The organism is Pedobacter miscanthi (genome assembly GCF_032678605.1).
GTDB classification, from domain to species: domain Bacteria; phylum Bacteroidota; class Bacteroidia; order Sphingobacteriales; family Sphingobacteriaceae; genus Pedobacter; species Pedobacter miscanthi_A.
The window spans coordinates 1-54,143 of record NZ_JAVTSU010000030.1 but is presented as its reverse complement, the minus strand read 5'-3'; the positions used below and the strand labels follow the sequence as shown (position 1 = coordinate 54,143).

General features: G+C 38.6%; 49 protein-coding genes and 2 tRNA genes. 27 read left to right on the top strand and 24 right to left on the bottom strand.

Going from position 1 to position 54,143, the window contains the following annotated elements:
• Positions 1-466 precede the first annotated feature (466 nt).
• The 3 genes from R2R28_RS27495 to fucP form a co-directional block, all read right to left on the bottom strand.
• Positions 467-1,249, bottom strand: coding sequence for an SDR family oxidoreductase (locus tag R2R28_RS27495; RefSeq protein ID WP_316828870.1), 783 nt, complete (start codon positions 1,247-1,249; stop codon positions 467-469).
• A 172-nt stretch (positions 1,250-1,421) separates the two neighbouring features.
• Positions 1,422-3,059, bottom strand: a complete 1,638-nt coding sequence (locus R2R28_RS27490; RefSeq protein WP_316828869.1) for an altronate dehydratase family protein — start codon at positions 3,057-3,059, stop codon at positions 1,422-1,424.
• A gap of 156 nt (positions 3,060-3,215) precedes the next feature.
• Entirely contained in the window at positions 3,216-4,529 is a 1,314-nt protein-coding gene (gene fucP, locus R2R28_RS27485; protein WP_316828868.1) for an L-fucose:H+ symporter permease, read from the bottom strand.
• Positions 4,530-4,857: 328 nt separating this feature from the next.
• On the opposite strand from fucP, the gene R2R28_RS27480 reads away from it, so the two are divergent.
• Positions 4,858-5,727 carry an AraC family transcriptional regulator gene (locus R2R28_RS27480; protein WP_316828867.1) on the top strand — a complete coding sequence of 290 codons (870 nt, stop codon included), beginning with the start codon at positions 4,858-4,860 and terminating at the stop codon, positions 5,725-5,727.
• A gap of 389 nt (positions 5,728-6,116) precedes the next feature.
• Here the strand turns inward: R2R28_RS27480 and R2R28_RS27475 are convergent, their stop codons facing one another.
• Positions 6,117-7,076 carry a GlxA family transcriptional regulator gene (locus tag R2R28_RS27475; RefSeq protein WP_316828866.1) on the bottom strand — a complete coding sequence of 320 codons (960 nt, stop codon included), beginning with the start codon at positions 7,074-7,076 and terminating at the stop codon, positions 6,117-6,119.
• A 132-nt stretch (positions 7,077-7,208) separates the two neighbouring features.
• Between R2R28_RS27475 and R2R28_RS27470 the strand changes: the two genes are divergently transcribed.
• The 14 genes from R2R28_RS27470 to R2R28_RS27405 all read left to right on the top strand — a co-directional run bounded on the left by R2R28_RS27470 (position 7,209) and on the right by R2R28_RS27405 (position 17,609).
• Positions 7,209-7,703 carry a DinB family protein gene (locus R2R28_RS27470; RefSeq protein WP_316828865.1) on the top strand — a complete coding sequence of 165 codons (495 nt, stop codon included), beginning with the start codon at positions 7,209-7,211 and terminating at the stop codon, positions 7,701-7,703.
• Positions 7,704-7,706: 3 nt separating this feature from the next.
• A complete protein-coding gene (locus tag R2R28_RS27465; RefSeq protein WP_316828864.1) occupies positions 7,707-8,213 on the top strand; it encodes a DinB family protein in 507 nt (168 codons plus the stop codon).
• Positions 8,214-8,227: 14 nt separating this feature from the next.
• Complete coding sequence (locus tag R2R28_RS27460) at positions 8,228-8,647, top strand: hypothetical protein (protein WP_316828863.1); 420 nt, start codon at positions 8,228-8,230, stop codon at positions 8,645-8,647.
• 79 nt (positions 8,648-8,726) lie between these two features.
• Positions 8,727-9,143 (top strand): VOC family protein, encoded by a 417-nt coding sequence (locus R2R28_RS27455; protein ID WP_316828862.1) that lies wholly within the window; start codon positions 8,727-8,729, stop codon positions 9,141-9,143.
• 663 nt (positions 9,144-9,806) lie between these two features.
• Positions 9,807-10,187, top strand: coding sequence for a DoxX family membrane protein (locus tag R2R28_RS27450; RefSeq protein WP_316828861.1), 381 nt, complete (start codon positions 9,807-9,809; stop codon positions 10,185-10,187).
• A 101-nt stretch (positions 10,188-10,288) separates the two neighbouring features.
• A complete protein-coding gene (locus R2R28_RS27445) occupies positions 10,289-10,720 on the top strand; it encodes a DUF2147 domain-containing protein (RefSeq protein ID WP_316828860.1) in 432 nt (143 codons plus the stop codon).
• 6 nt (positions 10,721-10,726) lie between these two features.
• Positions 10,727-11,746: a VPS10 domain-containing protein gene (locus tag R2R28_RS27440; RefSeq protein WP_316828859.1), complete on the top strand. Its 1,020-nt coding sequence runs from the start codon at positions 10,727-10,729 to the stop codon at positions 11,744-11,746.
• 142 nt (positions 11,747-11,888) lie between these two features.
• Positions 11,889-12,704 (top strand): TerC family protein, encoded by an 816-nt coding sequence (locus R2R28_RS27435; RefSeq protein WP_316828858.1) that lies wholly within the window; start codon positions 11,889-11,891, stop codon positions 12,702-12,704.
• Between the two features lie 105 nt (positions 12,705-12,809).
• The gene (locus R2R28_RS27430; RefSeq protein ID WP_316828857.1) at positions 12,810-13,514 is read left to right on the top strand and encodes an HAD family hydrolase; all 705 of its coding nucleotides are present in this window, start codon (positions 12,810-12,812) and stop codon (positions 13,512-13,514) included.
• Complete coding sequence (locus R2R28_RS27425; protein ID WP_316828856.1) at positions 13,501-14,337, top strand: phosphoribosyltransferase family protein; 837 nt, start codon at positions 13,501-13,503, stop codon at positions 14,335-14,337. The genes R2R28_RS27430 and R2R28_RS27425 overlap by 14 nt, the downstream gene beginning before the upstream one ends.
• Before the next feature lie 2 nt (positions 14,338-14,339).
• Positions 14,340-14,894 carry a TerD family protein gene (locus R2R28_RS27420; protein ID WP_316828855.1) on the top strand — a complete coding sequence of 185 codons (555 nt, stop codon included), beginning with the start codon at positions 14,340-14,342 and terminating at the stop codon, positions 14,892-14,894.
• A gap of 4 nt (positions 14,895-14,898) precedes the next feature.
• On the top strand, positions 14,899-15,513 hold the full coding sequence (locus R2R28_RS27415; RefSeq protein ID WP_316828854.1) for a TerD family protein: 615 nt from the start codon (positions 14,899-14,901) through the stop codon (positions 15,511-15,513).
• Positions 15,514-15,540: 27 nt separating this feature from the next.
• Entirely contained in the window at positions 15,541-16,638 is a 1,098-nt protein-coding gene (locus R2R28_RS27410) for a toxic anion resistance protein (protein WP_316828853.1), read from the top strand.
• An 8-nt stretch (positions 16,639-16,646) separates the two neighbouring features.
• A complete protein-coding gene (locus tag R2R28_RS27405) occupies positions 16,647-17,609 on the top strand; it encodes a hypothetical protein (RefSeq protein WP_316828852.1) in 963 nt (320 codons plus the stop codon).
• A gap of 264 nt (positions 17,610-17,873) precedes the next feature.
• Here the strand turns inward: R2R28_RS27405 and R2R28_RS27400 are convergent, their stop codons facing one another.
• The 3 genes from R2R28_RS27400 to R2R28_RS27390 form a co-directional block, all read right to left on the bottom strand.
• Positions 17,874-18,179 (bottom strand): GIY-YIG nuclease family protein, encoded by a 306-nt coding sequence (locus tag R2R28_RS27400; protein WP_316828851.1) that lies wholly within the window; start codon positions 18,177-18,179, stop codon positions 17,874-17,876.
• Positions 18,180-18,433: 254 nt separating this feature from the next.
• Positions 18,434-19,297 (bottom strand): dienelactone hydrolase family protein, encoded by an 864-nt coding sequence (locus tag R2R28_RS27395; RefSeq protein ID WP_316828850.1) that lies wholly within the window; start codon positions 19,295-19,297, stop codon positions 18,434-18,436.
• Between the two features lie 61 nt (positions 19,298-19,358).
• Positions 19,359-20,363, bottom strand: a complete 1,005-nt coding sequence (locus tag R2R28_RS27390; RefSeq protein WP_316828849.1) for a phosphotransferase — start codon at positions 20,361-20,363, stop codon at positions 19,359-19,361.
• A gap of 110 nt (positions 20,364-20,473) precedes the next feature.
• Between R2R28_RS27390 and R2R28_RS27385 the strand changes: the two genes are divergently transcribed.
• Positions 20,474-21,067 carry a 2OG-Fe(II) oxygenase gene (locus R2R28_RS27385; protein ID WP_316828848.1) on the top strand — a complete coding sequence of 198 codons (594 nt, stop codon included), beginning with the start codon at positions 20,474-20,476 and terminating at the stop codon, positions 21,065-21,067.
• On the opposite strand, the gene R2R28_RS27380 is transcribed toward R2R28_RS27385, so the two are convergent.
• A complete protein-coding gene (locus tag R2R28_RS27380; protein WP_316828847.1) occupies positions 21,064-21,792 on the bottom strand; it encodes a LytTR family DNA-binding domain-containing protein in 729 nt (242 codons plus the stop codon). The two genes, R2R28_RS27385 and R2R28_RS27380, sit on opposite strands and share 4 nt — an antisense overlap.
• On the bottom strand, positions 21,789-23,285 hold the full coding sequence (locus tag R2R28_RS27375; protein ID WP_316828846.1) for a sensor histidine kinase: 1,497 nt from the start codon (positions 23,283-23,285) through the stop codon (positions 21,789-21,791). Before R2R28_RS27375 ends, R2R28_RS27380 begins: the two co-directional genes overlap by 4 nt.
• A 325-nt stretch (positions 23,286-23,610) precedes the next feature.
• On the opposite strand from R2R28_RS27375, the gene R2R28_RS27370 reads away from it, so the two are divergent.
• The gene (locus R2R28_RS27370; RefSeq protein WP_316828845.1) at positions 23,611-24,510 is read left to right on the top strand and encodes an ABC transporter ATP-binding protein; all 900 of its coding nucleotides are present in this window, start codon (positions 23,611-23,613) and stop codon (positions 24,508-24,510) included.
• Positions 24,507-28,016, top strand: a complete 3,510-nt coding sequence (locus R2R28_RS27365) for an ABC transporter permease/M1 family aminopeptidase (RefSeq protein ID WP_316828844.1) — start codon at positions 24,507-24,509, stop codon at positions 28,014-28,016. The genes R2R28_RS27370 and R2R28_RS27365 overlap by 4 nt, the downstream gene beginning before the upstream one ends.
• Before the next feature lie 218 nt (positions 28,017-28,234).
• Here the strand turns inward: R2R28_RS27365 and R2R28_RS27360 are convergent, their stop codons facing one another.
• From R2R28_RS27360 to R2R28_RS27325, 8 genes are all read right to left on the bottom strand, one after another.
• Positions 28,235-29,176: a helix-turn-helix transcriptional regulator gene (locus R2R28_RS27360; RefSeq protein WP_316828843.1), complete on the bottom strand. Its 942-nt coding sequence runs from the start codon at positions 29,174-29,176 to the stop codon at positions 28,235-28,237.
• A 25-nt stretch (positions 29,177-29,201) separates the two neighbouring features.
• Positions 29,202-30,302 (bottom strand): efflux RND transporter periplasmic adaptor subunit, encoded by a 1,101-nt coding sequence (locus tag R2R28_RS27355; protein WP_316828842.1) that lies wholly within the window; start codon positions 30,300-30,302, stop codon positions 29,202-29,204.
• Between the two features lie 14 nt (positions 30,303-30,316).
• Positions 30,317-33,601 carry an efflux RND transporter permease subunit gene (locus tag R2R28_RS27350; RefSeq protein WP_316828841.1) on the bottom strand — a complete coding sequence of 1,095 codons (3,285 nt, stop codon included), beginning with the start codon at positions 33,599-33,601 and terminating at the stop codon, positions 30,317-30,319.
• A 13-nt stretch (positions 33,602-33,614) separates the two neighbouring features.
• The gene (locus R2R28_RS27345; RefSeq protein WP_316828840.1) at positions 33,615-35,006 is read right to left on the bottom strand and encodes a TolC family protein; all 1,392 of its coding nucleotides are present in this window, start codon (positions 35,004-35,006) and stop codon (positions 33,615-33,617) included.
• 803 nt (positions 35,007-35,809) lie between these two features.
• On the bottom strand, positions 35,810-36,229 hold the full coding sequence (locus R2R28_RS27340) for an SRPBCC family protein (RefSeq protein WP_316828839.1): 420 nt from the start codon (positions 36,227-36,229) through the stop codon (positions 35,810-35,812).
• A gap of 107 nt (positions 36,230-36,336) precedes the next feature.
• The gene (locus R2R28_RS27335) at positions 36,337-36,852 is read right to left on the bottom strand and encodes a protease (protein ID WP_316828838.1); all 516 of its coding nucleotides are present in this window, start codon (positions 36,850-36,852) and stop codon (positions 36,337-36,339) included.
• 179 nt (positions 36,853-37,031) lie between these two features.
• Positions 37,032-38,225, bottom strand: a complete 1,194-nt coding sequence (locus R2R28_RS27330; RefSeq protein ID WP_316828837.1) for an SGNH/GDSL hydrolase family protein — start codon at positions 38,223-38,225, stop codon at positions 37,032-37,034.
• A gap of 369 nt (positions 38,226-38,594) precedes the next feature.
• A complete protein-coding gene (locus tag R2R28_RS27325; protein ID WP_316828836.1) occupies positions 38,595-39,686 on the bottom strand; it encodes an AI-2E family transporter in 1,092 nt (363 codons plus the stop codon).
• A 187-nt stretch (positions 39,687-39,873) separates the two neighbouring features.
• Between R2R28_RS27325 and R2R28_RS27320 the strand changes: the two genes are divergently transcribed.
• Complete coding sequence (locus R2R28_RS27320) at positions 39,874-40,692, top strand: alpha/beta hydrolase family protein (protein WP_316828835.1); 819 nt, start codon at positions 39,874-39,876, stop codon at positions 40,690-40,692.
• On the opposite strand, the gene R2R28_RS27315 is transcribed toward R2R28_RS27320, so the two are convergent.
• Positions 40,689-41,051 (bottom strand): PleD family two-component system response regulator, encoded by a 363-nt coding sequence (locus R2R28_RS27315; protein ID WP_316828834.1) that lies wholly within the window; start codon positions 41,049-41,051, stop codon positions 40,689-40,691. The two genes, R2R28_RS27320 and R2R28_RS27315, sit on opposite strands and share 4 nt — an antisense overlap.
• Positions 41,052-41,359: 308 nt before the next feature.
• On the opposite strand from R2R28_RS27315, the gene R2R28_RS27310 reads away from it, so the two are divergent.
• On the top strand, positions 41,360-41,614 hold the full coding sequence (locus tag R2R28_RS27310; RefSeq protein WP_316828833.1) for a hypothetical protein: 255 nt from the start codon (positions 41,360-41,362) through the stop codon (positions 41,612-41,614).
• Between the two features lie 62 nt (positions 41,615-41,676).
• Here the strand turns inward: R2R28_RS27310 and msrB are convergent, their stop codons facing one another.
• Positions 41,677-42,186 carry a peptide-methionine (R)-S-oxide reductase MsrB gene (gene msrB, locus R2R28_RS27305; protein WP_316828832.1) on the bottom strand — a complete coding sequence of 170 codons (510 nt, stop codon included), beginning with the start codon at positions 42,184-42,186 and terminating at the stop codon, positions 41,677-41,679.
• 136 nt (positions 42,187-42,322) lie between these two features.
• On the opposite strand from msrB, the gene R2R28_RS27300 reads away from it, so the two are divergent.
• Together R2R28_RS27300 and R2R28_RS27295 are read left to right on the top strand one after the other, a co-directional pair.
• Complete coding sequence (locus R2R28_RS27300; RefSeq protein ID WP_316828831.1) at positions 42,323-43,219, top strand: LysR family transcriptional regulator; 897 nt, start codon at positions 42,323-42,325, stop codon at positions 43,217-43,219.
• Between the two features lie 105 nt (positions 43,220-43,324).
• Entirely contained in the window at positions 43,325-44,302 is a 978-nt protein-coding gene (locus R2R28_RS27295; RefSeq protein WP_316828830.1) for a YeiH family protein, read from the top strand.
• Positions 44,303-44,319: 17 nt separating this feature from the next.
• Here the strand turns inward: R2R28_RS27295 and R2R28_RS27290 are convergent, their stop codons facing one another.
• Positions 44,320-44,730 carry a nuclear transport factor 2 family protein gene (locus R2R28_RS27290; RefSeq protein ID WP_316828829.1) on the bottom strand — a complete coding sequence of 137 codons (411 nt, stop codon included), beginning with the start codon at positions 44,728-44,730 and terminating at the stop codon, positions 44,320-44,322.
• Between the two features lie 66 nt (positions 44,731-44,796).
• The gene (locus R2R28_RS27285; RefSeq protein ID WP_316828828.1) at positions 44,797-45,765 is read right to left on the bottom strand and encodes an alpha/beta hydrolase; all 969 of its coding nucleotides are present in this window, start codon (positions 45,763-45,765) and stop codon (positions 44,797-44,799) included.
• 358 nt (positions 45,766-46,123) lie between these two features.
• Here R2R28_RS27285 and R2R28_RS27280 point away from each other — a divergent pair, with 358 nt between their 5' ends.
• The gene (locus R2R28_RS27280) at positions 46,124-47,059 is read left to right on the top strand and encodes a DUF3078 domain-containing protein (protein ID WP_316828827.1); all 936 of its coding nucleotides are present in this window, start codon (positions 46,124-46,126) and stop codon (positions 47,057-47,059) included.
• Between the two features lie 198 nt (positions 47,060-47,257).
• On the opposite strand, the gene R2R28_RS27275 is transcribed toward R2R28_RS27280, so the two are convergent.
• Positions 47,258-47,656, bottom strand: coding sequence for a hypothetical protein (locus tag R2R28_RS27275; RefSeq protein ID WP_316828826.1), 399 nt, complete (start codon positions 47,654-47,656; stop codon positions 47,258-47,260).
• A 264-nt stretch (positions 47,657-47,920) separates the two neighbouring features.
• On the opposite strand from R2R28_RS27275, the gene R2R28_RS27270 reads away from it, so the two are divergent.
• Both R2R28_RS27270 and R2R28_RS27265 read left to right on the top strand, forming a co-directional pair.
• Positions 47,921-49,357 (top strand): sulfatase, encoded by a 1,437-nt coding sequence (locus R2R28_RS27270; RefSeq protein WP_316828825.1) that lies wholly within the window; start codon positions 47,921-47,923, stop codon positions 49,355-49,357.
• 38 nt (positions 49,358-49,395) lie between these two features.
• Entirely contained in the window at positions 49,396-51,465 is a 2,070-nt protein-coding gene (locus R2R28_RS27265; protein ID WP_316828824.1) for a sulfatase-like hydrolase/transferase, read from the top strand.
• 386 nt (positions 51,466-51,851) lie between these two features.
• Here R2R28_RS27265 and R2R28_RS27260 read toward each other — a convergent pair.
• Positions 51,852-51,935 (bottom strand) — tRNA-Leu (locus R2R28_RS27260).
• Positions 51,936-52,005: 70 nt separating this feature from the next.
• Positions 52,006-52,078: transfer RNA gene (locus tag R2R28_RS27255), tRNA-Gly, on the bottom strand.
• A gap of 547 nt (positions 52,079-52,625) precedes the next feature.
• On the opposite strand from R2R28_RS27255, the gene R2R28_RS27250 reads away from it, so the two are divergent.
• Together R2R28_RS27250 and R2R28_RS27245 are read left to right on the top strand one after the other, a co-directional pair.
• Complete coding sequence (locus tag R2R28_RS27250; RefSeq protein ID WP_316828823.1) at positions 52,626-53,498, top strand: alpha/beta hydrolase; 873 nt, start codon at positions 52,626-52,628, stop codon at positions 53,496-53,498.
• Between the two features lie 63 nt (positions 53,499-53,561).
• Positions 53,562-54,143 (top strand): dihydrofolate reductase family protein (locus R2R28_RS27245; RefSeq protein WP_316828822.1); only part of this gene is annotated, 582 nt, incomplete at its 3' end.

Here is a 54,143-nt window from a genome sequence, read left to right as displayed (position 1 = left end):
GTTTAATGACAGTGCAGAATCGTCATTGCCAGCCCGACTGGCAATCGTAATGCCTTGGTAGGGGTTGCAGGTTGCATTACGATTAGCTTCGCTGAGTACTTCGTGGTTCCCGCCTGCGCGGGAATGACGACCATTCTTTAGAATTTGTCATTGATAGAGGTTAGCATTTTTTAAATACATTGGAGGTTTAATGACAGTGCAGAATCGTCATTGCCAGCCCGACTGGCAATCATAATGCCTTGGTAGGGGTTGCAGGTTGCATTAAGATTAGCTTCGCTGAGCACTTCGTGGTTCCCGCCTGCGCGGGAATGACGCCCGCTGTTATGGATTCTGTTATTGACAGCGATGTTTAGAATGACAGAAGAGGAGGCAAGGATACAGTCCTCCCAATGCCGTGGCCTGTGGCAACACAGACCAATTTATGGTTTTTTTCTCGGTCTGTGAGCACACAGACCGAGGAGGTGGGTTACAATAAAGCCCTATCTAAATGCACATAACCGCCATCTACATGGATTAGTTGGCCGGTAGTGTGGCTCGATTTATCCGATAATAAAAACACGGCGGTATTGGCGATCTCATCTACAGTAGTCATTCGGTTTTCGAAAGGGATTTTATCGGTAATGCTTTTTAGTTTCTCATCCCTGTTATCGAAAGAGCTAATCCATTTTTCGTATAACGGTGTCCAGGCTTCAGCTACAATAATGGCATTAACGCGGATGCTGTATGGCAATAATTCTACCGCCCATTCGCGGGTTAAAGCATTTCTGGCACCATTTGATGCGGCATAACCAGATGTTCCGCCCTGTCCGGTTTCGGCTGTTTTACTACCGATATTCAAGATTGAACCTCTACTCTCTTTCAACGCAGGTAAAGCATACTTGGCTAAAAGGTAATAATGCACCACATTTTTATGCAGCGATTCCATAAAAGCTTCGTAGGTACCATTTTCGAGGCCAACGCCATCATTTACACCTGCATTATTTACCAAACCATCTATTCTATTGTATTTTGTAAGAATATCATCTACGATGGTTTTACAACTTTCGGGTGCGGTAAGTTCTGCTGTGAAATAGTCGGCTTTTAAGCCTAAATCTTTTACTTCCTGAAGCATTTTCAGGTTATCTTCCTCATTTCGGCCAATGATGATTGGAAAAGCATTTTCGATGGCCAAAGCTTTAACAATTGCTGCACCGATGCCTTTTGCACCACCACTAACCAATATTATTTTTCCGTCTAAATTTAAATTCATATTCGGTTATGTTTTTGTTTTTATTTAAGCAAAGCGCCAGGCGTCTAGGGCATAGATAGGGACTTTGTCTGTGTAGATTTCTCCATTCCGTTTCACTCCAGTCGAAATGACGGTTTTATTCGAAAACTTTCCATCTCACATCTTCCATTTTACCTCATCCATCTTCCATTACCTAAAGGCTTACCCCCCTTTTCCATGGAATAAAATCATCCTGGTTAAGCTGTACGGCTTTCGGAATTTCTTCTCCGCTGGCTACTTTAATGCAATATTCGAGGATATCTTCGCCCATTTCGTTAATGGTTTTTTCGCCGTTAATTACTGCTCCGGTATCAATGTCGATAATGTCGCTCATGCGTTTGGCCAGAACAGAATTGGTTGCCACTTTAATGGTTGGACATACTGGGTTTCCCGTTGGGGTACCCAAACCTGTGGTAAACAGAATAAGCGTTGCACCGGCAGCTGCTTTACCGGTTGTGGCTTCTACATCGTTTCCTGGTGTGCATACCAGGCTTAAACCCGGTTTAGTAGCAGGTTCGGTATAATCTAGCACATCTACAATAGGAGCAGAGCCCGCTTTACGCGCTGCGCCGGCCGATTTGATTGCATCGGTAATTAAACCATCTTTAATATTGCCCGGCGAAGGGTTCATGTAAAAACCTGAGCCTACTTTATGTGCCAAATCATCGTATTCGGTCATTAAGCGGATAAATTTTTCCGCCGTAGGCTGATCTACCGATCTGTCGATCATTTCCTGCTCCACACCACAAAGCTCAGGGAATTCGGCTAATAATACTTTTGCACCCAATGCCACCAATAAATCTGCACAGTAACCCACAGCCGGATTGGCAGAAATGCCACTAAAACCATCACTGCCTCCACATTTTACGCCTACGCATAACTTGCTTAAAGGGGCTTCTGTACGTTCTTGTTTATTGATGAACATCAGGCCTTCAAAAGTGCTTTTGATTGCATTCTGGATTAGTTGTTCTTCACTTTGTGTTTTTTGCTGTTCGAAAATTAAAAGTGGTTTGTCGAAATCAGGATCAAGTGTTAAAAGATCCCGTTTAAAATCTTCTACCTGTAAATGCTGACAACCAAGACTTAAAACGGTAACACCAGCCACATTAGGGTGATTGGCATAAGCAGCCAGTAATTTGCTTAATGTATCCGAATCCTGACGGGTGCCGCCACAACCGCCGTTATGCGTAAGGAATTTAATCCCGTCAACATTTTTAAAGGTACGGTTGGCTTTATCTGCTTTAGGTTCGAAACTGATATTATCAATACTTTCTCCACTTTCGTAAGCCTGAACGAGCTTGTGCGTGTACGATTTATATTGAGCATCTACCGCATAACCAAGTTCGCTATACAATGATTCTTTTATAATATCGAGATTTCTGTTTTCGCAGAAAACCGTTGGAATAAACAACCAGTAATTGGCGGTACCCACTGCACCATTTTTACGGTGATAGCCATAAAATTTACGGTTGCCATATTGGCTCACATTAGGTGCTTCCCATTTATAATTAACATTGCGGTAGGCAAAGGGTTCAGCAGCGTGTTTGGTGTTCTCTACACTCATGCGCATGCCAGCCTTTACATCAAACTGCACTTTCCCAACCAAAACGCCGTACATAATCACTTCGTCGCCAGCATTCATATCCTGCATAAAAAACTTATGTTTTGCCGGAATTTCATCAACGGTAAAATAGGTATTCGCCTCGTGCACAATTTCGGCCGCAACGGGTAAATCCTGCAGCGCTACCAAAACATTATCAGCATTGTTAATTTTGATGACTAAATTTTTCATCTATATAATAATATGTATTTATTGTAAACCATCACGGGTTAAATCATCCCTTATCGTTAACCACAGATAAAAAGGATGCACACAGATATAAAAATCCGTGTTTATGTGTATGCATCTGTGTTAAAAAATATAACAGATGGTTGTTCATTCATAATGCTATTTTTCTAAACTTATTTCTTTTTCAATATGATTGGGTTTCCAGCCTTTCCAGCCAAAGTAAAATACCACTAAAAAGCAAACGAATGGTACTATATAACCATATTGTATGTGATGTGTAGCATCTGATATCAAGCCCAATACTGGCGGTAAAAACGCGCCACCTACAATCGACATTACAATCAGTGATGAACCCAGTTTGGTATCTTTGCCTAAACCGGCTATGCCTAAAGAGAATATGGTTGGGAACATGATCGACATAAAAAATGCCACGCCAATTAAAGCATAAACCGTAATCATTCCGCTTGCAAAAATAGATACCAGGGTAAGTAGCGCACTGATTAAAGCGTATAACATTAACAATTTGTGTGGAGCGACAAACCTCATGAAAAAGGTGCCTGCAAATCTACCAATCATGAAAGCCAGGCCGGCTGCCCCAGAGTACCAAGCGGCCTGTACCTGAGTAATTCCTGCAGATGAGGTTACAAAACTGATAAATAAACTCAATACACAAACCTGTGCGCCTACATAAAAAAACTGTCCGATAACCGCCCAACGCAAATGGCTGTGGCCCAATACATGTTTGAAAGAGCTTTTTTCATTCGTATTTTCTTCTTCCTTAATATCAGGTAGTTTGGTAAAAATAAACAGGATGGCCACTACAATAATCAGGATACCCAGAATTAAATAAGGCGCTTTTACGGTTGAAGCTTCTTCGAGCATATAAGCCTGCTTTTCTAAAGGCAATAATTTCGCCAACTGGGCATCGGTGTATTTTGCTTCGGTAAAAATCAATTTACCTCCGAGTACAGGTGCTAAAAATGCGGCTAAACCATTAAAAGATTGAGAGAAGTTTAAACGTTGGGTAGCGGTTTCTGGCGTTCCGAGTACGGTAACGTAAGGATTTGCAGCTGTTTCTAAAAAAGTTAAACCACAGGCGATGATAAAAAGTGCCCCGAGGAAAAAGATGTACTGCGCAGTATTGGCTGCGGGTATAAATAACAAACAACCAATGGCAAATAAAACAAGCCCCAATATGATCCCACTTTTGTAACCATATTTCCGCATGATGTAACCCGCGGGAAGTGCCAATAAAAAGTAGGCGATAAAAACGGATGAATCGACCAGGGTAGATTCGAAAACGTTTAGTTGAAACGCTTTGCGTAAATGGGGAATTAAAACCGGATCGAGGTTATGCACAAAACCCCAGAAGAAAAAGAGGCTGGTGACCAGAATTAATGGGAACAGGTATCCATTGCCATTCTTTTTTGGCGTATCGGATGCCCGAAAATTTGTTGTGGTAGTGTGGCTCATATTGGTTTGGTTAGGCTGGTTTTGTTAAAAATAAAAAGACTTAAACTCCGGGCGCCATGGGCACCGATCACTAATGATTGCTCGATATCTGCCGTTTTTTAAAGGTTCTGCGATAAATATACCCTATCCATAACTGGTATCTTTCGATGTAACAAGGAATAAATAATCCCACCTTCATAAATATGTTTTTGGTTAGTTGTTGTATTACAAATTAAGTCCTTAAGTGCTAATAAAAATTTAACTTTATGATCTAATTATTAAATGATATTGGCTCAATTTTATACATTGCGGAATATTACTGCATATTAGATTGATTTTTTAAAATTTTATGAAACCGCATTTACTTAATGTATCTACCAATACGGTAGATTCTTTTAGCGCCCGGAGGGATATTATGCCGGATGTAAACAACCTGTGGCATTACCATTCTGCCTTAGAGCTGATTTATATTAAAAAGGGCCGGGGAACGCAGTTTATTGGCGATAGCATTAAAAATTTTAGTGAAGGAGATGTGGTGCTGCTTGGAAGTAATCTACCTCATTACTGGCGGTTTGACCCCGAATTCTTTGAAAAAAAAGACGCAGAATCAGTTGATGTTTACGCCATTCATTTTAAGGAAGATTTTTTAGGTACCACATTTGTAGATTTGCCTGAAAACCAGGAACTCAAAAAAATGCTGGCACAATCTAAACAGGGAATACAGTTACAGGGAGCTGCAAAAGAGCGGATAGCTAATTTAATGCCCATGATTATTGAAGCAAAGGGTACCATGCGAATTATTAAGCTGTTGGAAGTCCTCACCGAAATTGCCAGTTGTGAAGAAAAAACAACATTGGTTTCGCTTGGATTTAAACCCAACTTCCTGGAAAACGAAAAAGACAGAATCCAGTCGATCTATAATTATACCATCAGTAATTATAAGAAAAAGATAGAACTGAAAGAAATTGCTGCCGTAGCTAAAATAAGTCCAAATTCGTTCTGTAAATTCTTTAAAACTAAAAGCCGGAAAACCTATACACAGTTTCTGAACGAGATCAGGGTAGGGCAGGCTTGTAAACTGCTGATCGAAAATGATTTAACGGTAAAAGAAATCTGTTACGATTGCGGTTTCTATAACTTTACCAGTTTTCATAAATATTTTAGGGAGATAACCGGTAAAACACCACTTAAATATCAGCAGGCTTTTTCGAAGCGATAGCTATACTGTCATTCTGAGGAATAATTTATGGTATAAAATCAATATTAGTGACAGATGGGTAAAAAGGTAAATGGCTTCGTGGTATCGTCATTTCGACCGCAGTGGAGAAATCTTTTAAACTTGATTTTATAATTTGTTACCAAGATTTCTCTTTCAAATGTTCGGGATTACACTCCAGTCGAAATGACGACTTTACTATGGAATCTGTTATTGATAACATAACGAAGAATCTTTTATTTACGAGTACCAGACAGCTTGGCGGATCGGAAAACATACCATTCATTAATAAACCCGCTTTTACTCCAAGAACCACAGGTTTTGCGCTTCAAAACTAATCTTAAAGTTTATTGCTTTAAGGTTCCCAATCAAGTTGGAAATAACGATATCTCCTACCTCGCCTGAAACTTATCCCTATATTGCGTTGGCGTCATCCCGACAGATTTTCTGAATACCTTCCTAAATGCCTTTGGATCGTTATAACCAGAGTTATAAATTACCTCCGTCATCTGCTGTGCCGTTTGCTCCAATAGTTTTTTGGCTGCCTCAATACGGGTTTGCTGCAGGTACTCGATCGGGGTAATGCCGGTTACCTGTTTAAAACGACGTACAATATTCCGTCTGCTTGATGGAATATCTTTAATCATTTCTTCAATGGTAGCCACATCCTGGTAATTATTTTCTATTTTTTCCTGTGCAGAGGCCACCAGGTCATCGTTATGGTAACGGATAGGCTGAAAGGTACTAAAGTACAATTGGTTTACACGATCCATATCGATGGCGAAAACCTTGGCAACTTTAACGGCCATGTCTTTTCCGCAATGGATTTGTAAAAGATGTAATAATAGATGGAAAGTAGAGGTTGCGCCCCCACTGGTAAACAGTTTACCATCTTGCGTTACCGTTTTGTCGGCTTTTAAATGCACCTGTGGAAAAGCAGTGGAGAATGCTGTACAGGCATCAACATGGGTAGTAGCGGCTTTACCATCTAGTAATCCTGATGCGGCCAATAAAAAAGCACCGGTGCAAAAAGTAGCAATTTCTGCCCCATCATGATGTTGTTTGTTTAACCATGGGATATAACTTTTATTAACCGAAATACATTCTTTAATATCATTGGTGGCAAATGACGGAATTAAAATCAAATCGAGACCAATGGCTTTTTGCAAGGATATACAGGGGTGCTCGCTAAAGTTGTAATCCTTATCATCCGCAGTAATTAAACTAATATTAAAAGGAGTTTCTAGCTGATCTTTTCTGTAAAATCCATTTACGGTATCAAAAACGTCTAAAATAGCTGCAACACTTAATAATCTGAAGTTTTGGGGCATTAAAACACCTATTTGTATCATTTGGTTAAAAATTAGCTATCGTAAATATATAAAAATTGTCTGAAATGCCCCTTAATATTGACTTTTACGGCAAGGGTGAGCTTCAATATTAAGCCTTAACTTTATTTAAGTTAACCAATAATAAAAAACAATATGAAAACTACACCAACCAGTAGCAGCATGTACGGACTAATTGTGCTGTACGAAATGCATACCGATTTTTTATTGAGGGCTTTGAATGGGATAGATGAAAAAGATGCCCAAAAAAGACTGGATACTAAGGCGAATCATATCTCCTGGATTACGGGCAGTATAGTGCAGGGCAGGTACTTTCTGGCTAAATCGTTCGGAATTGATCTTCCATCTATTACCGACGAACTTTTTGCCAATAATAAAGGCATTATAGACGATGCGGTTTATCCATCATTGGCCGATTTTATAAAAGATTGGGTAGCAATTTCTCCGCTTTTGCAAGAAGCGTTAACACAGGCTTCGGATGAGAAACTTAAAGAAAAACTCACCATACCCGGAATGGAAATCACGCTTTTCGAAATGATCAGTTTCAGCACCTATCGCGATGCCAATTGCATTGGGCAGATTGCCCTTTGGCGCAGGTTACTAGGCTACCCGGGAATGAATTATATGTAAATTATGGAAAAGGTAATGAAAGAAGCCGACGAAACCTTGTCGGCATTAGAAAATGTTTTCTCCGAATTTGATGCTGCTGAAATAAATAAGGTGCCATTTGAGGGAAGCTGGACGGCTGGTCAGTTGGCCAAACACCTGGTTATGGCAAATTCGGGTTTTTTGCAGATAATCAATGGTCCTGTAACGGACACAGATAAACCAGCTGATTTAATGGTGCAGGAAATTAGAAATGATTTTTTGAATTTCAATGTGAAATACGATTCACCTAAAGAGATTTATCCTGAAGATAGCATTTATGATTATTCTGAATTATTGGAAAATTTAAAACAGATCAGGCTGGGGACTTTAAACGCCGCAACTGGCTTGGATTTAACTAAAACATGTGTTTCTTATGAACTGCCCGGTTATGGTTTTTTAACCCGGTTAGAAGCAATTTATTTTGTGATTTATCACACACAAAGGCATATACATCAATTAAAAAATATTTACAGTGGCTTAAATCCTAATTGATTTTAACTAAATTTATGAGAAACAACAGGCTTGATTTGCTAAATCCTTATATCGGTACATGGAAAACAGAAGGTTTAACCAAATCGGGCGAAGTAATAAAGGGAACTGATAAGTACGAATGGATTGAAGGCAGTTTCTTTTTAACACACAGGGTGGATGTAATGTTCAACGATAAAAAGATCCAATCTTTAGAAATTACACATTACGATGATATGGAGGATGTTTTTAGGTCGCAGTCTTTTAATAACCAGGGAAATATTTCCATTTCTACCCTTAAAATTTACGATGACATCATTTTAATATTTGCTGATACAGAAAGATTTATAGGAAATTTTAAGACGGAAACGATAGTGGGAAAGTGGGAGCAATTTGATGGTAAAAACTGGGTGGAATGGATGGATATTAAGCTGACGAGGATGACCGACAGACTTTAATGAGCACCCAATCAACAATTTTCAATTACCAATGGCCCAATGAACTAATGACGAATTAACTAATAAACTAAATAAAACAATGGCAACACTTAACACGTATTTAAATTTTAACGGTAATACCGAAGAAGCATTCAACTTTTACAAATCGGTTTTTGGAGGTGAGTTTCTGGTCGTTCAACGCTATAAAGATTCGCCTGGCTGCGATGGCATGAGCGTAGGCGATCAGGAGAAACTAATGCATATCGCTTTGCCGGTTGGAGGCAACATACTGATGGGAACTGATATTACCGACCCAATGCCGGCATCTACCTTTGGTACAGGTATTTCGCTTTCGGTTGATGCGCAAAGTGAAGAGGAAGCTAAACAGCTTTTTGATGATTTATCGGCCGGAGGTACAGTAACAATGGCTTTGGAAAAAACATTCTGGAATGCGCTTTTTGGAATGGCTACAGATAAATTCGGGATCCAATGGATGGTGAATTATGATTATAAGTAATTGAGTCCAAAGTTCATAGTCGAACATTACTAAAAGGTGTTTGCTAGTGATAAAAACAAACACGCTAGCTAAAGGTGTAGTATATGTATCTAACATTAAAAATCGATCATTAAGGAGTTAAGAAAATTAAGGTTAGCGATTATTTTAAGCCATGTGGCTATTAACCATGAACCAATAGACCATTAAGGAGTTAAGAAAATTAAGGTTAGCGATTATTTTAAGCCATGTGGCTATTAACGATAAACAATTAGACCATTAAGGAGTTAAGAAAATTAAGGGATAGCGATTATTTTAAGCCATGTGGCTATTAACGATAAACAATTAGACCATTAAGGAGTTAAGAAAATTAAGGTTAGCGATTATTTTAAGCCATGTGGCTATTAACGATAAACAATTAGACCATTAAGGAGTTAAGAAAATTAAGGTTAGCGATTATTTTAAGCCATGTGGCTATTAACTATGAACCAATAGACCATTAAGGAGTTAAGAAAATTAAGGTTAGCAATTATTTTAAGCCATGTGGCTATTAACTATGAACCAATAGGCCATCAACCAGTTAACCCATTAACCAACCTGCAGGTACCAATAAACTAATGGCCAGTGAACCAATGAACTAATAAAAAAAAACATTATTTTTAAAATACAAACTAAAACTTAACCAATATGAAAATTGCAGTAATTGTTGTTCGCGTGCTTTTGGCCGCTATGTATTTATTTGCTTCTGTAAGCTATTTTCTTAATCTAATGCCTAAGGCACCCGAAATGACGGCTGCCCAAACCAGCTTTATGACAGGAGCAATGGCAGCGGTATATCTTTTTCCATTGATCAAAATAACAGAACTGATCGGAGGGGTATTGTTGCTCATCAATCGCACAGCACCTTTAGCAGCCATTATTATTTTTCCGGTTACTTTAAATATCTTCTTGTATACAACGTTTTTAGCGCAACCTAAAGATCTTCCGATGATTGCGGTGATGTTATTATTCAACCTCTTCCTGTTTTATGCCTATAGGACCAAGTATTTACCAATAGTTTCAAAGTAATTTTTCTTTTTATAAAGCTTTTTCATACTTTTTCTCTTTATTTAATGTTTCGATATAAGGTGTAATTCATTATCTTTAAAAACTAACTAGAAATAAAAAATATGAGAAAGCTACCATTTTTAATGCTGCTCTTTGTAGCGGTTTCATTTTCTGCCTTTGCACAAAGTAAAGATGCTATTGTGGGCAAATGGCTTAATCCATCAGGAGAAGGACAAATAGAGATTTATAAAAAAGGTGATAAGTTTTACGGGAAATTAGCATGGATAAAGGAACCTAATATCAACGGAAAACCTAAATTAGATGTAAAAAACCCTGATATAAACCTTCAGAAACGTGCTTTATTGAATCTCGAAATACTGAAAGATTTTGTTTACGATAGCGGTAAATGGACTGATGGAACAATTTATGATCCGAAAAGTGGTAAAACCTATAGCTGTAACATGACCTTAAAAAGTACCGATGTATTAAACATTCGTGGTTATGTAGGAATTTCGCTTTTAGGCAGATCAGAAACTTTTAAACGGGTAAAATAACAATACATGAAAAAATTAATATGGTGCCTTTTATTGGCACCTTTTTTTTGCGCTGCGCAGTCGTACACTGTTAAACCTTTAAATGAAAGTGCTAAAACAAGTTTACGCGGATTAAGTGTGGTATCTGATCAGGTTACCTGGGTAAGCGGCAGTAATGGTTCAGTTGGAAAAACTACCGATGGCGGCGCAACCTGGAAATGGGTAAAACCAAATGGTTATGAAAAAATCGATTTCAGGGATATTGAAGCTTTTGACGATAAACAGGCCATTATTGTAGGGATTGCATCACCTGCTTATATTCTGAAAACAGTTGATGGTGGCGAAACCTGGACAGAACAATATAAAAACATAGATTCGGCCATATTTTTAGATGGCGCTGCTTTTTGGGATAAAAACAAAGGCATCATTTTTGGCGATCCGATTAAGGATAAAATGCAATTGCTTAAAACTGCAGATGCTGGCAAAACATGGCAGGATATTTCTGCTAACCTAAAAACCAGTATGGCCAAAGGCGAGGCGAGTTTTGCTGCCAGTGGTACCACCATTAAAACATTACCAGGTGGTAAAACCTGGATTGCAACCGGTGGAATGGTTTCTAATATCTATTTTTCGCCTGATTATGGTCAAAGCTGGCAGGTATTTAAATGCCCGATTTTGCAAGGTGAAAACAGTACAGGTCCTTTTTCTATTGATTTCTTAAACTCAAAAACAGGAATTGCTGTAGGTGGCAATTATGTAAAGGATAAAGAAAATACAAACAATGTGCTTTTAACAAACGATGGTGGTAAAACCTGGCAAAAACCAAATACACAAGTTTTAGGCTTCCGATCTGGCGTGGCTTATATTGATGCCAAAACAATCATCGCTACAGGTACATCCGGTACAGATATTTCTACCGATGGCGGCCAAAACTGGAAACACATTTCTGATAAAAGTTTTAATGCGGTTCAAAAAGCTAAAAAAGGTAAGGTGGTTATGCTGGCCGGAGAAAAAGGTGCCATTTATCAATTAGATGCTGCACACTAATATTTGATGCTAAATACGTAACAATTTTAACAATTGTCATTCTAACAATAAAAGAATCATATAAATAACGAGGAGAAATGATAAAATTTTGTTTCTTTGTTACGAAAACTAAAACTTTAATTTAAAAAAACACACTCGCTCAATGGATTTTCTGCACACGATTTTAGGTGATGATATACAGGCCGGATTATTGATTATTTTAAACCTGATTGTAATCGAAAGTTTGCTTTCGGTTGATAATGCTGCGGTTTTGGCTACCATGGTAATGGATTTGCCAAAGAGCCAGCGCGAAAAAGCATTAAAATACGGTATTATTGGTGCTTATGTTTTTAGGGGTATTTGTTTATTCCTTGCAGCATGGCTGGTAAAAATCTGGTGGTTAAAACCACTTGGCGGTTTGTACCTGTTGTACCTGGCATTCGATTATTTTAGAAAAAAGAACAGTAAAAATAACGACGACGAAGAGGAAGTTGATAAAAGCAAAAGCTGGATCTATAAATCAACGGTTGGTTTGGTAGGTACTTTTTGGGCAACCGTTGCCCTTGTAGAGGTAATGGATTTAGCCTTCTCTATCGATAACGTTTTTGCAGCAGTTGCCTTTACCGATCACATCTGGTTAATTTATATCGGTGTTTTTATCGGTATTCTGGCTATGCGTTTTGTGGCACAGGCTTTTGTGAAATTAATGGAGAAATTTACCTTTTTAGAAACAGTGGCTTTTATCGTAATCGGTGTTTTAGGTGTTAAACTTACTTCATCATTATTTACCCACTTCTATCCCGAATCGCCAATTTCTCATGCCATTGAAGGCGAAAAAACAGATCTTTTTGTATCTATTTTCACCGTGGCCATTTTTATTATTCCCGTAATAACCTCTTTATTATTCAACTTTCCAAAAAAACATAAAAGCGACATCGTGATCTCGGAAGATGCCGAAGATGTATTGGATAAATCTTAAGTTGTAAGGCTTATCTGTGATAAATCTTACAATCAAACATTCCTGATATTACAATCTAATTTTGTAATATTAGGATTTAATAAAATAGATTAGGAAACAGGCGCAATGGCTTTTTACAAACATTACTCATTCGATCTTTGGTTAACGTTGATTAAATCTAATCCTGCCTACAAACAGGAAAGGGTACAGTATTTTTACCGAAATTTTAACAGTAAAAATAAAACTGTTGAAGAAATTTCCATCACTTTCCGTCAGGTAGATTTAATGGTGAACGCCATTAACGAAAAGGCCGGAAAAAATGTTGATGCCGAGGAAATGTATTTAATGATCATCAGCATGATCAACGATTACGACTTCAATTTCCGTGATGTAGACCTTCAGGCGCTGGATCACGATATGGAACAAATCGTATTTACCCATATGCCCAAGCTCTATTGCAACGATTGTTTAAATGTGCTGGCTAAAATTAAAGAATCGGGTAACAGTTCTACCAATATATTAAGCAACACCGGTTTTATTAAAGGTAAAACCCTAAAAAAGGTCATCAACCATTTAGGCATCGGTGAATATATTGATTTTCAGCTCTATTCTGATGAGGTGCGCATGTCGAAACCCAGTACCGGATTTTTTCAGTTGATGCTGGATACCATCGACAGAACAAAACACCCAAATTTATTGTTAACCGATGTAATTCATATTGGTGATAACCCTCATGCAGATGTTCGTGGGGCAGAAGCCATTGGGATTAACAGTATGCTCATCAATTCCAATAACCTATCTATCTCAAACCTACTCTATGATACCGTATAGTTATTCACTCCATAAAATCGACAATACAACCGATTTCGGTTTTAGTGCCGACGATTATAGCCGCTTTAAGTTTGGCGATGACCTGGTTGCCCATTCATTTGGGAAAGATCTCGCCGATGGTTTTATCCGCTATTACCTGGCTGATAATGCCATTACCGACCAGATTGTGGTGATCTCAAGTCCTTACAGTTTTATTCCGACGGCAACTTTTGCCATGAAAAACTATTTCGTGAGTCAGCTTAACCGCTGGCTGATAGAAAATGGTGGTTTAGCCGTGCAGGAAACAAAGGTGCACCGTACCATTACCTACAAAGAAGATTATGGCGAATTAAGTGCAGAAGAGCGGCTATCGCTGATCGGAAATGATTCTTTTCATATTGATAAGGATTTTCTGACAGGCAAAACACTTTTGTTCCTCGATGATATTAAAATCACCGGAAGCCATGAACGCATGATTTTAAAAATGGCCAAAGAATATGGCTTGAAAAATGAAATGCACATGCTTTATTTTGCAGAGCTGGTGAACAAGAACATCCACCCCAACGTTGAAAATTTTCTGAATTACCACCAAATCAAGTCTATTTTCGATCTTGAAGAAATTATCGATGGAGGGAATTTTTGCTTCAATACCCGCATTGTGAAATACATTTTAAATAGTGCTTCGAGCAGCTTTACTATATTTTTGGAACGTAGAAGTACCGATTTTATCAATCAGCTTTACGATCTTTCGTTAGGTAATAATTATCATACCATAGAGGTGTATTCGAAAAATTTACATCTTATAAAAGACTATATCAAAAACAATAATTATAAATTAATTTAAATATGGCTATTAATTTGCAAAAGGGGCAAAGGGAAAATATCAATGCTCCTAAATTTACAATAGGTTTAGGTTGGGATACCAACAGCTCTTCTACAGGTTCTGCATTTGATTTAGATGCTTCGATTTTTATATTAAACGATCAGAAAAAACTGGTTTCTGACGAAAATTTTGTTTTCTATAACAACCTGATTTCTCCGGATGGCGCTGTAGAACATACTGGTGATAACTTAACCGGCGATGGCGATGGTGACGATGAGCAGGTTAAAATTGATCTGACTAAAATTGATGCTAAAGTAAACGAAATCTGCATTGTGGTAACCATCCATGATGCCGAAAACAGAAGACAGAATTTTGGCCAGGTGAGGAATTCATTCATCCGTATTTTTGATGCCGTTACCAACGAAGTGATTTTAAAGTACGAGCTTGAAGAAGATTTTTCTATCGAAACCGCAGTAGAATTCGGAAGGATTTACAAACGCGAAAATCAATGGAAATTTGAGGCAGTAGGTGTAGGTATGAAAGGTGGTTTACAGGATTATTTAAACAAATATCAATAATATTATGGCAATCAATCTTCAAAAAGGACAGCGTATCAGTCTTGAAAAAAGCAATGGTAGCAAACTTCAGAATGTTTGCGTAGGTATTAACTGGGGTGCTATCGAAAAGAAAGGCCTTTTCGGTTTTGGATCTTCAAAAGAAGCGGTTGATTTAGACGGAAGCTGTGCATTATACAATGAAAACAAACAGCTTTTAGAGGTAGTTTACTTTGGTAACCTCAAATCTAAAAATGGATCGGTAAAACACAGTGGTGATGATTTAACGGGCGATATGGGTGGCGATGATGGTTTGGATAACGAGGTAATTACACTCGATTTTTCACAGTTGGATGCTAACGTAACTTATGTGGCTTTTGTGTTAAACAGCTTTAGAGGTCACGATTTCGGAAGCATTCCTTTTGCTTCCATCCGCATTTACGAAGGTACAACCAAACGTGTAAACGAGGTTTTTGCTAAATATGATATTGCAAACGGATCTAACTTTGCCGGCCACGTATCAATGGTAATGGGCGTTTTCTATAAGAAAAACGGCGAATGGAAATTTAATGCCATTGGCGAACCAACCAAAGACAGGAAACTGGAAGATACCGTTAAAACTGTAACGCAAAATTATTTATAGGCCGCAAAGCTGATCATATAATAAACTATGGAAACCAACCCTAATCTTCCGCAGGTTCTTACACCGGTTAAACTGGATAAGGACGGAAATATTGACCTCGAAAAAATAACTTCCGAGGAAACAACTAAATACCAGGAAATTGGAAAGTCGCTGGAACCATCAGATGTAAATTCTATCCTGAATTACGGAAGCGATGCCCAAAACTCTATGGAGAAATACAGTAACGAATTTTTATCGTCTGTACGTACTTACAATAGTGGCGAAGTTGGCGGTTTAATTAACGAACTGCTAACTGAACTGAACTATATCGATGTTTCTGAACTGGAGCAAAGCGGATTTAAGAGTTTTATCTCTAAAATCCCGTTTTTGAAGAGTTTGGTTGTTGATGTGAAAAAACTTTTCCAGAAATACGATGTGGTGGTAAATAACATCGATAAAATAACCAATAAAATTAAAGCCGGAAGGTTAAACTCCATTAAAGATAACAGCTCATTGCAAACCATGTTCGATAGCAATGTTGGGTATATCCACCAGATGGAAGAACTGATTATTGCCGGACAGTTAAAATACAACGATCTGAATATTAAACTGGCCGAAATGGAAGGAAGGCCTGCTGATTACCAGGATTATGAAATTGCCGATTTAAGGGATTTCATTAGTCGTTTAGATAAAAGGTTGGCTGATATGAAAATTGTACGTTTTATTATGTTACAATCTTTAGCGCAAATCCGCGTGGTACAGAACAACAACACTTCGATTGCAGAAAAAGCACAATCAATTGTTTCTACCACCATTCCGGTATGGAAAAACCAATTAACCATTGCCGTAGCGCTACAAAGGCAGAAAGCCAATGTAGAGATGCAGAAGAAAATTTCGGATACAACCAATACCATTTTGCAGAAAAATGCAGAAATGTTAAAGCAAAACAGTATTGATGTAGCCAAAGAAAATGAAAAAACTGTGGTATCTTTGGAAACCCTAAAAATGACCACATCATCATTGATTGAAACACTTAATGAGGTGAAACAGATCCATGAGGCTGGTGCACAGAGCAGACGTGTGTTGGATGGCGAACTTAAAACTTTGGAAACAGAGTTGAAAAAGAACGTTACGAGGGTGAATTAAATTAACCTATGGATGAATACCGTTTAAATATTATCAAAAAATCAAGCGCAGAGATCAACCGTTTACAGTTGCTCTCTGTGTTTTTTGATGATGAAGTGCTTTATAAAATTTACTTACGGAGCCAGGTTATTCACCAACTTTTTACCAATAATGAAGAACTGGAGATCGAAAAGCTTGATCTTTTTCACCTTCAGTTTACCGATAGCGTAATCGAGCTGCTTAAAAAAATCAAAAAGAGCAACGAAAAAAATGTTTCGCTCATTTATGATGAGATCGACCTCAATGAAGAACTGATTGACCGGATGGCAGGAACGCTGGTTGACCAGAAAAGTTTTCAGCAGGATAAACAGAAGCAATCGCTTAAAGTCAATTTATCTCTGCGGAAGTTATTCAGCGTATTATCTGAGTTAAGCACCGATTTCCCATTTTCGAAAAACATCAACGTTTTCAGCTCTAAATACGCCAACGATTTTTATTTCGATCTTAACACCAATCAATTTGCACAACTAATCAATTTTCAGGATAGGCAGGTATATACCAATGTATATGCCATTATTGAGAAAAAATTGATGGGGAAACTGTGCAAGTACGATTTTAAAACAGAATTCTACATCGGCTTAAAATCAGGAGAGCAGGTAATTGAAGTATACAAATTTTTAGATATTGATCAGTATTACCTGTTTTTTCCAAGTAGAAACCTGTTTCTATTTTGCGATCTGACCATTTTGAATGATCTGGATACCTCGACCAATCTTTCAGAGAAAGAGAAAATTGTGCAGGAACTTCAGTACAAAAATGATAAGTTAAAAAGTAATGCTGCGGTGTTAAAAACCGCAATTCCACACGAGGTGATTAATTTATTGGAAGATAGTTACCATAAAATATCAGATATCAATTTCTTAAACCACCTCAATAATTTCGATGTTCAATCGAATATCTTGAAGACCATGCTTAAAACGGATTTGTTTTAGTCCCTTAGGGTGCCTTTCTTGTAAAATCGTCATTTCCACCGCAATGGAGAAATCTTTGGACGTAGTTTTATGGCACTTTTAAAAGATTTCTCGACTACTCTGCGCTCCGCTCGAAATGACGTGATGAGTGGAGAATTTACTAGAAATAACGAATTAGCGTGTTACACCACTTGTGGATCAAACTACCTGTGCGCTCGTCATCTCGACTGAAGCGCAGCGGAATGGAGAGATCTACCAAGACTTACTAAATGACTTAAACATCTTTTATTCATCCCACTCATTTATAACGTCAGTTAGATCATCCCAACTTTTATTGAAATTATTAATGAGCACTTCTTTTTTTGCTCTGTTCCATTTTTTTAATTGTTTTTCCCGATCAATTGCTTCTTCTATAGAGGTATAAACTTCGTAATAAACACAAAAAATTAGATTGTACTTCGCGGTAAAAGAAGTAGGATAAGTTTTATTCTGATGTTCATAAATACGGCTTCTTAAATTAGAAGTTACACCAATGTACAAAGATGTTCTTTGATAATTAGTCATGATGTAGATGCATCCTCCGCGTTCCATATAAATGAACTTAAGGAGAAAAATCGTTATTTCAAAAAACGTCCTCCCGACTACGCTGCGCTCCGCTCGAAATTACGAATTTGAGGGAGCCCCGATCGAAATGACGTGATGAGCGGAGGCTTCTTTCTAAATATAAAATCGTCTTTTCGACTGTAGCGTACCGATTTTTCATCGGTAGCGAAACGGAGAAATCTAACTCGAGTTAGATTTCTCGACTACGCTGCGCTCCGCTCGAAATGACGAGCAAAGGAAACTTATCTCGTCAACACTGTCAACTTATTTTTAAACAACTCAATTGTTCTGCTCCAGGCTAATTTTGCTGCTGCTTCGTTATAGCGTGTAGGCGAAGTATTATTATTAAAGGCATGATTTACGCCTTCGTAAATGTAAAGTTTATAATCTATCTTATTCTCTTTTAAAGCTTGCTCATAAGCCGGAATGCCAGCGTTAATACGTTCATCCAGGCCTCCGTAATGCAGCATTATACTTGCTTTAATTTTTGGCACATCAGTTGCATTGGGTTGTGCACCATAATAAGCAACTGCCGCCTGTAATTTTGGGTCATTAACAGCAAGTTTGTTCGCCATGCCGCCGCCCCAGCAAAAACCTACACAGCCTACCTTTCCGTTCCCGTCTTTACGGTTACGCAGATATTCCAACCCTTTTAAATAGTTTTGCAGGTTTTTTTCAGGATCTAACTTACCAATCAGCTCACGGCCTTTATCTTCATCAGCAGGTGTTCCGCCAAGGGGCGAAAGTGCATCAACACCAAGTGCAATAAAACCCTCGGCTGCAACACGTTTGGTTACATCAATAATGTGTGCGTTTAAACCACGGTTTTCGTGGATAACCAATACACTACCCAAATTCTTTTTGCCTTTAGGTTTTGCAAGTACCGCTTTTATTTCGCCATCAGCACCAGGGTAGGTAACGTTTTCAACCTCAATGTCGTCGCTGTTAAAATCGGCCGCTGCTGCATAATTATTTTCAAGCATGGGCAAAATTGTCATCGCAAGTGCCGTACTGCCGGCCAATACAGCCAGTTTTTTCATAAAATCTTTTCTGCAAATCTGGCTATGGGTGTACGCATCGTACAGGTTGATTATTTTCTGATCCATCTTATTGATTTTGAATGATGTTACAAGATAAAAAAGACAGATGAGATTATCCCCGCCTTGCCTAAAAGTTACAATACAGTTCTTCCCATTTTTTAATCATCGCTACACGGTGTTTGGTGTATCGCGGGGTTAAAAAAGCATTCGACCAATCATCATAATTATCATAAAAGAATTTCAGGAAGAAAATATGAAAGGTAATGCCCAGATAAGGAACAGCTTTTAATTCATCATCGGTTAAGGGTCTGATTTTCTGATAAGCTGTTAAAAAAGTACCAAAATCTTTTTCTGTCTGTTCTTTGGTGATCAGGTTGTTGAGCTGATGGAAGAAATAATGGTTTAGAAAAGTCATTAAATCGTTAATCAGGTAACCTTCGCCTGCAAAGTCGAAATCAAAGAAAGTAATGTTATTCTGCTCATCAAAATGAAAATTCTTGGGGAAGAAATCGTAATGGCAGTAACCGTAACTGAATGTTGAGGTATCAAAATCTTCAAACTTTTTCACCACTTTATTGGCGATCGTACTGAGGTATTCGAAATCCTCTGTCATTTCTGCAAAATGGGGTTTTAAATCCCTCAAAGGTTTAAAAAGGGTAGTTTCGAAATTAAAAACCGGCCTGGGGTTATTCAGTTTTATTGTTGAGGTGGTTTGATGCAGTTTGGCTATATCATGACCCAATTGGTTAAGATGTTGATCTTCCAGCGCTAAAATTACGCTCCCTTCTGCAAAAGAGAACAAAATGCCATTTCTTATGCCCTCAATAGCATTAAACTGTTGAACGTGTTTCCCTTCTACATCCACCAAAGGATAAGAAACCGAATTTCCATTCGCTTTTAAAATATGGAGTAATTCTACTTCTGCTTCAATTTCATTTAGTTTACGGTGCGCATCACGGTAAATTTTGAAAATAAATTTCTGCGTATTGTTTGCCAATATATAAGTATCACTTACATTTCTGATTAATAAGCGGCAGGTGGTGGAGGGATCTAAGTGATAAGCCTTAATTAAGTGATCTTTTAAAGCTGCGGCAGATAAAGTGGAGTATTGCGCTGGGAAGATATGCGGCATGTAGGTGGGTTTTTGGATCTCAAATATAAATTTTAGAAACGACATCTTAGCCATTAATTAAGACTACCTTACCAACCTTAGGCATACCGTTTTAAGATTAATATAATCTGTTGGAAAAAATATTTGATTGCCTTATCGATAGTTTTATCGAAGATAAAGTTGGGATCGCAGAAGATTTTTTAAGTGTCTCTTTAGCTGCTCACCTTAAAAATAACCTGATCGCCCTGTTTGAAAACAAGAAACTCTTAAATGCTGGTGTTGGGAATGATGTGGTGGTTAACCAGGATAAACTGATCCGTAGTGATGTAATTTATTGGCTGGATAGAAAGCATGAAAACCAATATGAGAACGATTTTTTCGATCTGATGGATGAATTTGTCCTTTACTTAAACCAGACCTGCTATACAGGGATCACCGGTTACGAATTTCATTATACGCTTTACGAACAGGGTACTTTTTATAAAAAACACATCGATCAGTTTCAGCACAATGGAAGTCGCCAATACTCGATGATTATGTATTTAAATGCTGATTGGAAAATTGAAGATGGGGGTGAGTTGCGTATTTATCATGCTGGTGAGGAGCAGAATATCTCACCTAACAACGGTAAAAGCGTTTTCTTTAAAAGTTCAGATCTGGCGCACGAGGTACTGCTTACCAATAAACAACGGATGAGTATTACCGGTTGGTTAAAAATCGGTTAATCCTCCATATTCAGAAGTTGTTTGATCATGCCTTTGAAATTTTTACCAATTGGTACCTCCTGTCCGTTTTTAAGCACAATGGTATTACCCTCCAGATAATCGACATATTTTTTATTGAGGATAAAAGATTTGTGGATCCGAATAAAATAATCAGCAGGTAATTGTGCTTCAAAGCTGCCTAATGTTCGAGGTGTAAGTATGAATTCGCGGTTTCTCCAAACTTTTACATAGTTCCCCAAACTTTCCAGAAACTGTATTTCTTCTATATTGATGAGGATATGTTTTTTATCTACTTTAAGTGAAATCTGAGCTTCGGTTTTTGGCATTACTTTTTCAATATCTGCAACAAGGGTGTTTTGCTTTTTTAACTGATAGAGTTCCAATGCCCGGTTAACGGCTTTTAAAAAGCGATCCAGTCTGAAAGGTTTTAAGAGATAATCACAAACAGCAAGGTCGAAACTTTCCAAAGCATATTCTTCATAGGCCGAAGTAATAATAACGAGTGGTTTATGCTGTAACGTCCTTAAAAAATCCAGGCCATTTAGCTTCGGCATCCTGATATCCAGAAAAATCAGATCTACCTGTTGTTTGCTCAAAAAATCCAGTGCTTCTGTAGCGCGGTAACAATGCCCTGTAATGGTAATAAACGGAACATCCTTTGCATATTCGGTTAGTACACCATGCGCAAGCGGTTCATCATCTACAATTAAGCAATGTAAGCTCATGCCAGTTGGAGTTTAAGTTTAGCCTTAAAGATATTGTCAATTGATTGGATCTGCAACGTATAGCGGTTTGGATAGAGCAATTCGAGCCTTTTTTTAAGGTTATCTATGCCGATTCCTTGGGTTTGGCGCATTTCTTCCGGATCGGAAGAGTTCTCACAGCTGAAAGTAAGGGTATGATGGTTGCTAACCAGTGAGAGTTTTAGGGTAGCAGCATCTTCTGCAGGCTCAATGCCATGTTTAAAGGCATTTTCAATAAAAACGATGAGCAGGAGCGGGGCAATATCGATCTGATCGTTTTCAACCTGTTTATCGAACTCAAAATGCAATGTTTTCCGTAAGCGGATCTGTTGTAATTGGATATAATTTTCGATATAATCCAGTTCCTGCGAAAGTTTAACCGTTTTTTCCTGCCCCTTGTAAATGGTATAGCGCATCAATTCTGATAACTGCAGGATACTATCGGGCGTTTTATCCGACTTTTGCAGGCTCAATGCATAAAGGTTGTTCAGGGTATTAAAAAAGAAATGCGGATTTAGCTGTTGTTTTAGTAAATCGAGTTCGTTTTGCGATTTTTCTTTTTCCAGTGTAAGGATCCTGTTATTCTGTTTTCCCCATTGCAGTGCCAAAACTACGGGTAAACTAATCAGCATAATGGCGAAGGCACCAAAAGCATTTTCGGGTTCGAAAGGATTGGCTACAAATATACTCCTTCCAAAAACGGTATTAATGGGCAACAAAATCAATATTTGGGCCAATATGGGATAAAGAATGGCAATGGAGGTAGAAAGTGTTAAAAGATAAATCAACAATCCTTTTTCTTTCAGTATTTTAGAAACCAAAAACCTGCTGTTGATGAAAAAAAGGAGGTATCCACACAGATACATGATCAGGAATTGAGAAAAGAATGCCAGAAACGTTCCGAAATTGTAAAGCAGCATTTTAGCATCAAACTCAAACCCAACCAAACGGAAGCCTTTCCTTTGATAAATCGGGTTTTCCAAACTGGAAACGGCCATAACCGAAATGGTTGCGGCAAGTAAAATGATGGTAATCAGTACAGCATTCTCCAAACCGATTCTTTTGATCCATTTAATATGCTGCACTTTTTTCTTGTAATACTGATTGGCAATCAACATCAGTTCCAGCGAAATTGCAGCTAAAGCAGTCGAAATGAAAACGGAATCTTCAAGTTTTCCTATGTTGAATTTGAAAGCAATAAAAGTAAAAATTGGCAGCAAAACGAAATAACAAATGCACCAGTAGATGGCATAATTCTTTTTATTTAAAGTGTTTTTTAAGCGCGATTTAACAAAAGAAAAAACGAGTACGGGTAATAAACAAAAGCCAAGCGCAAAAATACAGATGGCATATGTTGACCAAATATGGGTGGATAAAGTATAGGTATTGGATATGGCGATCCATAACAAAAGACCAACATAAATGAAAAAATCCTGGTATTTATAACTGAAGTTTAAATTTTTGGTATTGAGCATTTTCTTCCACTTTACTTTTTTTTGATTCCCCTTCCATTGTCTGTGTCTGGTCAGGCCATTTAGTTTCGGTTCGTGGCGACAGAAACCGAGGCGCGAGAACATTAAAACCCCTCTCCGTAGTCTGTGTCCCACACACCACCCAAGAGTATTAAAACTAATATAATTTATCATTAGCTTAAAATTTAGATGATGAAAGGCCTGTTTTTCATGATGAAAGCAATATCGCAGATATTATTTCCATTCATCATCGTTTCAGCTCCCTTTGTCACTTAAATTTAACAGACCGATTTAAGCTGTATAATTTGCGTTCATCTTAATACAGCATATGGCACGGCTTAAAATACAACAACTTACAAAGTCTTATCAGAATGGGGTAAAAGCCCTCGATGATATTACATTAAATGTCGCTAACGGCATGTTTGGTTTATTGGGCCCAAACGGCGCCGGTAAATCATCGCTGATGCGCACATTGGCCACTTTACAGTTACCAGATAGCGGAGAGATTTCTTTCGATGGTAATAATATACTGCAAGCCCCTCAAGCAATGAGGAGTAAACTGGGTTATTTACCACAAGACTTTGGCGTTTATCCTAAAATTTCTGCCCTTGATCTGTTAAATCACCTGGCAGTTTTAAAAGGCCTGCAAAATAAAAATGAGCGGAAAGAGCAGGTGCTTTCGCTCTTACAGCAAACCAACTTGTTCGAAGTAAGGAAAAGATCGGTAGGTACTTTTTCAGGTGGTATGCGTCAGCGTTTTGGCATTGCACAGGCTTTATTGGGCAATCCGCAACTCATTATTGTAGACGAGCCCACGGCAGGCCTGGATCCACAGGAAAGAAACCGTTTTCATGATCTGTTGAGCGAAATCGGTGCAGATCGGGTGGTAATCCTTTCTACCCATATTGTTGAAGACGTGAATGATCTTTGTCCTGAAATGGCCGTAATGGCCAATGGTAAACTGATTTTACAAGGCAAGCCATCCGAGTTAACTCAAAAACTGGATGGGAAAATCTGGCGGAAGGTAATTGAAAAAACAGATCTGCCGCATTATACTACGCTTTGTCAGGTAATTTCTACCAAAATCATATCAGGTAAATTGAATTTGTTTGTACTTGCTGATCAAATGCCGGCTGAAGGTTTCGAAGCGGTATATCCGGGTTTGGAAGAGGTTTATTTTTCATCCTTGTTTGATTCAGCAAATCAACATGTGGGGGCGAGGCTATGACTGGCGATTTACTTAAATTCGAACTGAAATATCATTTCGGGCAGGCATCTTTTAAAGTTGCCGCACTGCTGTTTTTTATTTTAGGTTATTGCTGTGTGGTTAAAGGTGGTTTTGGTTCGGCAGAAGTGCATAAAAATTCGCCATATGTAATTGCCAATATCATGGCATTACTTTCGCTGTTTTCCATATTTTCCGGCACTATATTTAGCACAAATGTGGTGTTAAGGGACGAAATGTACAGGATGGAATCGGTTATTTTTACCACATCAATTAACAAACGGATCTATTTTGGTGTAAGGTTTTTGGGCCTGTTGCTTGCTGTTTTTAGTTTATACATCCTCGTAATCATCGGGATTTTTATAGGTTCTTTTTTTATCGATGCTGACCGTTTAGGCCCATTTAATTTAGCGTATTTCTTACAGCCGCTTTTTGCTTTTGCCTTGCCCAACGCTTTATTTGCAGCTGGAGCATTGTTCTGTACCGCTATTTTAACTAAAAGCGTTAGGGCAATTTATGTAATTGGCGTACTGATATACATTTTATACATGCTGGCTTCGATATTCGGGAATTCACCTTTGCTGGCTACCTCTGCAATGAAAGCTACCGGCCCCGATGTTTTACCCTTACTTTTAGATCCTTTTGCACTGGCCTCATTTTTCGGTGAAACCAGAACCTGGACTGACCTGCAGCGCAATCAGCAGTTATTTCCTGTAGAAGGCGTATTTTTATTCAACAGGTTGTTGTGGATTGGAGTAACAGCTCTAATTACCCTGGTTACTTACCGGTTCTTCCATTTTAGGCTGCAGCGTGAGCGGAAAACGAAAACAGCTAAATCAGAGCAGATCGCATTTATTCCGTATCGTGTATTGGCGGTTTTGCCAAATGGTTTTCGCTATTGTTTCAGTATTTTAAAGGCACAATTTAAGCTCGAAATGATCTTTCTGTTTAAAAATATCCCCATTATGATCATGCTTTTATTGTGGGTGTTTTTATACGGGGTCGAATTAAAAGATCAATTGTTCAGTGGCATCTATGGCATCCATAGCTACCCGGCAACCGGTATCATCATCGAAGAAATGCGTTCAATGAAATTTGGATTGATCCTGATTTTGTTTTATGGAGCAGAAACCATCTGCCGGGAAAAATCGGTCAACATCCATGCTTTAATTTATAGTACACCTGTTCAAAATTCGGCCATGTGGATGGCAAAGTACCTGAGCCTTTCTGTGCTGGTTTTTACACTTGTAACTTTAAATATTGGGATTGGTATTGTTCTACAGGTTACGCACGGTTATTTCCACATCGAATTGCCCTTGTATTTCACCTTATACTATTACAGTGCTTTACCTATGTTGCTTTTTGTAGTGCTGCTGGTGTTTATCCAGAATTTAAGCGCAAACAAATACCTCGGTATGGTATTGAGTATGCTTATGGTGTTTTTGATTTCGTACGCCGAAAGGTTCGGAATGGAACATTATCTGCTGCGCTTCGCTACCGTGCCTGATCTGTTGCATTCTTATTTCAACGGTTTTGGGTATTATGCCAAAGCATTTAACTGGTATATGTTGTATTGGGCGGCTCTTGCTGTCGTAATTGCGGTTTTAACCATTTCAATGTGGCAAAATAAGGTTGAAATAAAAGTTATTAATCAATTTCAATCAATCGGTAAAGTGCTTAAGCAATATAAATGGATTACTTTGTCTGCATTTTTAATCTGGATTTCTGCCGGTGCATTTATTTACCATCAAACCAATATTATTGGGAAATATCAAAATAAACAAGCACAATTAGAGTGGCACTTGGCATATGAAAAGAAATATAAGGCATTTGCTAATTTGCCACAGCCTGTTATAAAATCGATTAAAACGGAAGTAGATTTATACCCAAATGAGGGAAAATATTCTGTAAAAGGTACCTATCAGTTAAAAAATGAAACACAAATACCCATTTCCAAAATCTGGACTTATGTAAGCCCTGAGGTAAATTCTTTTTCGGCAGAAATTGCTGGTGGCCGAAACAAAATGGATAAAAGATTTGGTCAACAGGTTATTGATTTGAAAAATCCATTACAGCCTGATGAATTAATAAATATGGATTTTTCTATTGAAGTAATCCGAACAGGATTTACTGCTTTTGATAAAGAAAATGCTATTGTAAAAAACGGAACTTACATCGAACTGGAAAAATTTGTACCCCATTTTGGCTATTGCTATTATTTTGAAAGCGACAACAAAGCGGAAAGGAAAAAAGCAGGTTTAACCAAAGTTGCTTCTCCACCTATCTACAATCGTACTTATGAACTGATCAACTTGGAAACCATCATTTCTACCGAAGCAGACCAGAAAGTAATTACGGTAGGTGAGTTACAAAAAGAGTGGACAACCAATAACCGAAGGTATTTTAACTACAAAACTACTCAGCCAATCAATTTTATGTTTGCTGTGAGCAGCGCAAAATATGCGGTTAAAAAGAAAAAATACAAAGGTATAGATTTAAGTATTTATTACCAGCCCGGACAGGAATACAACTTGGAAAGTATGTTTATCGCGGTTAAAGATGCTTTGGATTACGGCGATGCAAACTTTTCAAAATATCCTTTAACGCAATTAACCATTGCCGAAATTCCACAATATAAAGGCGCAGCAACGGCTTATCCTGGCGTGGTTTTTAGTGCAGAAGACATTAATTTTCTGGGTAACTTTAGTCAAAACGGTGTTATAGATCAAAGTTATGCCATTGCAGCTCATGAAACCGCGCACCAATGGTGGGCCAACAAACTATCGCCTATGGATGGTGCAGGTTATGCCATGCTTACCGAATCGCTGGCTAAATACACTGAAAATGTGCTGATTGAAAAAAGGTTTGGCAAAATGTACCTGCAAAAATACCTGACTTATGATAATGGCCTCTATTTTTTGAACCGGAACAACAATGAAAAAGAATTGCCATTGGCTAAAACTTTAGATCAGCCTTATGTGCATTACCAAAAAGGTGGATTGATCATGTATGCGGTAAAAGAACTGATTGGTGTGCAGGCATTTAATACGGTATTACATCAGCTTATTATAAATCACGAATATCCTAAAACTAAAGCTACTGCCGCTGATTTTGTGAATGCACTGTTAAACCAGGCTTTACCTGAACAAAAAAAGTTTATAAACGATTGTTTTAACCAGGTGGTGACTTACGATTTAGGCATCAAAGTGCTTGCTTGTAAAGCCTTAAAATATGGAAAATATAAAATTGATGTAGAAATATCTGCCGAAAGGTTAAGTGATGGTGGTAAACAAGCACCCGATCTGGAAATAGATTTAGCCTGTTTTAATCAGTTAGAAAGGGATTGGAACGTTAACACGAAACCGATTTATTTAGGGAAGTATCACATCAAACAGAACAGCACTAAAATTTCAATTGTTGTAAATCATAAGCCAAAAATAGTCGCCATTGATCCTTATAGGTATTTATTGGATGCAGACAGGAGTGGTGATGCTGCGGTTTTGGAATAGTTCGGTCGTCATTTCGAGCGGAGTGAAACGGAGCCGAGAAATCTGTTTCGATAGATTTCTCTCCCGAAACTTCGGGACTTCGCATCAGTCGAGATGATGACCCTTTTTATTGAAATTAGTATAGTCGTAGCGTTTCGGTACGACTATACTAATTTGTAAATCGTTAAGAATTTTATTTTTAGGATCTTGGCGGGACACTAAGAATAGACTAGTTACTACTAATTAGCCCTAAAACCCTTTGGTGTGCACTGCATCTGGCGTTTAAAAAAGATGTTAAAATTTGCCGGATATTCAAAGCCTAAACAATAAGCAATCTGTGCGATGTTCCATTCGGTATGCTTTAATAAAGCAACAGCTTCAGTTGCTATTCTTCTCGAAATATGCTCTGAAGTGGTTTTACCAGTTACTTCTTTTACCGCATGGTTAAGGTGGTTAACATGTACCAACAGGCGGAAAGCAAAATCGTGCGCGGTTTTTAACTCTAAAATATGCTCGGTAGAACCAATAGGGAATTGCCTTTCCAATAGTTCAAGAAATAAGGCAGTTAAACGTGCCGATGCATTGTTCTGTTTAAAAAAAACATCCTGTGGTTTAACCTTTAAAGCTTCATGAACGATGAGTTGTACATAATTCCGCAACAGGTCGTATTTATGAATGTAATCGCCATCCATTTCTTTCATCATTTTACAGAAAATGCCCCTTAAGCTTTCTTCCTGTTCTTCATCAATGTGAATGACTGGACTATCGTTTATGCGCCATAATAACGAATCGCGAAGGGTTTCGTTGCGGTTATGGATAAAATTTTCGGTAAAAAGACAGAAAAAACCAGCAGGCTTTGGTGAGGTACTTTCCCATGAGTACGGAATATTTGGGTTGGTAAACAGCAAAGCACGCCCTTTTATTTCTATATCTGCATCAGCATAATGTAAAATGCCGTTACCAATAATCAGCGAAATTTTGTAAAAATCCCTTCGGCTAAAAGCAGAGGGAATGTTGGTACAAACGGTACTCCTATTGAAAACGTTAAAGTGCCCAATGTCGTTAATCATCCCTAAACTTGGCGTAGGGATTTCGGGGCGTGTGATTTTTAACCTATTATAAAAATCCTCTAAAGTTTCCTTTTTTTGAAGGGTAGAAAGCTCCTGGTTTTTAGATAACATATTCTAAGTGCTCAATAAGGTAAAGTTATGGTTTAATCACCATTCCTTCATGCATTTCCTCTGTAGGTTCTGCCACTAATTTGTCACCTTCTGCCAAATTTCCAAATACTTCCACTTTATCATCAGTTTCCCTGCCTTTTTTTACGGCCACTTTTACGGCTTTGTTATCTGCAACTTTTAATACAAATAATCCTTCACTTGTATCTAACAAGGCTTTTTTAGAAATAATAAAAGTACTGGCATTGGCCGGAAGCGGGATATTCAGTTCGGCTACCATACCGGGCAACAATATTTTTGAAGCATTGGGTACATCCATTTCTACGCGTTCTGAACGTAATCGAACATCTAAGGCACCAGATAAACGTTTCACTTTTGCTTTAAAAATTTGGTTAGGCAATGATTTAACGGTGAAGCTAATTTCGTCGCCAGCTTTTAGGTAACCGGTATAAACCTCGGGAATGGAAACGGCCAAACGCAGGTTTTTCTGATCCTGCAAAGTAAATAATGGTAAATCAGAACCTTTTCCTGTCGGACCAACGTAAGCACCTAAATTTACATTTCTGGCTGAGATAATGCCGTTAAATGGTGCCCTGATGGTTAAATAATCCTGTACAGAGCCTACTTCTTTATAAGCTGCTTTTGCAGCTTCGAGTTGTGCCAGGTCTGAATTCTTTTTCGCCATGGCCTGGTCCAGATCATTGGTAGAAATGGTACCAGGAGTTTTACTGGTTTCGTATAAACGGTTATAGTTCGCTTTGCTTGCGGTATAAATGGCTTCCTGGGCTTTAATTCTGGATTGTGTTGCCGCCAGTTGCGAAGTCATTTCTGGTGCTTCCAAAGTCATTAACAATTGTCCTTTGCTTACTTCCGATCCAATATCAACTTTTAATGATTTAACAAAACTGCTTACTTTGGCATATAAATCAACCTGTTGAAAAGCAATTAATTCGCCGGGTAAATTGAGCTGGGTTGATAATTTTTCTTTTTTAAGATCGAAGGTTGCTATCGATGTTTCTTTCTCTTTTTTTGCGGGAGCTTTCGATTCTGAGTGCCCGCAACCATACATGGCCGTTAGCATTAAAAATCCTGCACTTAATAATCCTGTTGAAAATAGCTTTGTATTCATTTGTGATGATGATTTTATTCGTTTTCTTCTAAACCTTTAATGTAGTGGATGCTTTCTGTATCTTCCGGATCAAGCGACATCGAATTGGTGGTCTGTTTACCCTGAACCCATGCAAATACCAATGGCAATATAATTAATACAGCAAATGTTGACGCCAATAATCCGCCGATAACTGCCCTGCCCAGTGGTGAAACTGCACCACCACCTTCGCCATGCCCAATAGCCATCGGTAACATACCCGCAATCATGGCAATACTTGTCATAATAATCGGTCGTAAACGCAAAGCCGCTGCCTCACGAGCCGATTCGAGCGCATTACCATTATGCTTCCTCAGCTGTTCTGCATTGGTAATCAGCAATACCGCATTGGCAATAGATACCCCAACAGACATAATAATACCCATATATGATTGCAGGTTTAAGGTTGATCCGGTTAAAGTTAACAACAATAAAGAACCCAGAATTACTGCTGGTACTGTTGCTAAAATAACCAATGGAACTTTAAACGACTGGAAGTTTGCGGCCAACATCAGGAAAATAACCACAATGGCCACAAGTAATCCCGATTGTAAGCTATCTAACGTATCGCCCAACACTTTGCTCATTCCAATGGCGGTAACATTTAAGCCCCTTGGCAGTTCGCCAACATCTTTAATGGCTTTTTGCATATCTTTTGAGGCTGTTCCCAAATCAGTATGGTAAAGATTGGCGGTTACCGATAAAAACGGCATGGCACCAATATTATCGTTTTCACCAGCGGTGGTATCGGGTGTAATTTTAGCTACATCACTTAACACTGGTCTGGCCGAGTTTTTCAATAATGGAATTTCTCCGATATCATCTTTACTCGTCATCTGGTTAAGCGGTACCTGTACCTGTACATTGTATGGTAAAGCTGCTTTTTCATCCAGCCAGATATTTTTATCCGTATAACGGGATGATGAGGTTGAAGCGATCAATGATCGCGAAATATCGGCCATATCAACCCCGATCTGCGCCGCACGTGTCCTGTCAATATCAATGTTTAATGATGGATACTTAATCGGCTGGGCAATCTGAACATCCCTCATGTAAGGGATTTCCTTTAATTCTGCCAGTATTTTATTGGCATATTGCTCATTCAGTTTTTTGTTTTTTCCGGCAATACGGATTTCAACAGGAGTAGGAGAGCCCTGGCTCAATACTTTATCGGTTAATTCGATAGGCTCGAAAGAAAGCTTAACATCTGGCAAAAGTTTTTTGATTTTGTCCCTGAACTGATCTTTAAAATCGTCCATATCTTCTTCAAAATCTTTTAAACTGACCTGGAAAACAGCTTCATGCGGACCAGCCATAAACTGGTAGATCGGATTTACAGAAAACTGCGAAGGGTGCTGGCCTACATATACCGAAGAAATACCTACATGTTCGGCACCAACCATTTTTTTGAGTTCGGCCAATACCACATTTGCTTTTTCTTCGGTACGTTCTAAACGTGTTCCGTCAGGTGCGCGTAAACGCATCTGGAACTGGCTCGAATTTACCCTCGGTAACACATCGCGGCCAATATTGGCCAATAATAATGCAGCCAAACCAATAATCACCACCAGATAAAGTAGCACAACTGGTTTTCGGTAAGGTAAAATGCGGTCGAGGAAGCGCATAAAACGGTTCCTGAATTTATCAAAGAAGCCAATTTTGCCATTTCCACTAAAATCTTCGCGTTCTACTAAAACCCTTTTTTGATTCAGGGTATCTTTTTCCGATTCGAGTGTAATTCCTGTAGCTTTAAAATCTGCTTCATCCTGCGTAATACCCGGATGGTGTGCGCCTCCTTTTTTAGGATGGGCAATCATCAGCCAGTTGGCCATAATCGGTACAAACGTTTGCGATAACAGAAACGAAACCACCATCGAAAAGCCAATGGCCAGTGCTAAGGGTAAAAATAGTGCCCCCGGAATCCCTGTCATGGTAAAAGCTGGCGCAAATACGGCCAGGATACAGAAAAGGATCAGCAATTTAGGGAAAGCGATTTCCTTACAGGCATCCCATATGGCCAGGGCCTTGGGTTTACCCATATCGAAATGCTGGTGGATATTTTCTATTGTTACTGTCGATTCATCTACCAAAATCCCAATGGCTAAAGCCAATCCGCTCAAAGTCATGATGTTGATCGTTTGTCCGAACAATTTCAGGAACAAAACACCTGCAATAATGGAGGTTGGGATGGTTAGGATTACAATCAGGGCTGCACGTTTATCACCAAGGAAAAGTAAAACCATTAATCCGGTTAATATCGCACCAATTGCCCCTTCACTAATCAAACTTTTTACGGCATTAATTACATAAACAGACTGGTCGAACTCGTAAGAAAGTTTAACATCTTCCGGCAACGAACTCTGGATATTGGGTAGGTTTTTCTTTAAATTTTTTACCACATCCCAGGTAGAAGCATCTCCTGATTTAGCAATACTTAAATATACCGAACGTTTGCCGTTAATTAAAGCATAACCTGCAACCAAATCTGCACCATCTTTAACTGTTGCCACATCACGGAGCTGTAAATTCTGTACACTGCCTTTAAATAAAGGGATGTTTTCAAAATCCTTTACTTTTTTAATGGTATAGTTGGTTGGGGTTAGGTAGTTTTTATCGCCAATCCTCACGTTTCCTGATGGCGCAGTCTGGTTATTTAACCTGATGGCTTCTACCACCTGATCTACCGTTAAATTGTGTGAACGCAGTAAAGATGGATTAACGTTGATTTCTATCGTTCTCGGACTACCACCAAATGGGGCAGGAGAAAGCAAACCAGGGATAGCCGAGAAACTAGGACGAACATAGGTATTGGCCAAATCCTGCAATTCGTTGTTGGTGCGTATCGGACTGCTGAGTACCAATTGACCAACTGGCAGCGAAGAAGCATCAAAACGAATAACGAATGGAGGCTGTGATCCTGGTGGGAAAATGGCCTGCGCCCTGGTAGAAAGCGCACTAAGCTCTGCCGCGGCCTGGGCCATATTGGTTCCCTCGTAATAGGTTAATTTCATCAACATTAAACCCTGTGTATTTTTGGTTTCGATACTTTTGATACCGTTAGCAAAAAGCAGGATGTTAACGTATTGTTTACCAAAATAGGCTTCCATTTGATCAGGAGTGTAACCGCCAAAAGGGTGGGCAATATAAATTACCGGAAGATTCATTTGTGGCAGGATATCAACCTTGATCTGGTTAATGGCACCAATACCGAAAAAGAACAATCCTGCAACTAAAACTAAGATGGATATGGGTTTGCGGAGTGCGAAACGTATTAAATTCATTTATATAGCCAGATTAAAATTCGTTGATAAATATGTCGTAGTTGCCCAATGCTGCCGATTTTAACAGTAAAGCCTGCCATACATTCGTAAAGGCAATGTCCCGGTCGGTTTCGGCCCTGTTCAAAGTAAAAAGTGCCTGGGTAAGATCAACCAGCGTAGTCAGCCCGTTTTTGTATAAGGTGTTTTTTTGGAGATAAGCATCAGATGCTGCTTTAACCTGGATAGGAGCTTCCCTGTAATTGGCCAGTGCATTGTTAAGTTTGGTTTCGGCAAGTGCCAACTGTGCCCTTAATTGCTGATCAACCAAATTATATTCTTCTTTTAATCCCTGGCTAATGTATTCTTGTGCACGTACTTGCGGACGGTTTTTTAATAAAGTGGATAAATTCCAGGTCATTCCTATGCCAATCAAATAGTTTCCGCGGGTAGGGTTTATACCATCTGCATAACTGGTAGAATAAGCACTTTGATCTAAGGCATAACCTGAGCTAAATCCCGACCCTTTGCCTTGCATCACACCAAAAAAAGTAAATGTTGGATAGTATAACTTTTTGAAATAGTTAACCTGCTGATCGCTTACATCAACCCGGTTTTGATAAAATTTTAATAGTGGGTGCGAACTTTTAACCACCGTATCTTCGAGCAGATTACCGGGGATGCGGGTAATAGAAGCTGTATCCAGATCGTAAGTAGTAGCGGTTAAACCCATCAAAACCCCTAAACGGTTGGCTTGTTCCTGTTCGAGATCTTTGGCCTTTGTTAAAGCAATTTTAGCATTAGAAACTTCGGCCTTTGCAAAAGAAGAATCTACCCCTGCAATCAAACCGTTTTTAGCCCGAATGATAGCTGTATTTTGAAAGGTAGTGGCCCGGTCGAGGTTTTTCTGTTGCGATCTGGTTAATCTTTGAGCTGCAAGCAGGTTTAAATAGGCTGCAGATACGCGAACTTCCTGCTGGAATTTTTCCTGTTCCAGATCGTTTTTATCCCTCTGGTAAGCTGCCTTGGCAACTTTTACCCGGTCTCTGATTCTTCCGAAAGTGAAAAAATCCCAGTTGATGTTGGCCAGGTACAATCCGCCAAAAGCTGCATTCCAGTTTTGTTTGTCTAAAGATGGACCTGATGAAGCTGTTCCCAAACCACCTAAACCATATTGCGGACCATTTTGACCGTTAATGGTTCCGTAATCTTGCTGGGCACTTAAACTGAAATTTGGCAGGTACTCACGTTTGGCCTGCTGGATGGAAGATTTAGATGCATCTGCATAGTAGTTTTTGGCTTTTATGGTGCCATAATTGGTTAATGCGGTATTAACAGCCTGCTTCAGACTGAGTGTTTGAGCACTTACACCGACAGATAAACTAAGAAATAATAATAGTGAAAAATAAAATAAAGATATACGAGGCATAGTGTATAATTTACACGGCAAATGTAAATTATGACAGCAACATCAAAGTATTTGGTTCAAATCAAAAATTATGCGAATCAAATAATATTCGAAATGTTACTTAATGACCAATAAAAACACCCTTTTTACCAATGTGGATGGATTAATGATCTGGCTAAGCCTTAAAATAAGACAAAAGGATTACAAAATAGTATTTCGTTTTCAAGAATAGGTCGTCATTGCGATGAGGCCTTTCCATCCAGGGAAGCAATCTTACAATGATTGCTTTTTACCATGAGCTTTCCATTTGGTTTTTTTTTCCACTGCACAGTCTTGCCTCGGCTACCGATGGAAAATCGGTACAGGTTCACCGCCGCCGATAGGGGCTCTTTCTTTTTGGTGTCAAAGAGACCAGCCAAGCTAGCTTGAACACCGTTGAAAAAATAAAAGCAAGTGAAAAACAAAAAACACCGGCTGAAAATTTATTCATTTTCTGATGTAATTTTCAATGGTATTCATGAGGGCTTACGCCGTTTCTTTCAAAGCTAGTGGGATGGCTAGAACAGTGGGGCCCGATCCCGATGCCTTGATCGGGAGTTAGGCCGGATTTAAGTAGAACGGAGATGTTGTGCTTTGGCCTAGCTGATTGGAAATGCAGTCGATCCATAAAGTGTTTATTATTAATAGATTGCTAAATAACGTCAATGGTGGCGGAGCCGATAACTATCGGATACAATGAAGCCGAGAAATCTATCTCGAGGTAGATCTCTCCACTTCACTGCGTTCCGGTCGAGAGGTCGACGTTTTGTTAGGAACATAATATATTATCCCTCTTCAGTATACTTCTTAAAGTTATCCAAAATTGCCTGCCATCCACCACGCTGCATTTCGATCGGGTTGGTCGATTCCGGATCGAAAGTTTCAATTACCCTGGTTTGTTCGCTCAATGCTTCAAAAATGATGCTTACCTTTCTACTGTCTTCCAGGGTATATTCGATTTTCTTGTTAGCATCAACGGTAGTATAAGTTCCACCGAAATCGAAACTCATGCTGCCATCTTTTGCAGCCATGGTATTTTTAAATTTACCCCCAACATTTAAATCATTTTCCGAGTAAGGAGTATGCCAGTCTGGAGAAGCGAAACTCCATTTGGTAATGTGATCCGGATTGTTCCAAGATTCCCAAACTTTTTCTACGGGCGCATTTACGGTTGTTTCGATTGTGATTGGTGTTGTATTTTCCATCTTCTTTTAGTTTAAATTGTATGATAAAGGTATAGGAACTTTTACATCACAGAAAGAGTAAATGCGACAAAATAGGGGTGAAATAACCTAAATTCGAAAGATAAAATTTAATGTAGTTCAGTATAAATAAAGGTTACAGTATCTTTTGATACCAATCCGCTCATGTTACCGCCAGTGTATACTACTTTGTAACTTGATCCTTTTTTCAGCTCGTAGGCTTTCAGTATATCAGCATTGGCCACTAAACTATCACCGGCCTTTACGGTAGAGTAACTCGATGCAGGAGGTGGCATTATCCTTTTGGCCATTGCGCCTTTATATTGTGCTTCTTCGCCTTTTTCGTCAGTAATGCTTAAATAACTGCTCATTAATGGCTCAAACGGCGTATGCCAGATGCAGAAACTTTTGGCTGTACCAGTATTGTTATATACCACAAACCTCAACAATAGCGGATCGCCGGGAGCAACACTGCCGTTGATTTTAATTTTGGCTTCGAGCGAATCGGTTTTACCTGAAGTAATGGCTTGAGCAGAACTTTCACTTTTTGCCGTATTCCTTGTAGCTTCACTGCAGGCAGAAAAGAAGACTAACAGTGCAGGGATAATTAATTTGATGTTTTTCATGAGCTGTTTTGTTTATATAAGCAAATAAGCAGGGATATTGTTTTGACTAAACTAAATCGATTAAGTGTGCTATAATAAAAAATCAATTGTAGGAAAAATGAATTGGAGAGGCGATAAAATCGCCATTTTCCTGCGTCCCTTTTACAAACGGTAACGATAAATGCTTGTTTTAAAGAATCTTAATTACTATTTACTAAAAAATAAGCAATACGGCAGGTATATCCTGTAGATTTTGGATGGTGATATTCGCTGGTACGCACACTCAGTTTATGTTCGCCACTGCCCAATTGGTCGCCCAGTAACAAATACCAGGGTAAATGCAGGCTTGCGCTCCATTGGGTGTACAAATCGATCGTTTTTTCTTCACCGCCATCAATCCGGTAATGCAGCATGCCTGCATCAGGTCCAGATAAAATAGCGATACCGATAGCATTGCCTTTAAAAATTAAATCGAAACTACTGTTTCTGGTACTGCTCTCCAGTACCGGGATATTTACAAAACCCCGTCTTGCTTCTAAGCCATCACCTGGTTTCCAGCTTTTGTTAATGCTAAAAGTATTGAGGTTTTCGGCAGCAGTAATGCTTACGTATTGGCCTTTGGTATAGGCGAATTTATCGATAATTTTTGGGAGGCTACCATTTACTTTTCTGTTGGTGTTTTTCTGGTTTTCTTCCAGGTAGGTTTTAATCGTATTAAAATAAAGCTGCTGACCAAAAGGAGCAGGATGAAGATCTTTAAAATCAGCTGCCCAGGTAAATTCTTTATTGGCAATGCGTTTATCAATTTCTAAAGCGAGGTTTATGAAAGGCAAATGATAATATTCGGCTAAATCGCTATGCACCTTTACTTCAACTGGTATTTTGCCTGTATCAAAATCTTTGTTTTTATCTTCATCGGCAAATGCCATTAACACAATATTGGTTTTTGGGTTTTTGTTTAAGGTATGTCTGATGATTCCCTCTAAAGCACGGCGTTGGGTTTGTTCGGCTGTTTTGTTTACATGGTCGTTAACAGCTGATTCTATAAACAATAAATCTATTTTTCCGCTATCCAGTACATCGCGCTGCAGGCGAAACGCATGTGGTAAGCTACCTAATGATGGGATACCTGCATTGATAAATTTAAAATTAGTTTGTGGATAAGTTTTGGATAAATAACTGCATACCATGCCACGCCAGCCTTCCATGTTGGTAATGGAACCGCCCAAAAAAGCAACGGTTACAGGCTCTTTTTTGTCGATTTTATCGGCGAAAGTGTTACTATAGCCATTAAATGTAATAAATGAGGAAGATTGAAGTTTGTTTTGAGCAAAACTTTTAGAGAGTAGTGCCGTTGCCAATAGCGTAAAGCACAGAAAAGTGGTTAGTTTCATGTTATTTGGTATAAACCAAAAGTAATAAAATTAGATTAACCGGTACAAACAAATCGTCAATTCGGGCGATAGCTCAGCAAAGCAAAATCTGTTTAGCTTGATTTCCATAGTTCACTGCGCTCCGTCTGATACATATCGGATTATGCCAAGGTGCCCTGGCCTGTAAGAGGATTAATGGCCAGGGGTAAATGTTAGCAAGCTATATGTTGATAGTTTAGTGTTTATGCAGCAAACATTGTTTAATAAACCCGGTAGTAGCGGACATCCAGATTTTTCTATCTGGATAAAGCGGATAACGGGACTGCTGCTACCGAAGAACAGCTGAACGATCGTTTTCTAAAAAAAAAGAATACTAATGGCTATGGAGCACTACTCTACTGCGACTTTTTTCTTTCTTCTAAATCTTTTCATCTGCCCCATGTGCTCCGTCGGAATGTTATCTCCCAGCAGTTTGCCCCATGGTTTAAGTCCTTCTATCCGATCGAATATGATTTTCAGCACTGCAATAAACGGGATGGACAGGAACATGCCGGGGATGCCCCATAGCGCTGCACCCATCAATACAATTACAATCGAAATTAAAGCATTGATTTGCACTTTGCTCGAAACAATACGCGGAACAAGGATATTATTATCGATAAACTGGATGAGCGCATAAGCCGCTATAATTAACAACTGTGTAGTAAAACCATCTTTAGTAAGGGTGGCCATTAATACCGGAAGCGCAATGGCAATAATACCGCCAATGTAAGGCAATAGGTTGAGTATGGCGCCAATTACCCCAATCAAAATGGCATTCGGTACACCGAGTATTAATAAAGCTGCAGAATTCATTACTGCCACAATCGAAGTTTCGATCAATAAACCAATGATATAACTTTGAATGGCGGCTTTGGTTTCTCCTAAAATTTCGGCAACCTTTTGCTTGTTTTCTTCGGAAAATACTTCGTAAATGAAATTCAGGATCAGCGTTTTATATAATAATATTAAAAAAGTATATACCGGAATCAGAAAAACTACACTTAAAACCCCCATTAAACCACTAAGCGTTTGTCCAATCAGTGCTTTGCTGCCATTTGCAGCATCATTAAGCATTTGCATCTGTTTTTGTGTAGAAATGCCAAAGGTAGTTTGTAGCCAGCTTCTTATTTCTTCAAGCAGTTGTGATAGTTTATGTTTAATGCTGTCCAGATCATCAAAAAAGTGTGCCACTTGTGAAGAAAGAAAGTAAAGTACTGCTACTACAACCAGCAAGCCTATTAACATTGAAAGGATAATACTTAATATTTTGGGCATTTTCCTTTCGAAACGGTTGGTTAAGGGATTAAGCAAAATGGCAATTAAGGCAGCAAAAGCCAGGGGTACTAGGATATCTCTCAGTACACTCATCATAAATACTGTAATTACCAATCCTAAAAGAATTACAGGTGCCTTAATGTAAAATGGGTAGGTTTTAATCATGTTTTTGTATGTTCATCCGTTCAAAAACCATAATGTAACAAAATTGTTTTAAAGTTTAAAGATCTTATTACCGGTGCTTTTAATGTTTGAAAACATCTTTTCTGTTAAAATTCGTTGATATGGTAAAGAATATTAAGTTATTTTATAAATTTAGCATCATATTGCCTAACCATATTGTAATTTACTAATGAAAAACTGCTATTTAATTGCCATCTGTTTATTTTTATTTACCAAAATTAGTTATGCTGCTGAAGTTGATACGGCTTTAACGTATAGCAAATCGATGAAAAAAAATATCAAAGCTGTGGTAGTTAAACCGGATAGTTATAAAACAGGGAAATCTTTTCCGGTGGTGTACCTGCTTCATGGTGCGGGTGGCGACTATTCGGGATGGGTTAAAAGTGTGCCGGAGATTAAAAAACTGGTCGATCAATACCAGTTTATCATAGTATGCCCTGATGGGAATGTAACCAGCTGGTATTTCGATAGCCCTGTAGATCCCGAATGGAAATACGAAACTTATGTAGCCAAAGAACTTGTAGGTTATATTGATGAGCATTATAAAACCATTGCCGAGAAAAAGGGCAGGGCCATAACTGGTTTAAGCATGGGAGGGCACGGAGCGCTTTATTTGGCCATTAAACATCAGGATGTATACGGAGCAGCAGGTAGTATGAGTGGGGGCGTAGATATTAAACCTTTTCCAAATGGATGGAATATCCCGAAAAGATTAGGACCGGAGGATGAATTTCCTGAACGCTGGAAAGAACATAGTGTTATTGATCTGATTTACCTGATTAAGCCTAAATCGCTTGCGATTGCGTTTGAGTGTGGCACTGATGATTTTTTCTATAAAGTAAACGTGCGCCTGCACGATGAACTTTTATACCATAACATTCCTCATGATTTTACTACAAGACCCGGGGCACATAATTGGGAATATTGGGCAAATGCCATTAAATATCAAAGTGTGTTTATGAACAACTTTTTTACTCAGAAACCTTAAGCGGCCAGTTGAGCACCTACTTTGTTAATCAGGTTATTGATATCGAACGGTTTAGCGATAAAATCGTTAGGGTGACAAATGCGATCTTTCATGTCGCCTAAATTATGACTTGCTGAAATCATAATTACCGGAATATGGTTTGTTAATTTATTGTTTTTAAGCAGGTTACAAAGATCTCGTCCATCTAAAACACCCAGCATTACATCCAGTAAAATTAAATCAGGGTTAAAATCTGTAATTCTTTGGTTTAATTTGCTGGCATCCCATAAGCCATTTACTTCGTAGCCCTCAGCACCTAAAATGAGTTCTATTACTTCTAATATTTCTTTACTATCATCAACCACCAATATCTTTTTCATTTCCTTATTCTGTTATTAGATTAACGCATTGTAAATAAATACGTTCTGTATTATTAACAAAGGCATTAGTTAAAAGTTTCATCCTTTTAAAAATCGTTTACAACTATTTGCTTTCAATGCCTTTTTGAGTGGTATTTCGGCTACATTAAACTGTTGTGGTTGTAATGATACGTGTTGAATTAAAATTAATACATGATTTTAACTTAAAAATTAACTTTTAGATTACATGAAAAATAAAGACTTACCATATTTTTGACCGTTCTCGAAATGTTATTCATAATACAGGAAACGAAGATTTAAAACCAAAAATGAAATACTTAGTCAAAGAAATCAGTGAAGGAAACTGCGATATCACTTTATTGCCGGAAAACCTGAATGACAGAAATCTTTTAGCCGAAACTACAAAAAGCGTTCAGCAGAGTTATCAAGAAACTATCCAGGCACATTACGAACATGCATTAAAAAACCAGGTTCATGGAAATGCAGCATTTGTTTCTTTAAATAATGAGGAAAGCAATTATCCCAAAAGAGTAAATGTAAATTACCAGATTATTTTAAGTTAATAAGGCAGTATCCCGAAAAAAAGCTTTTATTACGATAATGAAAGCTTTTTTTTCTACTAATTCTACTGAGCGAATCCATCGGGTTCGAAATCAAGCGATATCGAATTCATGCAGTAGCGTTTGTGCGTAGGTGCAGGTCCATCGTCGAAAATATGCCCCAAATGTGAATTACAGCGGCCACATTCTACTTCTATTCGTTCCATACCTAAACTGTTATCTTCTTTGTAAATTGTACTTCCTTTGCGAATGGGTTCGAAAAAACTCGGCCAGCCACATTCACTGGCAAACTTAGCATCCGATTTAAAGAGTGTATTGCCACAAACTGCACAATAATAAGTTCCTTTTAAATTCGAGTTCCATAATTTCCCTGTAAATGCCCTTTCGGTATTTGCTTCACGCGCAACTGCATATAAAGCCGGCGACAAAATCTTTTTCCATTCCGAATTTTTAACATTTAATTTTTTAGTATCCGTACGGGAATAATATGGGTTTTTAATCTGGGTTTTGGTTTCCTGACCGTTGGTGTAAAACCCAAAACTCAAAAGGAATGATAATGCAATTAATATTTTCATGTTGTGTGTATTTATATGCTAATAAACGAATAATAACGTTAAATGGATTTGGTTAAATTTAGTCCGAAGTCTTTAATTGGAATGACCAATGACTAATAAACCAGAATCCATATACTTGTAAATATTTATAAGGCTTATGCTCGATTTCAGACTGCAGGTTTTTTATACAGTGGCCAGGCGCCTTAGTTTTACCCGTGCTGCGGCCGAACTTTTTATTTCGCAGCCTGCGGTAACCAAACACATTAAAGAGCTGGAAGCCCAGTACAAAACAACATTGTTTGAACGGAGCGGAAATAAAAAAATAGAATTTACTGCTGCGGGTAAAGTATTGCTTAGCCATGCCGAGCAGTTAATTGCTATATATGGCGAGCTGGAGTATGACATGAACCTACTGAACAAGGAACATGGTGGTGTGTTGAGGATAGGGGCCAGTACAACTGTTGCCCAATACATCCTGCCAAAGGTGCTAGCCCTCTTCCACAAAAAGTTTGGTTCGGTAAATGTTCAGCTCATAACAGGTAATACCGAAGATATAGAAGAAGCTTTGTTGGCCAGGGAGATAGAAATCGGTATTATTGAAGGTGTTTCTCGCAGTCCGCAAATTAGTTATGAGCCTTACTTGCATGATGAACTGGTGCTGGTGGCTGCCTCAGGAAATGCAAAGGTTAAAAAAGACACTTTAAAACCAGAAGAACTGCTTCAGTATCCGTTTCTTTTGAGAGAACCAGGTTCTGGTACCCGTGAGGTAATCGGTATGGCATTGAGCAAGCACCACATTAAACTTTCTGACCTGAAAATGGAAATGCAGCTGGGCGGTACAGAGAGTATTAAATCTTACCTGAGCCATAGTGATTGTTTAGCTTTTGTATCAGTACACTCCGTATTAAAAGAATTAAGGGATAACGAACTGCGGATTATCGATATCAAAGGGTTAACTATTGAGCGTCCTTTTCATTTTATTCGTCAACATGGACAACTTTCTTCACTTGCCGAACTCTTTATCCGTTTTGCAAAAAAGCAAAAGATAGATTAACCTGAAAAATGATTTATCGATAACTTTATGTTATGGATAATTAGTAAAAGTGATGAAAATAGCAAAGTATTGTTATTGATATTTGGGTTTCAAAACAATTACTAAATGAATACCCAAACCCATGTACCACAGGTTAATGAAGGACTTATCTTAAATGTAAATCCACTCACCAAAAAGATTGTATTTATTAGCTGTATCATACTTTGCCTTAGCTCTTTGGTTAGCCCAACCCTCGCACTTTTGCTGGGTATTATTGTCGCTCAATTTACCGGTCATCCTTACATGGTACTTAATCATAAAGGTACCAGTTTATTACTTCAGTTTTCGGTTGTAGGTTTAGGCTTTGGGATGAATGTTCATTCGGCACTTCAGGCTGGTAGGGAAGGTGTAATTTTTACCATATTTTCGATTATAGGTACTTTGATTCTGGGATATTTTATCGGTAAATGGTTCCGCATCGGAAAAAAGACTTCCTATCTCATTTCATCAGGTACGGCAATCTGTGGCGGAAGTGCTATTGCAGCCATATCGCCGGTCATTTTAGCCGAAGAGAAACAGGTTTCAGTTGCATTAGGCTGTATATTTATCTTTAACGCCTTAGCGCTTTTAATTTTCCCTCTTGTTGGGCATTACTTTCATCTTTCGCAAAACCAGTTTGGATTATGGTGCGCCATTGCCATCCACGATACCAGTTCGGTAGTAGGAGCGGCAAGTAAATTTGGTGCAAAAGCACTCGAAGTAGCCACTACGGTAAAATTAGCCCGCGCATTATGGATTATTCCGGTGGCTTTTCTTTCTACTTTTTTATTTAAAAATCCATCTAAAAAAATCAGCTTTCCCTATTTTATCATCCTGTTTATATTGGCCATTATAGCCCATACTTATTTTCCTGCCATTGCTGTATTAAGTGTTTATTTAACCGGTATTGCTAAAGCTGGCCTTACACTTACCCTCTTTTTAATTGGTGCAGGCCTATCGCGAAAAATTTTGCTGGCAGTTGGTTTTAGGCCATTGTTGCAAGGTTTGTTACTTTGGGTAATGATTTCCATCACAGCGCTTTATGCAGTAATCCATCTCGGATAGAAGTTTGATTCTTAACATTATAAATACCTGTCGTTTTCATTAATCTGGAGATCGTTAATGCTGGCATAACGTTTTCGCATTAATCCATTTTCATCGAACTCCCAAAGTTCATTGCCATAGCTTCGGTGCCATTGGCCGCTGGCATTGCGCCACTCGTATTCGAACCTTACGGCAATGCGGTTTTCGGCAAAAGTCCATAGCTCTTTTTTAAGTTTGTAATCTAATTCTTTTGCCCATTTGCTGCTTAAAAAAGCTTTAACTGCTTCTCTACCGTTAATAAATTCGTTACGGTTACGCCATTCCGTATCAATGGTGTATGCCATGCATACTTTTTCCGGGTTCCGGCTGTTCCAGGCATCTTCTGCCATTTGTACTTTCTGCAAAGCAGTTTCATGGGTAAATGGTGGCATTGGTGGTTTTTGTTCCATGGTTTAGTGAATTTCTATTCACACCGCTGCCATTTTTTAACAGGCAACGGTATGGTGGTTAATGTGTTATTGAGGTAAAGTAGCTAAAAATTTCAGGATTTCATTTCCGATTTCCCTTCCATGCGATTCGAGTGCGAAATGTCCGGTATCGTAAAATTTCACAATGGCATCAGGTACGTCTTTTTTATAGGCTTCGGCCCCTGCTGGTATAAAAAAAGGATCTTTATTACCCCAAACAGCCAATATTTTCGGTTTATATGTTCTGAAATATTCCTGGAATTTTGGATAAAGTGCCACATTGCTTTTATAATCCTTTAAAAAATCCAACTGAATTTCTGTCATCCCCGGACGATCAAGGAAATACTGATCTAAGGTATAGGTTTCTGGTGCGATAAGAGATGGATCGCTCACGCCGGTAAGGTATTGAAATTTCGTTGCATCATGCGTTAAAAACGCTTTTAACGCTTCCCTATTGGCAGGGGTGTCGTTTTCCCAATAACGTTGTATCGGATTCCAGCCTTCGCTTAAGCCTTCTACGTAGGCATTTCCATTTTGTGAAATGATTCCGGTTATCTTTTCTGGATTTGCCAATGCCAGGCGGTATCCGGTAGGAGCACCATAATCGAAAACATATACTGCAAAACGTTTAATTTTTAACCCATCGATAAAACCCTGCATGGTTTTGGCCAGGTTAGCAAAGGTGTAATTAAATTGAGCAGCTTCAGGAACCTCTGTATAACCAAAGCCCGGTAAATCGGGTGCAATTACATGGTATTTTTCACTCAACATCGGGATAAGGTTACGGAACATGTGCGATGAAGTTGGATAACCATGAAGCAGTAGAATCACTGGTGCACCCGCCGGACCGGCCTCGCGATAAAAAATATTTATCCCGTTTACGTTTACCCGGCGATAATGGACTATAGCTGCTACCGAGGCCGTTTTGTTACTTGTTGTTGCGATTGATTGTGCCATCATGTTCGATTTTGTTAATAAAACAGCCAGAACGATGCCAGCCAGTTTCAGTTTTTTCATGTCTTTTTTTAACAAATGTATGCTGGATTATTAATCATTCAAAATGATTAATAAAGATATCAATAATCATAATTTGTGATTTGTTTGGTTACCTGTTTTTAGGAGGAATTGCATTTATGGAGTGAAAATGCAAACTCACGGTATTATTTGGGGCATAGAAAAAATAAAAATCCAAAGAATACTTTAAAAACTAACCAAAGAACCAAAACGGCCTTTCACAGAATGAAAGGGCCTGTTTATTGATTTTCGTTTTTGAAATTGATGATGCATGCTGATCTTGAGGTGCTTTTTGTTAAACAATAGCGATTTCTAGCCAGCAATAAATTGAAATATTAATAACTACCCCAAAAATTACATTATGAAAAAACACTTACTCTTTACAGTATTATTATTCACAAGCGTTTATAGTTTCAGCCAAACAGTGAAAGATGGCAACGTAGATACCGAAAGTGGCAAAATGTTAAACAAGCTTGATTCGGCTAAAAAACAGGAGGGCTGGACCATACGCGGAACAAATACATTATTATTAAACCAGGCGGCATTTTCTAACTGGGTAGCCGGTGGAATTAACTCGGTTGCGTTAACTGCCCGTGCGGATTACGAATTTAACCTGAAACGTGGAAAAAACCTTTGGGAAAACCGCATTTTGGCGGGATATGGTTTGCGTTCAGAACAGAAAAGCCAAACCACAAAAGTAGAAGATGTTATTGATTTAACTTCAAAATATGGTTATCAGATTAATCAGAGCAATTGGTTTGCCGCTGCAGCACTAAATATAAAAACCCAGTTTAGCAAAGGGTACGATTACAGCAATCCAGACCAAGGTTACCTGTCTAACTTTTTGTCGCCGGGCTATTTAACATTTGGTTTTGGTGTTGATTATATTCCAAATGATAATTTTCAGATCAACATCCATCCGCTAACTTCCCGTTTAACTTTTGTTAAGGATGATGCTGTTTTTGATCCTAACAAAGATGGTGTACCCACTGAAGCTTTTGGTGTTGAACCGGGCAAACATTTTGTTTATCAATTTGGTGCTTACGTAGGGGGCAGGTATAAAGCAAAATTGATGGAAAATATCCTTTTAGATAACCGCTTAGGTGTTTTTAGCAATTATCTCAAAGATCCGCAAAATTTAGTGATTGCTTATGCTGCCATTCTTGATATGAAAATAAACCGTTTTATTTCTACACAAATTACTGCAGATTTATTTTATGATAACAATCAAATTGGGAAACTGCAGCTTAAAGAAACTTTGGGCGTAGGCTTAACTTATAAATTCGGGAAATACTAACGAAATATTAAGGGCAAAAGAGATTGGTTTTACTGATCTGTAGCCATAAGATTTAAGTTAAGGGTTTTTAATCACAGATAAACACGGATTTTTATATCTGTGTTTATCCTCTTTATCTCCTGTACCGAGGGCTTAACTTAATGCCATAGGGTTTGTACATGGTTTCATTAAAGTTATGGAGGAAAAGGTTGTTGAATTTCATCCTTTCCCTTTTAACTGCTGATAAAGAAAGAAACAACCATCCGGGAATGACGGTGTTTGTTGTATGAAAACTTGTAATGTTTGCCTCGTAATCACCTGATTACCGCAGTAAAAATCTCCATCATTCTGCCTGCGTAATGATGCCGGTGATTGCATGGTCAGCCAATCTATAAAGGCCTTATCGCTCTCAAAGGAAAGTGAAGGCTCCAGATAACCATCCCAAACCTCTCCATAATAATAAAAACCTTCGCAGTATAAAATGCCCATACCACAATAATCGCGGTGTGCATACCTCAGCGAAGTACCCAAATTAAGTTTTGCTGCAACAGCGGTTGCAAGCGTTATGCCAAAAGGTACTTCGTCTGCAACAATTTTGTGTAAATGATCTTCTTTCATTGCGATAGTATCGTTTATGATGGAAGATAATCATATTTTCCTGCAATAGTTAAACAACTGATTCAAAATTTAAGTCCCTTGCCTCACTATAATGAGTCATTATTGCTAGATCTGGTTAATATCTTGTTTTAATCCGTTAATTGCTGGTTGTTATCGTGTTTAGTATTTGTTAAATTTGTTAGTTGATTTTCGTTACTGTCCAAATCGGTACATTTATCCTTATTTACCATTTATGGGGCATCACATTATCCCTTAGCCATATTTATGAGATATTTCTTTAAGTTTTTACCATTCGTTTTCGCTTTCTCTGCCTATTTAAACGCCCATGCGCAAAGTACACCACCTTCTCCTTCAAAACCCAATATCCTGCTGATTTTTACAGATGATCTTGGCTACATGGACTGTGGTTTTACCGGGAGTAAAATCATGGAAACACCTAATATTGATGCGCTTTCGAAAAAAGGGATGGTATTTAACAATGCTTATGCAGGAGCAGGGAACTGTGCGCCGAGCCGCGCCGCTTTAATTAGCGGACAGTATTCACCAAGAACGGGCGTGTATGCGGTAGGAAGTACTACCCGCGGGCCAGTGGATTTGATGAAACTTGTGCCTGTACGCAACAACGTTTCCCTCAAACCGTCATTTAATACCATAGCCGAAGGATTAAAGGGTGAGGGATATGCGACTGCTATTTTTGGTAAATGGCACCTCGCTGATTCTAAAGAAACGCAACCACAGGCACAGGGATTTGACCAGTATACGGAAGGGCCAAAAGAACAATCTGTTAAGGGAAGTAATGAAGCTGCCGATCCGAAAGGGGTATTATATCTCACCGACGCGGCCATTAAATTTATGCAAAATACAAAAGACAAGCCTTTTTTCGCTTATTTAGCCCATAATGCAATTCATTCTAAACTGGAAGCAAAACCTGAAACCATAGCGAAATTCAAGAAAAAAGGCTTAAGCGATAAAATGGCTGTTTATGCAGCCTGCACATACGATTTTGATGCAAGCGTAGGTGTGGTGCTTGATTTTTTGAAAAAATCAGGATTGGATAAGAATACACTCGTCATTTTTACCAGTGATAATGGCGCCACGCAACAATCATCTCAGGAGCCACTACGTGGAAATAAAGGATCTTATTATGAAGGAGGAATCAGGGAGCCGTTTATTGCCTGTTGGCCTGATCATATCAAACCAGGAGCGGTGAATGCTACTCCCATTATTAACCTCGATCTTTACCCAACCTTTATGAGCTTAGCCGGAAATAAAAAATTTAAAAGCGATGGGGAAGATTTGATGCCACTTTTGCTGGGACAGAAAACTGAAACCATCAGGAAATCGATATACTGGTATTTTCCTGGTTACCTGGATAATCCTGTGATCAGGGGGCGCGATAAGGTATTTCGTACCAGGCCAGTTGCTGTAATCAGAAAGGGAAATTTTAAACTCCACCTTTATCTCGAAGAATGGGTGCTTGATGGAGGAAAGGCCAAAATTAATGAAAATAACGCTGTTGAATTATATAATATTAAAACTGATGAGGGTGAACACCTTAATTTGGCCAACACCAATCAAACAAAACGAGATGAGCTTTTAGCTGATCTTTTATGCTGGATGGAAAAAACCAAAGCCCCGTTGCCCACTAAAATTACTGCCACTAATAAGCCGGTACAAGGCACGGTAGGTGCTGAAAATTAAGTTTATAAAGTACATCATATCAATTATATTAACACCTGATGAAACCTGTTTTTTACGCGCTGATTTTAACGATACTATGTTTGGGCAACAGTGGGCTTGCCCAGGAAAAAAGAAAAACCTCACCTAATATCATTTTCATACTCACAGATGATCTTGGATATGGTGATGTTGGTGTATTTTTTCAGCATAAAAGAGGGGCCAGTCAGGATAAAAGCCAGCCTTTTACCCTGACGCCAAATCTTGATGAAATGGCCTCCTCAGGCGCTACACTTCCCCAGCATTATTGTGCGGCCCCGGTTTGTGCGCCTTCAAGGGCCTCAATTCTGCTTGGTCAGAGTCAGGGGCATGCCAATGTAAGGGATAATCAGTTTGATAAGGCACTTAGCGATAACTATACTTTAGGCAATGTAATGCAAAAGGCCGGTTATGCCACGGTAGCCATCGGCAAGTGGGGGCTTCAGGGAACTAAAGAATGGTCTGCACATCCGCTAAACAGGGGTTTTGGTTATTATTATGGTTATATGCGCCATTCTGATGGACATGAACACTATCCTAAAGAAGGTTTATACAGGGGTAAGAAAGAGGTCTGGGAAAACAAGACAGAAGTGAGCCAGGACCTCGATAATTGTTATACAGGTGATTTATGGACAGCAAGGGCGAAAAAATGGATTGTTGATCATCAAAAAGATAAAGGAACGGATCAGCCGTTTTTTATGTTTCTGGCTTACGATACGCCGCATGCGGTTTTAGAACTTCCTGCTTCTGCTTATCCTGCCGGTGGCGGGTTAAATGGTGGATTGCAATGGCTTGGCCAGGCGGGCAAAATGATCAATACAGCAAATGGAAAACCCGATAGCTGGACACATCCTGATTATAACAATGCCACTTATGATGATGACCATAATGCTGCAACGCCTGAAAAACCATGGCCTGATACTTATAAAAGATTTGCCACTTCAACAAGGAGGATCGATGATCAGGTTGGGGATATTTTGAAGCTGTTAAAAGATTTAAAGATTGATTCGAATACACTGGTTGTTTTTAGCTCTGATAATGGCCCTTCTATAGAGTCTTATTTGCCAAAACCCTACGTAAAGTATGAGGCCAGTTTTTTCAGTAGTTTTGGGCCGTTTGACGGGATAAAAAGAGATGTACTGGAAGGTGGGATGCGTATGCCGGTTATTGCTAAGTGGACGGGGCATATCCCGGCACACACCATTGTTAATTCGCCAAGTATCTCTTATGATTGGATGCCAACCTTTTTAGATGCAGCTGGTTTACCTGCACCGGCAGTATCGGATGGAGTTTCTTTGTTGCCATCCGTAACCGGAAAAGGCAGGCAGCGTGCAAGTATGATTTACTCAGAATATTTTGAGGGTGGAAAAACGCCTGCTTACCCGGAATTTGCTGCTGTAAACCGTGGTAGGGTCAGAAATCAGATGCAGATGATCAGAATGGGTAATTTAGTAGGCCTGAGGTATAATATTAAATCTCAGGACGATAATTTCCAAATTTTTGATGTATTAAAAGATCTTCATCAGCAGTACAATTTGGCTGAAACTAAAAATATGGATGTCCTTCAGCGTAAAATGAAAGATAGGGTACTTCATGTACGCCGATTGGATGCAGAGGCACCAAGGCCTTATGATACTGTTGCAGTGCCCGCTGTAAAACCGGTTAATGTTAGTAAAGGATTGTTATGGAAAAGCTACCACCAGGTTACTGAATGGATACCAAACCCTCAGGGGCTAACTGTAGTTTCTAATGGTAAAAGCGCTGGTTTAAATCCTCTCGAAGCCTATAAAGGTTCCGGTAATCTGGTTGTACATGAGGGCTTTATAAAGATTCCGGCAGATGGAGAATATACTTTCTACCTTAACGCTGAGAATAAAGCATTCATCAGGATCCATGATGCAGTGTTGATTGATGAGGATTTTGGATATACCACAAAACACGAGAAACAGAGCAAAATTAAGTTAAAAGCAGGTCTGCATCCCATCAAACTTTATTATCAAAAGCCTGCACAACTAAAAGGTAATCTCGATTTTGAATGGTCTAATGCGTTATTTGCGAAACAGGCAGTACCTCAAAGCGCTTTCTTTCATTAGTTGAGCTAATTAACAGATCGGAAATATGGTGAAATAAAAAAACCGCAACATTAAACTGTTGCGGTTTTTTGGTTAGTAATTCGGTGTTCTCTTCTTATTTTCTATAATATTTTGAAAACCTGATCAAAATATAGCCGTCGGTTTTGGGATGATGGTTTTGTATTACTTATGTATGGTGTTATTCATTTCAGACCAGGGGAAACAACCGGTTTTTCTGCTGCGCCGCCAAAAATAGCATTTAACGCTTCATTGATAGGGATATTTACACCGCTGCCGGAAGCCAGCAAGTTGCAGTGCCTGATATATAATAACTGGATGCGAAATTAAGTTGACTATAAACAAAAAACCTTTCAGTTCTGAAAGGTTTTTTTGTTCGATTTTTGTTGTACTCGGGGCGGGAATCGAACCCGCACGCCTTTGAAAGCACAGGATTTTAAGTCCTGCGTGTCTACCAGTTCCACCACCCGAGCATTAGCCTGTTCCGAAATCCTTCGGTAGGTTAATTTAAATTAAAATGCCTTCTGGTAGGAAGGCATTTAGAGCGAAAGACGAGATTCGAACTCGCGACCCCGACCTTGGCAAGGTCGTGCTCTACCAACTGAGCTACTTTCGCAAATTTACACATCAGCTGTGTTCCTTTGGGGTTGCAAATATAGAAATTTAACTTTTCAATGCAAAAAAAATAAAATAAAAAAATGGTGAAAATGTATTAAAGGTTAAAAATGAGGAAGATAAATTTAAAATTAACTTTAACGGTGTAGGCGAAACCTTATTCTTGTTAACGTTAATTAGGCATCAATAGAAAAGTCATTTAAAAAAATGGATGTCGAAGCCTCATCGAACGAACAATTTTTTGTTTGTAATATCACGTTTCAAAGTTCATTAACCACGGTCGTTTGATGTGTTTATGCTATAACTCGCTGCTCAGTGTAAACCGGCGTAATATTTCAGGTCTGAAAATAAGCGATACTGTTTACTGTCTGGTGGTAATTTGCTCATTTTGCGAGGTTGATTCCAGATTGTAAAAAGTTTTCATTTTAATAGCAAATATACTTTGGCGGAATTTACCCCTAAAGTTGTCGTTTTTGCAATAGCATAAAATTTGAGATGAATCCAATCTTTGTATTGTCAACAAGATTCAAACTAAAAAAAATAATCTCATGAAAAATTTATTCAACGCAAATCTCCTTAAATTAACACTACTTACGGTGATGGCTATGTTTACGGTGTATCAGTCAAACGCACAACAAAGTAAACCTTCAAGCAGTGGTTACGCACCTGCAAACGGCACTAAAGTATATTACGAAGTATATGGTGAGGGCAGGCCCATCATTTTGTTGCATGGTGCTTTTATGACCATCGGTACAAACTGGGGAGAATTAATTCCTGAACTCTCCAAAACAAGAAAGGTAATTGCTATTGAATTGCAAGGGCATGGTCATACCCCTTTTTCGGATAGAAAATTATCGCATAACACTTTAGCCAGCGATGTAGAAAAGGTGATGGATTACCTGAAAATTGACAGTGCAGATGTAGTTGGATACAGCTTTGGCGGCACTATAACCTATCAGTTTGCTATTCAAAGTCCTAAACGCTTAGCGAAATTGGTGATCATTTCTTCTACTTATAAAAGTGATGGCTGGATGCCTCAAATATCAGGGGCATTTAAAACAATGAAACCAGAACTTTTTGCCAATTCGCCTATGAAAACCGCTTATGATGCAGTTGCGCCTGATAAAACAAAATGGACAAAGTTTTTGGAACAGATGATTGCTTATGCAGGAGAACCGTTTAACCTGGGTGGGTCTAATATTTCTAAAATTGCTGCACCTGTATTAATCATTGCAGGCGATAATGATGGGCTGGACAAAATCGAGCTGATTAAAACCTATCAATTATTGGGGGGCGCTGTTGCAGCTGATCTGGGTGCAATGCCAAAATCTCAATTGGCCATTATTCCCGCCCAGGGGCATGTTAGCCTGATGATGCAGACGAAAACAATTTTAGATTACCTTAACGATTTCTTAAAATAAAAAACCAGGATATTAAAATAAATAACAAAGTAATAATTTAGTTAAACCATAAATTAAAATGCTATGAGAAAGATAACCGTTTTAACCATGATTACTTTAGATGGAGTAATGCAAGCACCTGGCGGACCAGAAGAAGATACTTCAGGAGGTTTTCAGTTTGGCGGCTGGACAGCATCCTATGGTGATGACGTTTTTGGCAAAATCATGCAAGAAGAGCTAAAACCGGCAGAGTATCTTTTAGGTAGAAAAACTTTTGAAATTTTTGAATCCTATTGGCCACAACATGCTAATTTCTGGCCGGGCATTAACGATGGTGCCAAGTATATTCTATCGGAAACCAGGGAAAAATCTGACTGGAAAAACAGCAACTTCCTTAAAAGTGTGGCAGATATCCAAAAACTTAAAAATTCGGAGGGTGCCGACATTCAGGTTTGGGGCAGCAGCGAACTAATTCAGCTTTTGCTTAAAAATGACCTTGTTGATGAACTCCGGCTTAAAATTTACCCGCTAACTCTAGGTCATGGTAAAAAATTGTTTGAAAATGCAATTCCGGCAGCGCTTAAATTAACAGAAAGTATAGTTACACCCAGTGGAGTGATTATCGTTAGTTATGAACGTGCTGGAGAAGTAAAAACAGGTAATGTT

What these genes read in the sequence shown, in the direction of transcription:
- R2R28_RS27495 (WP_316828870.1), bottom strand. Translation starts at nt 1,249, where the DNA reads ATGAATTTAAATTTAGACGGAAAAATAATATTGGTTAGTGGTGGTGCA.
- R2R28_RS27490 (WP_316828869.1), bottom strand. Translation starts at nt 3,059, where the DNA reads ATGAAAAATTTAGTCATCAAAATTAACAATGCTGATAATGTTTTGGTA.
- fucP (WP_316828868.1), bottom strand. Translation starts at nt 4,529, where the DNA reads ATGAGCCACACTACCACAACAAATTTTCGGGCATCCGATACGCCAAAA.
- R2R28_RS27480 (WP_316828867.1), top strand. Translation starts at nt 4,858, where the DNA reads ATGAAACCGCATTTACTTAATGTATCTACCAATACGGTAGATTCTTTT.
- R2R28_RS27475 (WP_316828866.1), bottom strand. Translation starts at nt 7,076, where the DNA reads ATGATACAAATAGGTGTTTTAATGCCCCAAAACTTCAGATTATTAAGT.
- R2R28_RS27470 (WP_316828865.1), top strand. Translation starts at nt 7,209, where the DNA reads ATGAAAACTACACCAACCAGTAGCAGCATGTACGGACTAATTGTGCTG.
- R2R28_RS27465 (WP_316828864.1), top strand. Translation starts at nt 7,707, where the DNA reads ATGGAAAAGGTAATGAAAGAAGCCGACGAAACCTTGTCGGCATTAGAA.
- R2R28_RS27460 (WP_316828863.1), top strand. Translation starts at nt 8,228, where the DNA reads ATGAGAAACAACAGGCTTGATTTGCTAAATCCTTATATCGGTACATGG.
- R2R28_RS27455 (WP_316828862.1), top strand. Translation starts at nt 8,727, where the DNA reads ATGGCAACACTTAACACGTATTTAAATTTTAACGGTAATACCGAAGAA.
- R2R28_RS27450 (WP_316828861.1), top strand. Translation starts at nt 9,807, where the DNA reads ATGAAAATTGCAGTAATTGTTGTTCGCGTGCTTTTGGCCGCTATGTAT.
- R2R28_RS27445 (WP_316828860.1), top strand. Translation starts at nt 10,289, where the DNA reads ATGAGAAAGCTACCATTTTTAATGCTGCTCTTTGTAGCGGTTTCATTT.
- R2R28_RS27440 (WP_316828859.1), top strand. Translation starts at nt 10,727, where the DNA reads ATGAAAAAATTAATATGGTGCCTTTTATTGGCACCTTTTTTTTGCGCT.
- R2R28_RS27435 (WP_316828858.1), top strand. Translation starts at nt 11,889, where the DNA reads ATGGATTTTCTGCACACGATTTTAGGTGATGATATACAGGCCGGATTA.
- R2R28_RS27430 (WP_316828857.1), top strand. Translation starts at nt 12,810, where the DNA reads ATGGCTTTTTACAAACATTACTCATTCGATCTTTGGTTAACGTTGATT.
- R2R28_RS27425 (WP_316828856.1), top strand. Translation starts at nt 13,501, where the DNA reads ATGATACCGTATAGTTATTCACTCCATAAAATCGACAATACAACCGAT.
- R2R28_RS27420 (WP_316828855.1), top strand. Translation starts at nt 14,340, where the DNA reads ATGGCTATTAATTTGCAAAAGGGGCAAAGGGAAAATATCAATGCTCCT.
- R2R28_RS27415 (WP_316828854.1), top strand. Translation starts at nt 14,899, where the DNA reads ATGGCAATCAATCTTCAAAAAGGACAGCGTATCAGTCTTGAAAAAAGC.
- R2R28_RS27410 (WP_316828853.1), top strand. Translation starts at nt 15,541, where the DNA reads ATGGAAACCAACCCTAATCTTCCGCAGGTTCTTACACCGGTTAAACTG.
- R2R28_RS27405 (WP_316828852.1), top strand. Translation starts at nt 16,647, where the DNA reads ATGGATGAATACCGTTTAAATATTATCAAAAAATCAAGCGCAGAGATC.
- R2R28_RS27400 (WP_316828851.1), bottom strand. Translation starts at nt 18,179, where the DNA reads ATGGAACGCGGAGGATGCATCTACATCATGACTAATTATCAAAGAACA.
- R2R28_RS27395 (WP_316828850.1), bottom strand. Translation starts at nt 19,297, where the DNA reads ATGGATCAGAAAATAATCAACCTGTACGATGCGTACACCCATAGCCAG.
- R2R28_RS27390 (WP_316828849.1), bottom strand. Translation starts at nt 20,363, where the DNA reads ATGCCGCATATCTTCCCAGCGCAATACTCCACTTTATCTGCCGCAGCT.
- R2R28_RS27380 (WP_316828847.1), bottom strand. Translation starts at nt 21,792, where the DNA reads ATGAGCTTACATTGCTTAATTGTAGATGATGAACCGCTTGCGCATGGT.
- R2R28_RS27375 (WP_316828846.1), bottom strand. Translation starts at nt 23,285, where the DNA reads ATGCTCAATACCAAAAATTTAAACTTCAGTTATAAATACCAGGATTTT.
- R2R28_RS27370 (WP_316828845.1), top strand. Translation starts at nt 23,611, where the DNA reads ATGGCACGGCTTAAAATACAACAACTTACAAAGTCTTATCAGAATGGG.
- R2R28_RS27365 (WP_316828844.1), top strand. Translation starts at nt 24,507, where the DNA reads ATGACTGGCGATTTACTTAAATTCGAACTGAAATATCATTTCGGGCAG.
- R2R28_RS27360 (WP_316828843.1), bottom strand. Translation starts at nt 29,176, where the DNA reads ATGTTATCTAAAAACCAGGAGCTTTCTACCCTTCAAAAAAAGGAAACT.
- R2R28_RS27355 (WP_316828842.1), bottom strand. Translation starts at nt 30,302, where the DNA reads ATGAATACAAAGCTATTTTCAACAGGATTATTAAGTGCAGGATTTTTA.
- R2R28_RS27350 (WP_316828841.1), bottom strand. Translation starts at nt 33,601, where the DNA reads ATGAATTTAATACGTTTCGCACTCCGCAAACCCATATCCATCTTAGTT.
- R2R28_RS27345 (WP_316828840.1), bottom strand. Translation starts at nt 35,006, where the DNA reads ATGCCTCGTATATCTTTATTTTATTTTTCACTATTATTATTTCTTAGT.
- R2R28_RS27340 (WP_316828839.1), bottom strand. Translation starts at nt 36,229, where the DNA reads ATGGAAAATACAACACCAATCACAATCGAAACAACCGTAAATGCGCCC.
- R2R28_RS27335 (WP_316828838.1), bottom strand. Translation starts at nt 36,852, where the DNA reads ATGAAAAACATCAAATTAATTATCCCTGCACTGTTAGTCTTCTTTTCT.
- R2R28_RS27330 (WP_316828837.1), bottom strand. Translation starts at nt 38,225, where the DNA reads ATGAAACTAACCACTTTTCTGTGCTTTACGCTATTGGCAACGGCACTA.
- R2R28_RS27325 (WP_316828836.1), bottom strand. Translation starts at nt 39,686, where the DNA reads ATGATTAAAACCTACCCATTTTACATTAAGGCACCTGTAATTCTTTTA.
- R2R28_RS27320 (WP_316828835.1), top strand. Translation starts at nt 39,874, where the DNA reads ATGAAAAACTGCTATTTAATTGCCATCTGTTTATTTTTATTTACCAAA.
- R2R28_RS27315 (WP_316828834.1), bottom strand. Translation starts at nt 41,051, where the DNA reads ATGAAAAAGATATTGGTGGTTGATGATAGTAAAGAAATATTAGAAGTA.
- R2R28_RS27310 (WP_316828833.1), top strand. Translation starts at nt 41,360, where the DNA reads ATGAAATACTTAGTCAAAGAAATCAGTGAAGGAAACTGCGATATCACT.
- msrB (WP_316828832.1), bottom strand. Translation starts at nt 42,186, where the DNA reads ATGAAAATATTAATTGCATTATCATTCCTTTTGAGTTTTGGGTTTTAC.
- R2R28_RS27300 (WP_316828831.1), top strand. Translation starts at nt 42,323, where the DNA reads ATGCTCGATTTCAGACTGCAGGTTTTTTATACAGTGGCCAGGCGCCTT.
- R2R28_RS27295 (WP_316828830.1), top strand. Translation starts at nt 43,325, where the DNA reads ATGAATACCCAAACCCATGTACCACAGGTTAATGAAGGACTTATCTTA.
- R2R28_RS27290 (WP_316828829.1), bottom strand. Translation starts at nt 44,730, where the DNA reads ATGGAACAAAAACCACCAATGCCACCATTTACCCATGAAACTGCTTTG.
- R2R28_RS27285 (WP_316828828.1), bottom strand. Translation starts at nt 45,765, where the DNA reads ATGAAAAAACTGAAACTGGCTGGCATCGTTCTGGCTGTTTTATTAACA.
- R2R28_RS27280 (WP_316828827.1), top strand. Translation starts at nt 46,124, where the DNA reads ATGAAAAAACACTTACTCTTTACAGTATTATTATTCACAAGCGTTTAT.
- R2R28_RS27275 (WP_316828826.1), bottom strand. Translation starts at nt 47,656, where the DNA reads ATGAAAGAAGATCATTTACACAAAATTGTTGCAGACGAAGTACCTTTT.
- R2R28_RS27270 (WP_316828825.1), top strand. Translation starts at nt 47,921, where the DNA reads ATGAGATATTTCTTTAAGTTTTTACCATTCGTTTTCGCTTTCTCTGCC.
- R2R28_RS27265 (WP_316828824.1), top strand. Translation starts at nt 49,396, where the DNA reads ATGAAACCTGTTTTTTACGCGCTGATTTTAACGATACTATGTTTGGGC.
- R2R28_RS27250 (WP_316828823.1), top strand. Translation starts at nt 52,626, where the DNA reads ATGAAAAATTTATTCAACGCAAATCTCCTTAAATTAACACTACTTACG.